General features: G+C 40.8%; 55 protein-coding genes and 1 tRNA gene (2 of these 56 running past the window's edge). 23 read left to right on the plus strand and 33 right to left on the minus strand.

What is annotated here, in order from left to right:
* Positions 1 to 1,503: the 3' portion of a hypothetical protein gene (locus ACH30E_RS06135; RefSeq protein WP_490824050.1), read on the plus strand. 996 nt of this gene lie to the left of the window's left edge; only the last 1,503 of its 2,499 coding nucleotides appear in the window; the start codon falls outside the window, past its left edge; its stop codon occupies positions 1,501 to 1,503.
* On the opposite strand, the gene ACH30E_RS06140 is transcribed toward ACH30E_RS06135, so the two are convergent.
* Both ACH30E_RS06140 and ACH30E_RS06145 read right to left on the minus strand, forming a co-directional pair.
* On the minus strand, positions 1,498 to 2,142 hold the full coding sequence (locus tag ACH30E_RS06140) for a J domain-containing protein (protein WP_490824051.1): 645 nt from the start codon (positions 2,140 to 2,142) through the stop codon (positions 1,498 to 1,500). The two genes, ACH30E_RS06135 and ACH30E_RS06140, sit on opposite strands and share 6 nt — an antisense overlap.
* 120 nt (positions 2,143 to 2,262) lie before the next feature.
* On the minus strand, positions 2,263 to 2,664 hold the full coding sequence (locus ACH30E_RS06145; protein ID WP_490824052.1) for an STAS domain-containing protein: 402 nt from the start codon (positions 2,662 to 2,664) through the stop codon (positions 2,263 to 2,265).
* 90 nt (positions 2,665 to 2,754) lie between these two features.
* On the opposite strand from ACH30E_RS06145, the gene ACH30E_RS06150 reads away from it, so the two are divergent.
* Positions 2,755 to 5,304 carry an ATP-dependent Clp protease ATP-binding subunit gene (locus ACH30E_RS06150; RefSeq protein ID WP_294996757.1) on the plus strand — a complete coding sequence of 850 codons (2,550 nt, stop codon included), beginning with the start codon at positions 2,755 to 2,757 and terminating at the stop codon, positions 5,302 to 5,304.
* Between the two features lie 227 nt (positions 5,305 to 5,531).
* Here ACH30E_RS06150 and ACH30E_RS06155 read toward each other — a convergent pair whose 3' ends face one another.
* From ACH30E_RS06155 to ACH30E_RS06165, 3 genes are all read right to left on the minus strand, one after another.
* Positions 5,532 to 6,101 (minus strand): UbiX family flavin prenyltransferase, encoded by a 570-nt coding sequence (locus tag ACH30E_RS06155; protein ID WP_490824053.1) that lies wholly within the window; start codon positions 6,099 to 6,101, stop codon positions 5,532 to 5,534.
* Between the two features lie 113 nt (positions 6,102 to 6,214).
* Positions 6,215 to 7,867, minus strand: coding sequence for an alpha-glucan family phosphorylase (gene glgP, locus ACH30E_RS06160; protein ID WP_490824054.1), 1,653 nt, complete (start codon positions 7,865 to 7,867; stop codon positions 6,215 to 6,217).
* A gap of 222 nt (positions 7,868 to 8,089) precedes the next feature.
* Complete coding sequence (locus ACH30E_RS06165; RefSeq protein WP_490824055.1) at positions 8,090 to 9,046, minus strand: hypothetical protein; 957 nt, start codon at positions 9,044 to 9,046, stop codon at positions 8,090 to 8,092.
* A 93-nt stretch (positions 9,047 to 9,139) separates the two neighbouring features.
* Between ACH30E_RS06165 and ACH30E_RS06170 the strand changes: the two genes are divergently transcribed.
* The 3 genes from ACH30E_RS06170 to ACH30E_RS06180 all read left to right on the plus strand — a co-directional run bounded on the left by ACH30E_RS06170 (position 9,140) and on the right by ACH30E_RS06180 (position 13,162).
* The gene (locus ACH30E_RS06170) at positions 9,140 to 9,799 is read left to right on the plus strand and encodes a metal-dependent transcriptional regulator (protein WP_294996764.1); all 660 of its coding nucleotides are present in this window, start codon (positions 9,140 to 9,142) and stop codon (positions 9,797 to 9,799) included.
* Position 9,800: 1 nt separating this feature from the next.
* Entirely contained in the window at positions 9,801 to 11,684 is a 1,884-nt protein-coding gene (locus tag ACH30E_RS06175; protein WP_490824056.1) for an Nramp family divalent metal transporter, read from the plus strand.
* Positions 11,685 to 11,929: 245 nt separating this feature from the next.
* Positions 11,930 to 13,162, plus strand: a complete 1,233-nt coding sequence (locus ACH30E_RS06180) for an NADP-dependent isocitrate dehydrogenase (protein ID WP_294995899.1) — start codon at positions 11,930 to 11,932, stop codon at positions 13,160 to 13,162.
* Positions 13,163 to 13,241: 79 nt separating this feature from the next.
* On the opposite strand, the gene smpB is transcribed toward ACH30E_RS06180, so the two are convergent.
* The 11 genes from smpB to ACH30E_RS06235 form a co-directional block, all read right to left on the minus strand.
* The gene (gene smpB / locus ACH30E_RS06185) at positions 13,242 to 13,682 is read right to left on the minus strand and encodes an SsrA-binding protein (RefSeq protein WP_294995903.1); all 441 of its coding nucleotides are present in this window, start codon (positions 13,680 to 13,682) and stop codon (positions 13,242 to 13,244) included.
* Between the two features lie 29 nt (positions 13,683 to 13,711).
* On the minus strand, positions 13,712 to 14,632 hold the full coding sequence (gene accD, locus ACH30E_RS06190; RefSeq protein WP_294995906.1) for an acetyl-CoA carboxylase, carboxyltransferase subunit beta: 921 nt from the start codon (positions 14,630 to 14,632) through the stop codon (positions 13,712 to 13,714).
* Positions 14,633 to 14,767: 135 nt separating this feature from the next.
* Complete coding sequence (fbaA, locus tag ACH30E_RS06195) at positions 14,768 to 15,835, minus strand: class II fructose-bisphosphate aldolase (RefSeq protein ID WP_294995909.1); 1,068 nt, start codon at positions 15,833 to 15,835, stop codon at positions 14,768 to 14,770.
* 232 nt (positions 15,836 to 16,067) lie between these two features.
* Positions 16,068 to 16,886: an ABC transporter substrate-binding protein gene (locus ACH30E_RS06200; protein WP_490824057.1), complete on the minus strand. Its 819-nt coding sequence runs from the start codon at positions 16,884 to 16,886 to the stop codon at positions 16,068 to 16,070.
* Between the two features lie 31 nt (positions 16,887 to 16,917).
* Positions 16,918 to 17,109: a hypothetical protein gene (locus ACH30E_RS06205; protein ID WP_294995915.1), complete on the minus strand. Its 192-nt coding sequence runs from the start codon at positions 17,107 to 17,109 to the stop codon at positions 16,918 to 16,920.
* 59 nt (positions 17,110 to 17,168) lie between these two features.
* Positions 17,169 to 18,068, minus strand: a complete 900-nt coding sequence (locus ACH30E_RS06210; RefSeq protein WP_294995918.1) for a LysR family transcriptional regulator — start codon at positions 18,066 to 18,068, stop codon at positions 17,169 to 17,171.
* 301 nt (positions 18,069 to 18,369) lie between these two features.
* Positions 18,370 to 19,752 (minus strand): pyridoxal-phosphate dependent enzyme, encoded by a 1,383-nt coding sequence (locus ACH30E_RS06215; RefSeq protein WP_490824058.1) that lies wholly within the window; start codon positions 19,750 to 19,752, stop codon positions 18,370 to 18,372.
* 147 nt (positions 19,753 to 19,899) lie between these two features.
* Positions 19,900 to 20,085, minus strand: coding sequence for a hypothetical protein (locus tag ACH30E_RS06220; protein ID WP_294995923.1), 186 nt, complete (start codon positions 20,083 to 20,085; stop codon positions 19,900 to 19,902).
* 300 nt (positions 20,086 to 20,385) lie between these two features.
* Positions 20,386 to 21,330, minus strand: a complete 945-nt coding sequence (gene plsX / locus ACH30E_RS06225) for a phosphate acyltransferase PlsX (RefSeq protein WP_294995926.1) — start codon at positions 21,328 to 21,330, stop codon at positions 20,386 to 20,388.
* A gap of 33 nt (positions 21,331 to 21,363) precedes the next feature.
* The gene (rpmF, locus tag ACH30E_RS06230) at positions 21,364 to 21,558 is read right to left on the minus strand and encodes a 50S ribosomal protein L32 (protein ID WP_078830450.1); all 195 of its coding nucleotides are present in this window, start codon (positions 21,556 to 21,558) and stop codon (positions 21,364 to 21,366) included.
* A 28-nt stretch (positions 21,559 to 21,586) separates the two neighbouring features.
* Positions 21,587 to 22,132: a YceD family protein gene (locus tag ACH30E_RS06235; protein WP_294995933.1), complete on the minus strand. Its 546-nt coding sequence runs from the start codon at positions 22,130 to 22,132 to the stop codon at positions 21,587 to 21,589.
* Positions 22,133 to 22,256: 124 nt separating this feature from the next.
* Between ACH30E_RS06235 and ACH30E_RS06240 the strand changes: the two genes are divergently transcribed.
* Both ACH30E_RS06240 and ACH30E_RS06245 read left to right on the plus strand, forming a co-directional pair.
* A complete protein-coding gene (locus ACH30E_RS06240) occupies positions 22,257 to 23,378 on the plus strand; it encodes a DUF3810 domain-containing protein (RefSeq protein ID WP_490824059.1) in 1,122 nt (373 codons plus the stop codon).
* Positions 23,365 to 23,841, plus strand: coding sequence for a TspO/MBR family protein (locus tag ACH30E_RS06245; RefSeq protein WP_490824060.1), 477 nt, complete (start codon positions 23,365 to 23,367; stop codon positions 23,839 to 23,841). Before ACH30E_RS06240 ends, ACH30E_RS06245 begins: the two co-directional genes overlap by 14 nt.
* Positions 23,842 to 23,956: 115 nt before the next feature.
* Here ACH30E_RS06245 and dcd read toward each other — a convergent pair whose 3' ends face one another.
* Positions 23,957 to 24,493 (minus strand): dCTP deaminase, encoded by a 537-nt coding sequence (gene dcd, locus ACH30E_RS06250; RefSeq protein ID WP_294995943.1) that lies wholly within the window; start codon positions 24,491 to 24,493, stop codon positions 23,957 to 23,959.
* 69 nt (positions 24,494 to 24,562) lie between these two features.
* Between dcd and ACH30E_RS06255 the strand changes: the two genes are divergently transcribed.
* The 3 genes from ACH30E_RS06255 to ACH30E_RS06265 all read left to right on the plus strand — a co-directional run bounded on the left by ACH30E_RS06255 (position 24,563) and on the right by ACH30E_RS06265 (position 25,907).
* A complete protein-coding gene (locus tag ACH30E_RS06255; RefSeq protein ID WP_490824062.1) occupies positions 24,563 to 25,207 on the plus strand; it encodes a 4'-phosphopantetheinyl transferase family protein in 645 nt (214 codons plus the stop codon).
* 116 nt (positions 25,208 to 25,323) lie between these two features.
* Entirely contained in the window at positions 25,324 to 25,557 is a 234-nt protein-coding gene (locus ACH30E_RS06260; RefSeq protein WP_490824518.1) for a 4'-phosphopantetheinyl transferase family protein, read from the plus strand.
* A gap of 116 nt (positions 25,558 to 25,673) precedes the next feature.
* The gene (locus ACH30E_RS06265) at positions 25,674 to 25,907 is read left to right on the plus strand and encodes a 4'-phosphopantetheinyl transferase family protein (protein ID WP_490824519.1); all 234 of its coding nucleotides are present in this window, start codon (positions 25,674 to 25,676) and stop codon (positions 25,905 to 25,907) included.
* Between the two features lie 74 nt (positions 25,908 to 25,981).
* Here the strand turns inward: ACH30E_RS06265 and ACH30E_RS06270 are convergent, their stop codons facing one another.
* Both ACH30E_RS06270 and ACH30E_RS06275 read right to left on the minus strand, forming a co-directional pair.
* Positions 25,982 to 27,088 carry a hypothetical protein gene (locus tag ACH30E_RS06270; protein ID WP_490824064.1) on the minus strand — a complete coding sequence of 369 codons (1,107 nt, stop codon included), beginning with the start codon at positions 27,086 to 27,088 and terminating at the stop codon, positions 25,982 to 25,984.
* Positions 27,081 to 28,334: a DUF2130 domain-containing protein gene (locus tag ACH30E_RS06275; RefSeq protein WP_294995952.1), complete on the minus strand. Its 1,254-nt coding sequence runs from the start codon at positions 28,332 to 28,334 to the stop codon at positions 27,081 to 27,083. Before ACH30E_RS06275 ends, ACH30E_RS06270 begins: the two co-directional genes overlap by 8 nt.
* A gap of 741 nt (positions 28,335 to 29,075) precedes the next feature.
* Here ACH30E_RS06275 and ACH30E_RS06280 point away from each other — a divergent pair.
* Positions 29,076 to 30,626 (plus strand): hypothetical protein, encoded by a 1,551-nt coding sequence (locus ACH30E_RS06280; protein ID WP_490824066.1) that lies wholly within the window; start codon positions 29,076 to 29,078, stop codon positions 30,624 to 30,626.
* An 89-nt stretch (positions 30,627 to 30,715) separates the two neighbouring features.
* On the opposite strand, the gene ACH30E_RS06285 is transcribed toward ACH30E_RS06280, so the two are convergent.
* Positions 30,716 to 31,024 (minus strand): hypothetical protein, encoded by a 309-nt coding sequence (locus ACH30E_RS06285; protein ID WP_490824068.1) that lies wholly within the window; start codon positions 31,022 to 31,024, stop codon positions 30,716 to 30,718.
* 70 nt (positions 31,025 to 31,094) lie between these two features.
* Here ACH30E_RS06285 and ACH30E_RS06290 point away from each other — a divergent pair, with 70 nt between their 5' ends.
* From ACH30E_RS06290 to ACH30E_RS06310, 5 genes are all read left to right on the plus strand, one after another.
* Positions 31,095 to 31,367 carry a hypothetical protein gene (locus ACH30E_RS06290; RefSeq protein WP_490824070.1) on the plus strand — a complete coding sequence of 91 codons (273 nt, stop codon included), beginning with the start codon at positions 31,095 to 31,097 and terminating at the stop codon, positions 31,365 to 31,367.
* Positions 31,368 to 31,412: 45 nt separating this feature from the next.
* Complete coding sequence (locus ACH30E_RS06295; RefSeq protein WP_490824071.1) at positions 31,413 to 32,117, plus strand: AbiV family abortive infection protein; 705 nt, start codon at positions 31,413 to 31,415, stop codon at positions 32,115 to 32,117.
* Positions 32,114 to 32,803, plus strand: a complete 690-nt coding sequence (locus ACH30E_RS06300; RefSeq protein ID WP_490824072.1) for a hypothetical protein — start codon at positions 32,114 to 32,116, stop codon at positions 32,801 to 32,803. The genes ACH30E_RS06295 and ACH30E_RS06300 overlap by 4 nt, the downstream gene beginning before the upstream one ends.
* Before the next feature lie 449 nt (positions 32,804 to 33,252).
* Entirely contained in the window at positions 33,253 to 33,561 is a 309-nt protein-coding gene (locus ACH30E_RS06305) for a hypothetical protein (protein ID WP_490824074.1), read from the plus strand.
* A gap of 408 nt (positions 33,562 to 33,969) precedes the next feature.
* On the plus strand, positions 33,970 to 34,575 hold the full coding sequence (locus tag ACH30E_RS06310; protein ID WP_490824076.1) for a hypothetical protein: 606 nt from the start codon (positions 33,970 to 33,972) through the stop codon (positions 34,573 to 34,575).
* 31 nt (positions 34,576 to 34,606) lie between these two features.
* Here ACH30E_RS06310 and ACH30E_RS06315 read toward each other — a convergent pair whose 3' ends face one another.
* Together ACH30E_RS06315 and ACH30E_RS06320 are read right to left on the minus strand one after the other, a co-directional pair.
* Positions 34,607 to 35,377, minus strand: coding sequence for a DUF2971 domain-containing protein (locus tag ACH30E_RS06315; protein WP_490824078.1), 771 nt, complete (start codon positions 35,375 to 35,377; stop codon positions 34,607 to 34,609).
* Between the two features lie 6 nt (positions 35,378 to 35,383).
* Positions 35,384 to 35,845, minus strand: coding sequence for a hypothetical protein (locus ACH30E_RS06320; RefSeq protein ID WP_490824079.1), 462 nt, complete (start codon positions 35,843 to 35,845; stop codon positions 35,384 to 35,386).
* Positions 35,846 to 36,103: 258 nt separating this feature from the next.
* Here ACH30E_RS06320 and ACH30E_RS06325 point away from each other — a divergent pair, with 258 nt between their 5' ends.
* Positions 36,104 to 36,988, plus strand: coding sequence for a caspase family protein (locus ACH30E_RS06325; RefSeq protein WP_490824081.1), 885 nt, complete (start codon positions 36,104 to 36,106; stop codon positions 36,986 to 36,988).
* 81 nt (positions 36,989 to 37,069) lie between these two features.
* Here ACH30E_RS06325 and ACH30E_RS06330 read toward each other — a convergent pair whose 3' ends face one another.
* The 5 genes from ACH30E_RS06330 to argS all read right to left on the minus strand — a co-directional run bounded on the left by ACH30E_RS06330 (position 37,070) and on the right by argS (position 40,438).
* Positions 37,070 to 37,246, minus strand: a complete 177-nt coding sequence (locus tag ACH30E_RS06330; RefSeq protein WP_490824083.1) for a hypothetical protein — start codon at positions 37,244 to 37,246, stop codon at positions 37,070 to 37,072.
* A gap of 12 nt (positions 37,247 to 37,258) precedes the next feature.
* On the minus strand, positions 37,259 to 37,522 hold the full coding sequence (locus ACH30E_RS06335) for a site-specific integrase (RefSeq protein ID WP_490824085.1): 264 nt from the start codon (positions 37,520 to 37,522) through the stop codon (positions 37,259 to 37,261).
* Positions 37,523 to 37,674: 152 nt separating this feature from the next.
* Positions 37,675 to 37,920: a phage integrase SAM-like domain-containing protein gene (locus tag ACH30E_RS06340; protein ID WP_490824520.1), complete on the minus strand. Its 246-nt coding sequence runs from the start codon at positions 37,918 to 37,920 to the stop codon at positions 37,675 to 37,677.
* A gap of 556 nt (positions 37,921 to 38,476) precedes the next feature.
* Positions 38,477 to 38,562 (minus strand) — tRNA-Leu (locus tag ACH30E_RS06345).
* Between the two features lie 64 nt (positions 38,563 to 38,626).
* The gene (gene argS, locus ACH30E_RS06350) at positions 38,627 to 40,438 is read right to left on the minus strand and encodes an arginine--tRNA ligase (protein WP_490824087.1); all 1,812 of its coding nucleotides are present in this window, start codon (positions 40,436 to 40,438) and stop codon (positions 38,627 to 38,629) included.
* A gap of 57 nt (positions 40,439 to 40,495) precedes the next feature.
* Here argS and ACH30E_RS06355 point away from each other — a divergent pair, with 57 nt between their 5' ends.
* Positions 40,496 to 40,993 carry a GtrA family protein gene (locus ACH30E_RS06355; RefSeq protein WP_490824089.1) on the plus strand — a complete coding sequence of 166 codons (498 nt, stop codon included), beginning with the start codon at positions 40,496 to 40,498 and terminating at the stop codon, positions 40,991 to 40,993.
* Positions 40,994 to 41,260: 267 nt separating this feature from the next.
* On the opposite strand, the gene ACH30E_RS06360 is transcribed toward ACH30E_RS06355, so the two are convergent.
* A complete protein-coding gene (locus tag ACH30E_RS06360; RefSeq protein WP_490847331.1) occupies positions 41,261 to 43,468 on the minus strand; it encodes a right-handed parallel beta-helix repeat-containing protein in 2,208 nt (735 codons plus the stop codon).
* 207 nt (positions 43,469 to 43,675) lie between these two features.
* Here ACH30E_RS06360 and dnaK point away from each other — a divergent pair, with 207 nt between their 5' ends.
* Positions 43,676 to 45,586, plus strand: coding sequence for a molecular chaperone DnaK (gene dnaK, locus ACH30E_RS06365; protein ID WP_294995964.1), 1,911 nt, complete (start codon positions 43,676 to 43,678; stop codon positions 45,584 to 45,586).
* Between the two features lie 78 nt (positions 45,587 to 45,664).
* Here dnaK and ACH30E_RS06370 read toward each other — a convergent pair whose 3' ends face one another.
* Together ACH30E_RS06370 and ACH30E_RS06375 are read right to left on the minus strand one after the other, a co-directional pair.
* Entirely contained in the window at positions 45,665 to 45,862 is a 198-nt protein-coding gene (locus ACH30E_RS06370; protein WP_490824093.1) for a hypothetical protein, read from the minus strand.
* Positions 45,863 to 46,067: 205 nt separating this feature from the next.
* Entirely contained in the window at positions 46,068 to 47,018 is a 951-nt protein-coding gene (locus ACH30E_RS06375; protein ID WP_294995970.1) for a class I SAM-dependent methyltransferase, read from the minus strand.
* A gap of 335 nt (positions 47,019 to 47,353) precedes the next feature.
* Here ACH30E_RS06375 and ACH30E_RS06380 point away from each other — a divergent pair, with 335 nt between their 5' ends.
* Positions 47,354 to 48,985 (plus strand): M14 family metallopeptidase, encoded by a 1,632-nt coding sequence (locus ACH30E_RS06380; protein WP_490824094.1) that lies wholly within the window; start codon positions 47,354 to 47,356, stop codon positions 48,983 to 48,985.
* A 20-nt stretch (positions 48,986 to 49,005) separates the two neighbouring features.
* Complete coding sequence (locus tag ACH30E_RS06385; protein WP_294995976.1) at positions 49,006 to 50,754, plus strand: M14 family metallopeptidase; 1,749 nt, start codon at positions 49,006 to 49,008, stop codon at positions 50,752 to 50,754.
* A gap of 56 nt (positions 50,755 to 50,810) precedes the next feature.
* On the opposite strand, the gene ACH30E_RS06390 is transcribed toward ACH30E_RS06385, so the two are convergent.
* Together ACH30E_RS06390 and ACH30E_RS06395 are read right to left on the minus strand one after the other, a co-directional pair.
* Positions 50,811 to 52,001, minus strand: a complete 1,191-nt coding sequence (locus tag ACH30E_RS06390) for a pyridoxal phosphate-dependent aminotransferase (protein WP_490824096.1) — start codon at positions 51,999 to 52,001, stop codon at positions 50,811 to 50,813.
* Positions 52,002 to 52,311: 310 nt separating this feature from the next.
* Complete coding sequence (locus ACH30E_RS06395; RefSeq protein ID WP_490824098.1) at positions 52,312 to 53,541, minus strand: serine hydrolase; 1,230 nt, start codon at positions 53,539 to 53,541, stop codon at positions 52,312 to 52,314.
* 119 nt (positions 53,542 to 53,660) lie between these two features.
* Here ACH30E_RS06395 and ACH30E_RS06400 point away from each other — a divergent pair, with 119 nt between their 5' ends.
* Together ACH30E_RS06400 and ACH30E_RS06405 are read left to right on the plus strand one after the other, a co-directional pair.
* Positions 53,661 to 55,088 (plus strand): L-serine ammonia-lyase, encoded by a 1,428-nt coding sequence (locus ACH30E_RS06400; protein ID WP_490824099.1) that lies wholly within the window; start codon positions 53,661 to 53,663, stop codon positions 55,086 to 55,088.
* Between the two features lie 236 nt (positions 55,089 to 55,324).
* On the plus strand, positions 55,325 to 56,629 hold the full coding sequence (locus ACH30E_RS06405; protein ID WP_490824101.1) for an NAD(P)/FAD-dependent oxidoreductase: 1,305 nt from the start codon (positions 55,325 to 55,327) through the stop codon (positions 56,627 to 56,629).
* Positions 56,630 to 57,121: 492 nt separating this feature from the next.
* Here ACH30E_RS06405 and mqnE read toward each other — a convergent pair whose 3' ends face one another.
* Positions 57,122 to 57,671: the final stretch of an aminofutalosine synthase MqnE gene (gene mqnE / locus ACH30E_RS06410; RefSeq protein ID WP_490824103.1), read on the minus strand. The gene runs 611 nt beyond the window's last position; the window shows 550 of its 1,161 coding nt (coding positions 612-1,161); its start codon lies off the right edge, out of view; it ends in the stop codon at positions 57,122 to 57,124.

The following is a 57,671-nucleotide window of genomic DNA, read 5'->3' on the forward strand; positions in this document are numbered from 1 at the left end:
AGAATTGCTTTTATCGCCAACCATTCTATTATTCAACCCACTGTAAAGGCAATTACTGGTTCTGCAAAACCCAGGAGTAAAAATGAATACCTGATAGACCTGAAAAACGTTAACATACCTAATGTTGCCATTGCAGTGACCGATGTAACCGCAGATACAAGCCTCAGAACACCAGATAATATTGTTTCATCCTCCTTATTAAGTACGGATATCAAAGGGTATATACATGAGCCGGCTTATTATTTTAAAGATAAATCAAAGGAAAGACTTGAACACCTTGATCTGCTGATGATGACACAGGGCTGGAGAAGATTTGAATGGAAACAATTAGTAGAGGATCAACCCATGGCTCTTAAATATCCGGTTGAATCATCTTTAACAATCGGAGGAGTAGTTAAAAAATCTGACCGGAATACGGTTGTTACAGAAGGACATGTTTCCTTTATCATCAAAACAGACGACTCCACCACCATCATGGCTTCAGCAATGTTGACGGATAAAGGGGAGTTTTTGCTTGATGGACTTTCCTTCCAGAAGAAAGCCACTTTTTACTACCAGGGTACCAATAAGAAAAAAGAAACTTTTATTGTTGATGTGGCCTTGAATCCTTCCTATATCGATTCCTTGAAACAGTCTGGCTACAAGCCATCCATGAATCTTGATACGATTGCCCTTAATGCAAATGCCAGTGGGTTGGCCGCATTTCTTTATGGGAAACTTAAGGGTATTGATACTACGGCAGGTGTCTACCTTGGCAACGTGACAGTTAAAGGAGTAAGAAGAAAAATTTCAAAAACCGATTCGCTTAACCTTGAATATGCTTCTGATATTTTTAAACTGGGAAGATCTATTGACCCGGGGGAAACATCCTTTGCAACTTCTATCTGGCAGATCATTCAACGCTCTGTACCCGGCATCAGTGTTACAGGAGATATGATAAATCCTGTCGTTCGCTTTAATCGCTTTCAGGGGCTGGACGCATTAAGTGAAAATAATAATACATCCTACCTCAATGCAACAGGTAGTGGAGAAGACGATTTCGGCACCATGATGATTGAAAGAAATGGCGTGACTTATTTCCTCAATGAAATGAATGTATCAATGGATGTGATATCAACCATCAATGTAAATGATGTTGCACTCATCAAAGTATATGCAGCGGAAGGAACTGCACTTGGAGCTTCTGGTCCGGCTATTGCTATTTACACAAAGAAGGGAGCGGTAAACGCAAAAAATATTTACGATAAAAGTTTTTCTTCTGTTCAAAGAACCGGCTATTCATTGGTAAGGTCCTTTTATTCACCCTTGTACACAAGAGAAAAACAGCCAGAAGATGCATTAGACTCGCGAGAGACTCTCTATTGGAACGGGTTTGTGAAGCCGGGCAAAGATGGACAGTATCGTCTTCAGTTCTATAACAACGATTTCGGGAAAAACAAAAAAGTAACCATTCAAGGAATTGGAGCAAAAGGTGAGTTGATTTTTACAGAAATTATTTTATAAGGAAGGCCCCTTGATATATAACAAAGCGCAAAATATTACAGCGATAAGCAGTGCCAGCCATATTTTGTAGCGATGCCAGTAATAATTTCGTAAATAATTTTTTCGGCCCGAAGCAATACTATCTATTATAGTTTGGGTAAGTCCTTTTATGCTACTTAGTCTTGCTACAAAAAGTAAATAATCCTCTTTTTCCAGATGAATAAAGCATTCAAGAAGTTTTGCTGTTATTAATGTATTGTATTGTTCATTCTGAAATCTTTCAAGAAGCTGAATATGGTACACGGATAAGATTGCATCAATATCGGCCGCAAGTTTATCACGATTTATTCTGTCAGGATTCAACGCCTGTAGTCTTGTACCAAGCGTTTGAATCATGCTATAAATATCTTCAGGTGTTTTAGCTATAGGAGTATGCTGATTCGTCGGTATATTTCTTGAGCGGTCGTATTTTTTTCTTGAAGCAGGATTTCCCAATATTTCATACGCTTCTATAATGTCTATAAAAGCCTCTGACGCCCCCGGCGATGAATTTTTATCCGGGTGCAACAAAAGAGCAAGATGCCGATATGCCTTTCTGATTTCATCCGCCGAAGCAGAGGAAGGAATTTTAAGGATATGGTAGTAGTCTTTGGAAAACACAAGTAAGAGATTTATGGATGTCAGATGGCAGATGTCAGATATAAAATATCAAATCAGACATAACCCATTTATATCTGCCATCTGACATCTGATATCTGACATCTGATATCTGACATTCTATTATTGATTAACATCACTAAACTCCATCTCATCTCCATCCAATAGTTCTCTTTCAATTTCTTCCATCTGCACTATATCCCAGGCTTCACTTTCGGTGGGGGTGAAGTTTAGGAAATCGAGTAGTTCTTCTTTTTCAAAAACGGCTTCAAGGGGTTCTTTGAGGTTGCAGATGACAAAAGATGCGTTTTGTTCATAAAAACGCTGCTGTAATGCTGCAATGCTATTGGCGGCTTCCGGATCTATCTCCGTTACCGGCTCGAGGTTGAGGATGATGTTTTTTACCGGCTGATCGAGATAGCTTGTACAGGTTTCGGCCAAATTTGCTGCTATATTGGCAGAAATATGGGGTACAACTGGTGTTACAACGGTGAATTTCTCTTTGGTATCAATTTTGACTTCCATTTCCGTGAGGTTAGGTTAACAACTGTGCATAACTGATGCACAACTTCGCTCAAAAATATTCGTTATAATTGTATAAATCCAATTTAGGTTATGGATAATAATTTTTCAGCACAGGTTAAAGAGATCATCTCTTTCAGCAGGGAAGAGGCTTTGCGGCTCGGAAACGACTTCATAGGCACAGAACACCTGTTATTGGGTTTGATCAGGGATGGCGAGAATACCGCTATCAAAGTGTTAAAACAGCTTAATGTAGACCTTTACGAATTACGGAAAGAGGTAGAACTTGCAGTAAAAGACAAGACGGGGAAAAATATTGCCAATATCAATAGCTTACCCCTTACCAAACAGGCCGAAAAAGTAATAAGGGTTACCGTATTGGAAGCAAAGGCTCTGAAAAGCCCATTGGTAGAAACAGAGCACCTGATGCTCAGCATACTTAAGAACAAAGAGAATATTGCCACACAGATATTGAACCAGTTCGATATTGATTACGACATGTTCCGCAATGAATTAGGTATGGTAGAATCAACCAATCCGAGTCCAAAAGCAGAGTTCGATGAAGGTGATGATGAGTATGATGAAGAAAAAAGATCTTCTGGTTATCAGCAACCAAAAGCCGGGGGTAAAGCTGGTGCAAATGCAAAAAGCAAAACACCTGTCCTCGACAATTTTGGCAGAGATATTACCAAATTGGCAGAATCTGGTTCACTTGACCCAATTGTTGGTCGTGAAGAAGAAATTGAAAGAGTAAGTCAGATTTTAAGTCGCCGTAAAAAGAACAACCCGATTTTAATTGGAGAACCTGGTGTTGGTAAAACGGCCATCGTTGAAGGTTTGGCCCTTCGCATTGTTCAACGCAAAGTGAGCAGGGTATTGTTTGATAAAAGAGTTATCTCACTCGATCTCGCCGCATTGGTTGCCGGTACAAAATACCGCGGTCAGTTTGAAGAAAGAATGAAAGCCATTATGAATGAACTGGAGAAAAACAGAGATGTTATCCTGTTCATTGATGAGATACATACTATTGTGGGAGCAGGTGGAGCCAGTGGCTCTTTAGATGCTTCCAATATATTTAAACCTGCTTTGGCCAGGGGAGAATTGCAATGTATCGGAGCTTCAACGCTTGATGAATACCGCATGTACATTGAGAAAGATGGCGCACTCGACAGACGTTTCCAGAAAGTAATTGTTGAGCCACCAAGTGTGGAAGATACCATTACCATCCTTAATAATATCAAATCGAAATACGAAGACTTCCATAACGTAAGTTATGGTGATGATGCAATTGATGCATGCGTAAAACTGAGTGATCGTTATATGACCGATCGTCTTTTACCTGATAAAGCTATTGATGTATTGGATGAAGTAGGTGCAAGGGTACACTTGAAAAACATCAATGTGCCAGAAGAAATCGTTGAGCTTGAGAAAAAAATAGAGGATATTAAAAACGAAAAGAATAAAGTAGTTAAGAGCCAGCGTTTCGAAGAAGCAGCAGCATTGCGCGATACAGAAAAGAGATTAGGAGAAGAGCTGGAAAAAGCTAAAAACCAATGGGAAGAAGAAAGCAAACACAAGCGTTACCCAATTACTGAAGAACATATAGCTGAAGTTGTGAGTATGATGACAGGTATTCCTGTTAAGCGTATGGTACAAGCTGAAACCGAAAAACTTCGCAGGATGAGCGAAGACATGAAAGGCATGGTGATCGGACAAGACGAAGCTATTCAGAAAGTGGTGAAAGCTATTCAGCGTAACCGCGTAGGGTTGAAAGATCCTAAAAAACCAATCGGTACATTCATTTTCCTTGGTCCAACAGGCGTTGGTAAAACAGAACTTGCGCGCTCACTCGCCCGTTATATGTTCGATTCAGAAGATTCACTTATTCGTATTGACATGAGTGAATACATGGAGAAATTTACGGTAAGCCGTTTAATTGGTGCACCTCCGGGCTATGTTGGTTATGAAGAAGGTGGTCAGCTTACAGAAAAAGTAAGACGTAAGCCTTATTGCGTGATCCTGCTGGATGAAATTGAAAAAGCACACCCGGATATTTATAATATTTTATTGCAGGTATTAGATGATGGTCAGTTAACAGATGGACTTGGTAGAAAAGTGGATTTTAAAAATACCATGATCATTATGACCTCAAATATTGGCGTGCGTCAGTTGAAAGAATTCGGTGATGGTGTTGGCTTTGCTACCGCAACACGTATTCAGAATGCAGAAGAGAATAATAAGGCAGTAATTGAAAAAGCACTGAAGCGTACTTTCTCACCTGAATTCCTGAACCGTATTGATGATGTAGTAGTGTTTAATTCATTGAACCAGGAAAATATCTTCAATATCATTGATATCCTGATGAAAGGTGTATCAAAACGCCTTCAGAACCTTGGTTTCTCGCTCGAATTAACGGCCGCTGCCAAAGAATTCATTTCTGAAAAAGGATATGATTCTCAATTCGGTGCAAGACCATTGCACAGGGCCATTCAGAAATACCTGGAAGATCCTTTGGCTGAAGAAATCCTGAATATGAATATCAAACAAGGAGATGTATTAATTGCCGATCTGGATAAAGAATCCGGCAAGCTGAAATTCGATTTTCAGAAAAGGGTAGAAGAAGGCGAAAACGCCAATGTATAAAGAAGGGTAAGTACTCAATTATAGAGGCTCTGCTGGAAGGCAGGGCCTTTTTTTGGATGGTTGATGGCTGATGTCGGATTTCAGATTTCAGATGTCAGATGTCAGATGTTGGATGGCTGATGTCTGATGTCTGATGTCAGATGTTGGATGGCTGATGTCTAATGTCTGATTTTTTGGGGAAGTGCACAATATGGGAAACTGCAAAGTTGTTACTCACTGCTCACTGCTCACTGCTCACTATTCCCCCATCTGTAAGAATGTTGCTCGAGGCCTGCGATATCTAGTATTCTGTCGACTACCGTGGCGGCTGCTTCTTCGATGGTTTGGGGGCGACTGTAGAAGGAGGGTGTGGCGGGGCAAATAATACCGCCTGCCAGTGTTACGGTTTCCATATTCTTAATATGGATAAGGTTATAAGGTGTTTCGCGCACCATTAGAATCAGCTTTCTTCTTTCTTTCAGTATTACGTCTGCGGCACGGGTAACAAGATCGTCACTAACACCGGCAGCTATGCGGCCCAATGTGCCCATACTGCAGGGGGCTACAATCATCGTATTGTACTTGGCCGAACCTGAGGCAAAAGGTGCATTAAAATCGTATTTCTCGAAATATCGGAAAGGATAGTTGCTGTAATCTTCATTACCCAATTCTGTTCTCCATACCTCTTTGGCATTTTTACTCATTACAATGCCTACTTCCTCATACTGATCGCGGAGAGAAACAAGTTTATCGAGCAATAATTTTGCATATACAGAACCACTGGCTCCTGTAATGGCTACGGCTATTTTGTTACGCATGGTAACTTTTGGTTGAATAGCAAAGGTAAATCAAAATTCAAAAGTCAAAATTCAAAAGTCAAAAGCGGAATTACACACTTTTGACTTTTGAATTTTGACTTTTGACTTTTCAATCATTTATACATGATCTCATAATATTCATGCGCCATCCGGTTACTGTCGAACTGGAAGCGAACATCACGCATACCATTCTTGGTAATTTGTCTCCAGGTGTCAAAGTTGTCGTAGTACATCGGGATGATCTGCTGTTCTAAAATTTCATAGGCTTTATTCAGATCATATTCATCCTGGTCGTGAACAGTCATGTTAGCGTAATCTGCTTTAGGTACAACAAAGCCATTATTGCCATGGTTAATGAATTCAGGGATCCATCCATCATCGGTAGAGAAGTTAACAGCTCCGTTCATGGCGGCTGTCATACCACTGGTTCCAGATGCTTCGCGTGGAACACGTGGATTATTCAACCAAACATCTGCAGCTTGTTTAAGTCGCTTGCTGAGTCCTAATTCGTAACCAATCAATACCGCTACATTTTTATAGTTCTTGCTCAGGTGCACAAGATTGTTAAACTGAGAAATAGCCGGGTAGTCTACCGGATATGGTTTCCCTGCCCAAATAATCTGAACCGGACGTTTGGTGTCATTCAGCATTTTTTCGAAGCGCTCCATATCATAGGTAAGCATATCTGCTCTTTTATAGCCAGCAAACCTTCTTGCCCAAACAATGGTTAGTACATTCGGATCGAATACTTTACCTGTTTGATCGGCTACTATTTCAAAAGCTCTTTTCTTAAGGTATTTCTTGCGGTCATCGAAACTGTAATCGTTGCCTTCTTCCATTGCACGATACATTTGTTTATCGGCCCAATAACGCCAGTTCTGTGCGTTGGTGATGGAAGTGATGGGACAAATACCTTCCTGGTTCTTCCACATTTCGCGGCTTACATGGCCATGTAATGCAGAAACCCCGTTGGCTTTTCTGGCAAAACGTAATGCAGCCAGTGAATGGTTAAATTGATCGTCTTTGATACCTGTTATCTTACGCACTTCATCAATGGAAAGTCCGCAGAAATAGCTCATTTTATGACAGAGGTAAATATCGTGTTTTTCATTACCCGCTTCTTCTGGTGTGTGGGTAGTAAATACAAGGTGTTCTTTTACTTTTTCGACACTCTTGAATTTGTTCAGGAGATAGAATGCAGAGGAAATACCGTGTGCTTCATTCAAATGGTACACATCAGGATTAAAACCTAATTCATCAATCAGCTTAGCACCGCCAACACCGAGTAAGATGAACTGTGCAACCTTTGTGGCTACATTGGCATCGTATAAACGATGTGTGATGGTTTGTGATACATAATCGTTCTCAGGTAAATCAGTGCTCAAGAGAAATAAGGGAGCACTGTTGAAAGTTTCAGGGTTAAGGTAAAATGCTTTTACCCATACCGGATGATCATGTATCAATATCTGAAACTTAATACCGGTATCTTCCAGGAAGCTGTAAATCTTTTCCATAAAAGTTACCTGTAAGGTTTGGTCCTGGTTTCTCGCCTGGTCGTAATAACCATGCTTCCACAGGATACCAATACCGATCATATTCTGACGAAGTTCATAAGCACTGCGTAAGTGTGAACCAGCCAGAAATCCTAAGCCACCACTGTATATTTTTAAAGGTTGATGAATTGCAAATTCCATGGAAAAATAAGCCGCTTTCTTACTGTACTGCTCATTAATCTGATAGGGGACATGATAGTTTCTAAAATTCATAAATGCTCGTTTGGTGATCAAATAGCGCTTGCAATATAGGGGTATTTCAATAAAATGTATTTCTTACACATTGTTATGTGGGTAATCAGTTAGAAATTCCCCGCAACCGATTTAAATACGTTGCAAAGAAATCTTTTTTCAACAAACAATCGTTAGGATTCAATGCAGGAAAGCGTTTGCAAACGTTTTCGGAAAGCATTTTTTCTGTATGTGTCGCAATGTTTATTTGGCGCCCGACTTTTTCTTCTTCACTTTGGGCTCTCTTTTCTTGCGATAAGTATCATCAAAAAAACATTTGATACCGCGATGGTTTCCGCAGCTTCCTTGTTCTTTTACCGTTACATAATTTCCGGAAAACTTAAAATCAATAATACATGGATCCCCATTTTCTGTGAACTGGGCATTACCCGTATTATTTACTTTAAAGATCCCTTTTAATTCACCCACACAGCTTCCTCTGTCTTTTTCAAAATGGAGAAAGAAAAGATAGTGGTTCGCATCCTTACCATCTCTTACAGAAAGATAGTTTTTTTCATTCACCACATATTCCCCACTAAGTTTGTTCATTCTGGGTAACGTGTCTATCGGATTTATTACCGCCGTTTTTTCCGGATCTTCATTACTATCCGTAACTACCAGCATAAAGATACCTGCATCGTTATATACCCATCCTGATCTGGTAAATTTTAAAGTATTATCAGGAGAACTCTTCTCCCTGTTAATCATGAATGTAGGTTCTTTATTGATCGACACAAATCGATAATAACCGCCAGACTGCTGATTGGTCAGTAATTCTTTGGCTGCGAGGTATTTTAATTTTTTATCTGTTACCACAACCACACAGGTTGTTTTTTTCTGTCTGGTAAAGTTTAGCAAGAGATAATTTTCTTTCTCTTTTTCAATGATACCTACCGGTTTTATTATAGCTTTTTTGTCTTTGCCAATATAATCTGTAATAACACTATCCGGCACAAATTGACTTAATGCCTTGTAGCCAATACGGGTTGTGTCGGCTTTGCGGGTAATATTCGAATCAGCAATCAGGTAAGTGCCGGTTATTTTGGGAAAGGCAGTGAGAAAGTCTTCTGCTTTCAGGGGGACATCTCCTGAAAAATCAATTTTCTGTTCCTTACAGGCCAAAAGGAATAACAGAAGTAATGCAGAAAACCAGGGCTTCATGAGCAGAATTTGCAATAAAAATAGGGTTTTCGGACATTATCTTGGATATTATCTTTTTATTTTTTAGGTTTGTCTAAAAATAAATTTAGGTACATGACTTTTTCAATAGCAGAAGAAAATTATATCAAGGCGGTCTACCACCTGCAGCAAGACGAGGAGCTGGTATCTACCAATGCTTTATCTGCTGAGCTGCAGACAAGGCCGGCTTCTGTAACTGATATGTTGAAAAAATTAAAAACCAAACGAATCATCAGTTACGAACCATATCATGGTGTTAAGCTGAGTAGTGAAGGGAGAAAAGTGGCATTGGGTATTATTCGTAAGCATCGTTTGTGGGAATATTTTCTGGTAGATAAACTTCAGTTTGGTTGGGATGAAGTACATGAAGTAGCAGAGGAATTAGAACATATCACCAGCAGTAAACTGATTGATAAACTTGATGCTTTTCTTGGTTATCCAAAATTCGATCCGCATGGCGATCCGATACCGGATAGTCGTGGCCGTTTGGCTTTACAACAGCATGAGCCATTATCTGGTATTTGTGAACATAAGCTTGTAGAAATTACGGCTGTTGGAAGCCAGTCATCAGAATTACTCGAAGTGCTAAAACACAAAGGCCTGCAAATGGGTACCAGGCTCGAAGTAAAAAAAATATTTGAATTCGATGGTTCCATTGAACTGAAAATAAAGAATCAACCTATGGTAACCATTAGCCGCGATTTAGCAGCCGTATTATTTGTAAAAACTGTTTAAGATGAACCAGCATAAAGACGAACACCTTTCATTGAGTGAAGTACATGCTTCGGTTGATACCACTGTTCCCAGAAAAGGATGGCGGAGAATATTGGCCTACCTCGGACCAGCATACCTGGTTAGTGTTGGCTATATGGATCCGGGTAACTGGGCAACCGATTTGCAGGGAGGGGCCAAGTTTGGATATCAGCTTATCTGGGTATTGCTAATGAGTAACCTGATGGCATTATTGCTGCAAAGTCTGAGTGCCAGACTGGGCATAGTAAGGAGAAGAGATTTGGCACAGGCTAATCGCGAAACCTATCCTCCATTGGTTAATTTCTGTTTATATATACTGGCCGAATTAGCCATTGCAGCTACGGATCTTGCAGAAGTTGTAGGTATGGCAATCGGTATTCATTTGCTTACCGGACTTCCATTGATATGGGGAACGGCCATCACAGTGTTGGATACCTTTCTTTTCCTCTTATTACAACGTTATGGTATCAGAAAGATGGAGGCATTCATACTTGCACTGGTAGCAACCATCGGTTTTTCTTTCCTCATTGAAATACTTATTGCCAAGCCAGATTTAAAGGAAGTAGTTACTGGGTTTGTTCCATCAATGTTGGGTAACGAATCACTCTACATTGCGGTTGGAATTATTGGTGCAACCGTAATGCCCCATAATTTATACCTCCATTCTGCCTTGGTACAAACAAGGAAAATCGGGGCAGACCAACACAGTATTAAACGTGCATTGAAATATAATTTTATCGACAGCTTTGTTGCATTAAACGCAGCATTCTTTGTGAATGCAGCCATACTTGTGCTTGCAGCAACAGTATTTTTCAAAACAGGCAATACGGATGTAGCAAGAATAGAAGACGCGCATAAATTATTACAACCCCTATTAGGTACAGAACTGGCGCCTATATTATTTGCGGTGGCTTTGATTGCTGCCGGACAAAGTTCTACGATTACCGGTACGCTGGCCGGACAAATTGTAATGGAAGGTTACCTGCATTTACGTTTGAACCCATGGCTCAGACGTTTGCTTACCCGGGTTATTGCCATTGTACCAGCCGTGTTGGTAATAGGCATATATGGAGATGGAAAAGTTGATGATCTCCTTGTATTCAGCCAGGTAATTCTGAGTCTTCAATTGGGTTTTGCAGTTATACCCTTGATTCATTTTGTGAGCGACAAAGAAACCATGGGGAGTTTTGTTATTAAACCCTGGGTTAAAATAGCGGCATGGCTAGTAGCTGTAGTGTTGGTTTTTCTAAATGTAAAACTGGTTGCAGAAGAAGTAATGCAGGTTTATATTGCAGAAGGAGAGTGGGGGTTGAAAATATTGGTTTCAGTATTGATACTTGTTTTTTTATGGCTTTTCCTCGTCATGACTTTCCTGCCCTTTTTCAAAAAACGCAGACAGAAACAGCACGCAGCTATGCATGGTGAATGGGCCCAGTTAAAAAATCTTTCTGTAGGGCATATCCGCAAAATAGCCGTAGCGCTTGATTTTACCCTGGCAGATGAAAAATTAATAGCCCATGCGCTGGCTCAGGGTAATAAATCGGTTCAACTGATCTTGATACATGTGGTGGAAAGTGTATCTGCCAAATACCTGGGGGCGGCCAGTGACGACGAGGAGACCAGGATCGACCAGCAAAGACTGGATCATTATTGCCAGCAATTACAACAGCAGGGTTATCAGGTAACTGGTTTACTTGGCTATAAAAACAGGGTAAGGGAAATCATCAGAATGGTGAAAGAATCCGAGGCAGACCTGGTAGTAATGGGAGCCCACCGGCATAGCGGGTTGAAAGATTACCTGTTTGGAGAAACGATAGAAGACGTGCGCCATGCCCTGCAAGTACCCGTTCTTATTGTAAACGTTTAAGTGAAAATCAGTGAACTTGCTTTGTGCGTTTAATAGGATACTTACATATTTATTCTTCAGGCACTCTGCGAAACCTTCGTTACCTCCCGTTCTCCGCGGTGAAAAGACCCCATATCGGCTCAATGCAGTATGGAAGAACAGAGCGTTTTCGCAGTGAGGTATTTGTGAGAAATTGCTATTTTTTGCTCAAGGGCAATGCCATGAAATCGTTACTTTTGTCCCCGTTTATCATTTAAAACTAATATATGTCGCAAAAAATCAAAGTAGCAAATCCGGTGGTGGAACTGGATGGTGACGAGATGACAAGAATCATCTGGAAATTTATCAAAGAAAAATTGATCCTTCCTTATTTGGAAGTAGATATTAAATATTATGACCTTGGAATGGAATACCGCGACGAAACCAACGATCAGGTAACCATTGATGCGGCAAATGCGATTAAGCAATATGGTGTAGGTATTAAATGTGCCACAATTACACCCGATGAAGAGCGTGTGAAAGAATTCAGTCTGAAACAAATGTGGAAGAGCCCTAACGGAACCATCCGTAATATCTTAGATGGTACCGTATTCCGTGAGCCAATCGTTTGTAAAAATGTACCACGTCTGGTTCCCAACTGGACAGCACCCATCTGTATTGGTCGTCACGCTTTCGGTGATCAGTACCGTGCTACTGATTTTGTAACAAAAGGGAAAGGAAAACTAACCATCAAATTTGAAGGGGAAGATGGTACGGTTCAGGAATTTGAAGTGTTCAATTTTAAGGGAGATGGTGTTGCTTTGGCCATGTATAATACCGATGAAAGTATCAAAGGTTTTGCCCGTGCATGTTTCAACCAGGCCCTGAGCAAAAAATGGCCTTTATACCTTTCAACCAAAAACACCATCCTGAAAAAATACGATGGTCGTTTCAAAGATATTTTTGAAGAAATCTACCAGAATGAATTCAAAGCTGCGTTCACTGAAGCAGGTATTACCTATGAGCACCGCTTAATTGATGACATGGTTGCCAGCGCACTTAAATGGAATGGTAATTTTGTATGGGCATGTAAGAACTATGATGGTGACGTACAAAGTGATACTGTTGCTCAAGGCTTTGGATCATTAGGTCTTATGACTTCTACACTGGTTACACCGGATGGCAAAGTAATGGAAGCGGAAGCGGCACATGGTACTGTAACACGCCACTACCGTGAGCACCAAAAGGGTAAGCCAACATCAACAAACCCAATTGCCTCGATCTTCGCATGGACAAGAGGTCTGGAGTTCCGTGGTAAACTGGATGGTAACCAGGAACTGATTAATTTCTGTCAGGCACTGGAGCAGGTTTGTATTGAAACCGTTGAAAGCGGTAAAATGACCAAAGACCTTGCAGTATGTATCCATGGCAATAAAGTAAACCACGGGGAACACTATCTATATACTGAAGAGTTCCTTGAGGCACTGGATCAGAACCTGAAAGCGAAACTCGCGAAGTAATAAATCTTTGATTTTTTGATCTTTGATCTTTGATTTGGAATAATGCTAAATCAAAGATCAAAGATCAAAAATTCAAAAATCACTTAAGAAACCGCTTGATCTCTTTTTGGACGTCTCTGTCTTTGATGGTTTCGCGTTTATCGTGGAGTTTTTTACCTTTTCCTAAGCCTATTTCTACTTTCACCAGGTTTTTTTCATTCAGGAAAACACGCAGTGGAACAATGGTATATCCTTTCTCTTTTAGTTTGGCCTGAATTTTTTTGAGTTCTCTTTTTTGGAGTAAGAGTTTTCTGTCGTGAACAGCGATATGGTTATTGGCAGTGCCATGGGTGTATTCGGCAATGTATAAAGCACGTACCCATAATTCGCTGCCATCAAAAAAACAGAAGGAATCATTGAAACTTACTTTGCCATCGCGAATCGATTTCACTTCCGTTCCAAGCAATACAATACCAGCTACATATTTATCTTCTATGTAGTAATTGTAATAGGCCTGCCTGTTATTCATTTCCTTTGCCATGGCAGTGGGTTACAATAAGGTGGTAAAAGCTAGCTTCTGAAATGGATCGACAACTGGGCAAGTTTTTGCTTTAGTTGTTTCCTGTCAACAATAAAATCGAGGAATCCATGCTCCAGCAGAAATTCACTTCTCTGGAAGCCTTCAGGCAGATCTTTCTTAATGGTTTCTTTAATTACGCGTGGACCAGCAAATCCAATAAGGGCACCGGGTTCAGCGATGTTTAAATCGCCCAGCATTCCAAAGCTGGCAGATATGCCCCCAAATGTTGGGTCAGTGAGTAAGGAAATATAGGGTAAGCCTGCGTCGCTCAGTTGTGAGAGCTTGCCACTGGTTTTGGCCAATTGCATCAGACTGAATGCACTTTCCATCATACGGGCACCACCACTTTTACTGATAACGAGGTAGGGGAGTTTGTGTTCGATGCAATAGTCTACTGCACGACTGAATTTTTCACCCATTACACTACCCAGCGATCCTCCGATGAATTCAAAATCCATACAGGCAATCACAAATCCTTCACCATCAACTTTTCCGGTAGCAACACGCATAGAGTCTTTGAGGTCTGTCTTGGCGTGAATTTCATCTAATCTTTTCTGATAGGGCTTAAGATCGGTAAAGCCCAATGCATCTTTACTCCTGATCTGATCAAACAGTTCAGTATAGGCACCTTCATCGAAGAGAAAATCGTAGTAGTCCTGACTACCGATCCTATGATGGTGGTTACATTTTGGACATACATACAGATTTTCGCTGAGTTCCGTAGTGGTGCAGATATAATTACATTCCGGACATTTATTCCAGAGTCCTTCCGGTGTTTCTTTCTTATCGGCGGTTGAAGTGAGGATACCCTTACGGATACGTTTGAACCAACGGGGTTTACCTGCATCTTCACCTTGCATTCCTTCACCTGTCAGATTTGCTTCAAAATCTTCTTCACGTTCTTTTTTCATAACGGGCAATAATTGGGGGGCTAAGATAGGGATATAAGTCGGAAAGTCCGAAAGACCATGAGTCTGAAAGACCGAAAGATGACTGTTTTAAATAATCCATCTTCCGGTCTTCCGGACTTTCCGACTTTCGGTCTGCTATGCGTTCCTATTAATACAATTCAGGTCCTCAAAGGCAACTTCCAGGCGTTTAGCGAAGTTTTCCTCGCCTTTGCGGAGCCAAACACGGGGATCATAGAATTTTTTATTCGGTTTTTCGGCTCCTTCCGGATTGCCGAGCTGTCCTTGAAGGTATCCTTCATTCTTTTTGTAGAAGTCTTTGATACCCTCCCAGAATGCCCACTGGAGGTCGGTATCGATGTTCATTTTGATGGCACCGTAACCGATCGCTTCCCTGATCTGGTGCTGGGGTGAGCCACTACCACCGTGGAACACGAAATAAACCGGTTTTTTACCTGTTTTCAGTTCCTGCTCAATATAGAGCTGGCTATTATTCAGGATCTCAGGACGTAATTCTACGTTACCCGGACTATAAACACCGTGTACATTACCAAAAGCAGCGGCTACGGTGAACAGTTTGCCCACTTTACTTAATTCAGTATAAGCATAAGCTACGTGCTGGGGCTGAGTATAAAGTTTATCGTTTTCTATGCCACTGTTATCAACACCATCTTCTTCACCACCTGTAACACCCAGTTCAATTTCAATACTCATTCCCAATGGGGCCATTCGTTTGTAAAACTCTACTGATGTATGGATATTTTCTTCAATGGGCTCTTCAGAAAGATCGAGCATATGAGAACTAAAAAGTGGTTGTCCTTTTTCTTTATAAAACTGCTCTCCGGCATCGATTAATCCGCTTACCCATGGCAACCATTTTTTGGCGGCATGGTCGGTATGCAGTACAACCGGAACGCCATAATATTTGGCAACATTATGAATATGTAATGCTCCTGAAATACCACCAGCGATATTCCCCTGGAGGTTATCGTTAGGCATTCCTTTACCAGCAATAAATTGAGCTCCTCCATTGGAGAATTGTATGATCACAGGAGAATTTACCTTGGCTGCTGTTTCCAGTGTTGCGTTAATAGTGTTTGTTCCAATAGTGTTAACAGCAGGTAACGCAAATTGATTGTCTTTCGCATCATTATACAATGCTTCCAGTTCTTCACCGAATAAAACGCCGGCCCTGTACTTTTTCATAGTTGTGCTTGTTTTGTTGTGAATTGTCAATAGTGAATAGTCAATAATCAATTGTCAGTAGTGAGTAGTGAGTAAACAAACCCTACCATTCACCATCCAAATCCAAATCCGACATCCGACATCAGACATCAGACATCAGACATCAGACATCAGACATCTGCGATCTGCGATCTGCGATCTGCGATCTGCGATCCGACAGGCGGCAAGATACTTCACTTGCCGCAAACGTCCGTTAGCTTTTTGCTGCTGTGGATGAACTGTTGATTCTTTCTGATAAACCGCAGAAATAAGCAGGAGCCTGCATTAATCGGCTACCGTACCAGCTAAACATTTCCCCATCAACCAAAGTGATAAGTGTAGAGGGGAGAAGGTCCTGTAGAGCAGCAATATGTTTTTCTTTAAAAGGGTAGGGTTCGGAGGAAAGTAATATTATTTCCGGTGATAATGTTTTGATTTGTTCAGCAGTTATCGTCGGATACCTGTTTTGATTGGCCAGTAGATTGATGAAGCCACAGCGGGTTAACATGTCGTGAATAAAAGTATCTGAACCAACACTCATGTAGGGGTCTTTCCAAATCAGGTACAAACAGGTTTTGCCTTTATTATTTAATGGTTTTTTTTCCAGAGTTGCAAATGCTTCTTTTGTCTTTACTAAAATATCATTGGCAGCAGCAGTCCGGCCAGTAATATTTCCCAGGTGATCTATCATTTCAAAAGCATCTTCAAGGGTATTGATATCGCTGGTCCATACAGGAGCGATTGTTCTTAGTGCTTCCACCTGTTCTTTTACATTCTCTTCTTTATTCGCAATAATCAGATCAGGCTTTAAAGCGGCTACCCGTTCTGGTTTTACATCTTTGGTACCACCAATACGGTTCTTATTGCGAAACCATGTATTGGGGTGGATGCAAAATTTAGTGATACCAACTACTTCGGCTTCAAGTCCTAAGTCGGACAATAGCTCCGTTTGGGATGGCACCAGCGAAACAATTCTCTTTGGCTCTGCAGATAATTCAATAGTGTGACCTGTCTGATCGGTGTACAGAAACATATTGCAAAATACAGAAGATCAGTGCAACTTATCAGGAACTTTGGTTGCTGCTTATGATAATGGGTAGGCTACTATCAGTTGGCGCATAGGTTTTCTCAACCAGTTTTTTCAAACCCGAGTACATGGCATTAGCTTCAGGGGTGAGGTAGGCAGAGAAAAATGTAGTGAGTGTGACTAATACCTGTACCGATATGTTAACAGGTTTTTCCAGATTCGTTTTCATGCCACAAACTTACCTTAGTATTTATAACCTAATATATCAGATATGGTTATTGCTTATAACTAAAAGTTATAGATTTTTTCGGCAATTTTAATCAGGGTTCTGTTTAGTTCACTGTTTTCGCCTTTGCGTTCAATAAAATAGAAATTTCGTTCAATCTGTAATCCGTTAAAATGTATTTCCACTAATTCGCCTTGTTCCAATTCTTTTAATACGGAGCGTTGCGGCAGGAAACCCAGTAAGTCAGATTCAATCAGAAAATTTTTAAGCGCTTCTGTTCCGCCTAATCTGGCTTTTACCTGTAAGTTGTTCATCTTAATTTTTTTCTTCTCCAGCGATGCTCTCAAAGCGGAAAGTGTTCCGCTTCCAACTTCTCTAAGAGCAAGGGGCAGATTTTTTATTTCTTCAATCTCGTATTGTTTTCTTTTGGCGATCGCACTTTTTCTGCTGCATACTGCTACAACTTTATCGGTAATAAAAGGGCGGTGACTAACCTGCGTGCGTTTTGACCTTCCTTCTACTATGCCTAGGTTTATATCGCCGCTTAACAAAGCCTGTAATACAATTTCAGTATTTCTATTGAGTAGGTCAATGACAATATGTGGGTACCTGGATTGAAAAGCGGATAAAACTTTAGGTAGAATATAAAGTGCTACGGTTGTGCTGGCGCCTAACTTAAGTGTTCCTTTTACCTGGAGCAGGTCTTTGATAGCAGATAATTCGAATTCTGTCTGGTCCTGAATGGCTTTTACTTCAATAATTTTTTCAAATAACATCCGTCCAGCTTCTGTTAGTTCGATCGCAAGTCCTTTTCGCTCAAACAAACGGGTGGCATATTGTTCTTCCAGGTTGCGTATATGTTTGCTGATAGCTGGCTGCGAAATGAACAGTAGCTGACTAGCTTTTGAAAAACTTTTTTGTCTGGCTACTTCCAGAAATACTTCATGCCTTACAGAGAGCATATTACTATTGGTTCATGGTGATTAAATATTGTTCTCCGGTAGAAAAGCCACAAGCCTCAAGCTTCAAGCTGCAAGCTTTGATTGGTGCTTGTTTTAGGTTTTTTGCTAAATGACAGGGCCTGCGAATTTGTCTCGTAAAAATCCTGCTTAAAATAAAGATTTAATTACCGTATATACGCTTGTGGATGGTTAAATTAATAGCAAAAAAAAAGCTAGTAGCTAGCAGCTAGTGGCTAGAAGCTGTTTCTTCCCGGACAGTATAATTAAAAAAGCCCCATGTAAGTTACACAGGGCTTTTAATTTACTTGGTCAGGCTTTGAATTACATCGTATTTTGTGATGATGTGGTAGTCGCCTTTTTCATCTTTAGCGAGTACTGCACCGTTTTCTTTGTTTATTAGTGTGCCTATTTTTTCAACTGGGGTAAGAAAATCTACAACCGGATAAGCGTGTTCCATTACACTTGCTACAGTTGCATCTTTCAGTTCAGGGTTGCTGAATATTTTCTGGAACAAACCACCTTCACTTAATGAGCCCACCAGTTCTCCCTCTTTCAGCACAGGTATTTGTTCAATATCATATTTCTTCATTAATTCAACTGCCGCAGCAACCGTATGGTCTGTAGCAACTGTTATGAGTTTTTGTCCACCTCGGCCATTCACAATATCCTTAAAGGTTTTTACGTCCAGGAATCCGCGTTCCATCATCCATTGGTCATTATACACTTTACCAACATAACGGCTACCGTGGTCGTGAAATACACATACTACAACATCGTCTTTGGTTAAAGATGCTTTGAGTTGCATCAATCCCTGTAAACAACTTCCAGCACTATATCCGCAGAACAAACCTTCTTCTTTTGCAATACGGCGGGCCATTACGGCACCATCTTTATCGGTTACCTGAACAAATTCGTCGATCACACTCATATCATAATTCTGCGGAACAAAATCTTCTCCGAAACCTTCCGAGATATATGGATGAACTTCATTCATATCAATCTCTCCAGTCTTGAAATATTTCGTGAGCAATGAACCGTAAACGTCTACGGCCCATACTTTAATGTTTGGATTTTTTTCTTTCAGGTACATGGCTGTTCCTGTAATGGTGCCACCGGTTCCTGCGGTACAAACAAAATGGGTAATTTTTCCTTCAGTCTGTTCCCAAATTTCAGGACCGGTAGTTTCATAATGAGCCTGTCTGTTAGCCAGGTTATCATACTGGTTCATGTACATAGAATTAGGAATTTCCTGTCCTAATCTTTTGGCTACACTATAATAACTGCGGGGATCTTCGGGCATTACGTTTGTGGGACAAACAATTACTTCCGCACCAACTGCTTTGAGGATATCTACTTTTTCTTTCGACTGCTTATCGGTTGTTACAAAAATGCATTTGTAGCCTTTTACACAGGCTGCGAGGGCGAGTCCCATTCCGGTATTACCGCTGGTGCCTTCAATGATGGTACCTCCAGGTTTAAGTTTGCCTTCTTTTTCTGCAACTTCTACCATTTTCAAAGCCATGCGGTCTTTGATGGAATTGCCGGGGTTAAAATAGTCTACCTTGGCCAGTACAGTGGCTGGGATGTCTTTAGCTACTTTGTTGAGCTTGATCAGGGGGGTATTTCCAATCGTTTCGAGTATATTATTCAACCACATGCGAAAACTAACATTTGTTTGTGGCAAAGGTAAAGTTTTGTGGCTGCCGTAGAACAGCGAATTGCTAAATCAATCTGCTTCGTTGAAACGATGGGGAAAAGGGGAGGGTGTTCTTTTGATCACCACTGCCCCTTGTATTTGCAGCGATGAATCGTAAATGGTCATAATGGCTAATTAGAAACTCTTCACTAAGTGAATAATATTACCAGTTTCTGTAAGGTTAAAACCTTTGGTATTTACGATCGATGTTTTCTCTGTTTCTTCTTCAGTAGATTTTTGTGTACCTAGGTAGGCAATTACCATAGCAGGAATAAGGGCTAACATAGCTACGATCTGGAGGTTGTTGATGAACTTTTTCATACAAGTATTTTTTTGTTGTTTTTTAATTTGATAAATCAAAGATAAGTCAACTTTTGGTACTATGCAACACATAGTACCATCTTTAAGACAGTAATATTTCTGGCAAAATAGCTTAGTTAGCTTATTAGCTGTTGATAATCAATGATTTGAGCTAAGTTTAGCCAATTTGGGTGATTTTCTGTTTTGTGATGAATGGTTGTAGGGGATGATGAAAATAGAATCGCCACTGAGGACACAGAGGGGCACAGAAGTACTTTCTGTGTATCTCAGTGTCTTCAGTGGCAATAAATAAATCAGGAATTAAGCCCCGAAACTAGCCACCATCTTACCACAAAGATCGCTTTCGATCATTTTTGCAGCGAGGCCGATCATGTTCATGAAAGCTTTGTCGTTGCTGATGCCATGGCCTATGATAACAGGCTTGGCCACACCCAGAACAGGTGTACCTCCATAGTTTTCGTAATGGAAGCGACTGAAATAGCTATCAGATGCCAGGTTACGCTGGCGGGCGATATCGTAGATTGATTCCGCCATTTTGAGGATGATATTACCGGTAAAGCCATCACATACCATTACATCGGCTTTGTCGCCAAAGATGTCGCGGCCTTCGATGTTTCCGGTAAAATTGATTTGGGTATTTTCTTTGAGGAGGGGGTAGGTCGACTGTGCCAGGATATTTCCTTTGCCTTCTTCTTCACCCACATTCATTAATCCAACCGTTGGGTTGTCAATATTGAGGATATGCTGGGCATATAAGCTACCCAGTATAGCAAACTGGTTCAGGTTTTCTGGTTTGCAGTCTGCATTTAATCCAACATCCGCCAATAAACCAGTGGTTCCATTAAGTTTAGGGATGATGGTGGCAATAGTTGGTCGGCTTACACCAGCAATAGGCTTTATACTATACATGGCACCAACCAGCATGGCTCCGGTATTTCCGGCACTAATAAATGCATCTATTTTTCCGGTTGCCAGAAGATGGAAACCGATTGCTATAGAAGATTGTTGTTTTTCCTTTAATGCTTTGGTGGGATGCTCATTATACCCGATTACTTCGGGGGCATGTATCAAATGCAAATTAGGTGATGTAACCTGGTGTTCCTCCAATAGAGGTTTTATCAGTGTTTCATCACCTATTAAATATAGTGAGGCAGCAGGTGTACCGGAAGACAGATAAAGTTTCAGCCCTTTCACCGCTTCTAACGGTGCAAAATCTCCACCCATCATGTCTATGCCAATATTCATTCGTCGTCAGCTTGGTTAATTGATCTTAAAGGATTAAGCTTTCAATGGAGCTTTTTCAGCTACCAGTTTCCCTTTATAGAACAATTTACCTTCGCTCACGTGTGCACGATGGCGTACGTGTGTTTCACCTGTAGTGCTGTCTTTGCTCAATGTAACTTCCTGTGCCACATAGTGCGTTCTTCTTTTTGCACTGCGCTGCTGTGAATGTCTGCGTTTAGGATTCGGCATATCTCGAATTTTAAAGTATCAATAATGTTTATTCCAGGTCCTTAAATTTTTCCAGCCCCTTCCACACCGTATTATGGTTGTCTTTCTGGGCATCTTCTTCCATTTTTTTCAATTTCTCCAGTACTTCTTTATTGCACCGGGGGCCACCCATCTCACTTTCACTACACATTTTTTGTAATGGAATGGTCAGGTTGATGAATTCATAGATCCAATCGCTCAGATAGAGGTGACTTTCACCCCGGCTTATATAATAAACATCGGGGTCTTCTTCCTGCTCATTCATCAGTGCTGGTTCATCCACCATTTTTACAATGATGTTGAATTCGTCCCAGAGCTGTAAAGGCAGTTGATTGCCACATCTGTCGCAGTTACTCTCCACTGTTCCGTCAATATCAAAACGAAGCTGCATGAAGTTGTTATTCTTCTCTAAACTCAGTTTAATATTGGCAACACAGTTTTTGAAATCCTGCTCTCCATATTGTGTAAAGAACTTGTCCTCAATCCGGTATTCATATACATGAGTGCCCGGCTTCAAACCCACAAAAGCTATCTCATATTCCCGCCTATGACTCATAACCGTTTTTTAAGGGCTTGCAAAGGTAGTCTAAAATGGCGTAAATGCCAAGAGAAAGTTAGGTTTTAGCCACATATTACTTATCAACAAACCTTAATCAGCAGGATTCCGCATATTTGTAACTATGAAAACCGAGGCAAAAATATCCCCAGTTTTATTTATCAGGCCCGCTTTTTTGCTTTTTCTGGCATTATTGGTCCATTTCCTGGGCTATTTCCCCAAAGCAGTCGAGAATTGGTACAGCACCGGCATCTATAAAGGAATCTCCTCCACCTTAAGGGTGCTTACGAAATGGGCTCCTTTTAGTATTGGAGATTGTTTATATGTACTATTTATAATAAGTGTAGTTGTAGGACTAATTAAATCAATCATTCTTTTGCGGAAGGGGAGCTGGGCAATTGGTTTATGGGGTTTATTGGCCCTTAGGCTATTTAATAAATTGGCAGGTATCTATATTGTTTTCAGGTTATTGTGGGGATTGAATTACGACAGACTTGGCATAGCCTACCAACTAAAGCTATCTAAAAAAGGGTACCAAACGGAGGAAGTGATTCAACTTACCAACCGATTGATCGATAGTTTAAATGCCTGTCGCAAACTTATGCCGGATACGGTTTTACCGTCGCAACCGGTTGATAGCATTTTCAGGATGGCCAGTATTGGCTATGCCCGGGCATGGGATCGTTTTACTTTTTTAAATTATAACCACCGATCTATAAAACCCAGTTTATTTAATGGTTTGGCAGATTGGGTTGGTTTTACCGGCTATTATAATCCATTTACAGGAGAGGCTCAGGTAAGAACCGATGTTCCAGAACTGGTACTTCCTTTTGTAGCATGCCACGAAATAGCCCATCAATTAGGATATGCCAGCGAAAGTGAAGCAAATATGGTTGGACTAATAGCAGCCATGTCAACAAAAGATGTTTTTTTCCGTTATTCAGCTTACAACGATTTGTTTACGTATGCGCAAAGAGAAGAATTGTATATGCTTGCGATGGACAAAGATTCAATACGCTTTCAGCAAGTAGTTCATTCAAATCGTGAAAGGCTCGATTCGCTGGTAAGAAAAGACCGCAAAGAAGTCCGGGAATTCTTTCAGCAAAGACAATATAAAACTTCGGCTACTTTAAATAATCTCTACGACCAATACCTCCGGTTCAATAACCAGGAGGCAGGCGTTAAAAGTTATGATGAAGTAATCGGATGGCTGATTGCCTACAATAAAAAGTATGAAAAGAAATGAACTGATAAAGTTGATAACTGCTGTCGGTTTAACAGTAGTTTTAGGTGCAGTGGGCGGACTGGTAACTTCTGCTGAAATACCCACCTGGTATGCCGGTTTAACCAAGCCTTCCTTTAATCCACCCAATTGGTTGTTTGGTCCTGTCTGGACAACCCTCTACATCTTAATGGGTATTAGTTGTTTTCTTATCTGGAAACAACCTGCATCATCAGGTCGAAACAGGGCACTCGTACTATTTATCATTCAGTTTGCACTGAATTTCTGCTGGTCATTTATATTCTTCGGAATGCATGAAACCGTTTGGGCACTTGCGGAAATGATAGTGCTTTGGGTGATGATTCTATTAACCATTTTCTCCTTCGCCCAATATTCCAAAATAGCTGCCTGGCTCTTAGTACCCTACATATCCTGGGTAAGCTTCGCCATGCTACTGAATGGGGCGATATGGAGATTGAATGGGTAGATGTGAATTGTGAATGGTGAATTGTCAATAGAACATGTGAAGAATGGGAATCAAAAGATTTCCAGTACACTTCATTCACAATTCACCATTGACCATTCACCCTTGACCATTCACATCAAAACTTATTCTTCCACATCATACTCTCCACCGGCTTATTGGGTTGGCCGCTGTATTTGGCATTGGATTTCTGGTTGTATTTTACTTCAATTTCCCCTTCTACCGGGAAATAGATGAGTTGACCAATTGGCATGCCATGGTAAACACGGACTGGTTGCTTGCAGGAAATTTCAAGGGTCCAGTTGCCGCAGAAACCAACATCGCCTTTACCAGCCGTGGCATGGATGTCGATGCCAAGTCTTCCCGTAGATGATTTACCCTCCAGAAAAGGTACATGTGCATGGGTTTCGGTGTATTCCAGTGTTACCCCGAGGTAAAATTTATCTGGCTCAAGTACAAAGCCCTCATCAGGAATATCGAAATACTCAATGGTATTGTGTTTTTTGGCATCCAGCACTTTGTCTACATAAACTGCCAGTGTTTTACCAAGGTGTACATCGTAACTGTTGCTGCCCAGATCGCCACGATTATAGGGCTCAATTTTGATGGTGCCCTTGTCCATTTCTTCTAAAATACGCTTGTCAGTTAGAATCATTCCTCAATAGTTTTGGGTTGGGATGCAAATAAATCTTAAATCTGCAATCTAAAACGACCTAAGTTCAGCGTGCCCCTGTTTTATCAACAAGATATCAACGAACAAACCCGTTTGGCCATCTGGAAGATCGCTGAACCGGAGTCTTTTTTCCTGGAAACAGTAACCCTGACCAAGGAAATAACGCATCCACACAAGCGCTTACAACACCTTGCCGGACGTTACCTCCTTCGTTATCTCTTCCCAGATTTCCCAACGGCAACCATTGCTATCGCTGATACGCGAAAGCCTTTTTTGCCCGATGAAGCCTATCATTTTTCCATCTCCCATTGCGGTGATTATGCTGCAGCTATAGTAAGCAGCACCCAAAGAGTTGGCATAGATGTGGAATTACTTACACCGAGGGTAGAAAAGATAAAACACAAATTCCTCCACCCCGATGAATTAACAATGTTGCATTCATCAAAAGCTGATCCTATAACCATCCTTACCTTACTATGGAGTGCCAAAGAAGCCATGTTTAAATGGTGGGGTAATGGGGACGTAGATTTTAGTGAAGTATTACGCATACACGAACTACCAGTAAATGAAAAAGGTGTTATCGCCGCTTCCTTCATCAAACAAACAGTCCATCCGTTGCAACTACACTATTCCCTTTTTGGAAACCTGACACTTGTTTGGACGAAAGGAGACATGAAACAGAAAAATAAGGAATAAGAAATATGAAATAAGGAAGTAAGATACCCTCCACTTTCACATTTCTTATTTCTTATTCCTTATTTCTCTGTTTTTTAGTCATCAAACCTACTCTTGGATTTCGGTATCAGCTAACCATCCTTACCTTACTATGGAGTGCCAAAGAAGCCATGTTTAAATGGTGGGGTAATGGGGACGTAGATTTTAGTGAAGTATTACGCATACACGAACTACCAGCAAATGAAAAAGGTGTTGTCGCCGCTTCCTTCATCAAACAAACAGTCCATCCGTTGCAACTACACTATTCCCTTTTTGGAAACCTGACACTTGTTTGGACGAAAGGAGAGATGAAACAGAGAAATAAGGAATAAGAAATATGAAATAAGGAAGTAAAATACCCTCCACTTTCACATTTCTTATTTCTTATTCCTTATTTTTCTGTTTTTTAGTCATCAAACCTACTCTTGGATTTCGGTATCAGCTAACCATCCTTACCTTACTATGGAGTGCCAAAGAAGCCATGTTTAAATGGTGGGGTAATGGGGACGTAGATTTTAGTGAAGTATTACGCATACACGAACTACCAGCAAAGGAAAAAGGTGTTGTCGCCGCTTCCCTCATCAAACAAACAGTCCATCCGTTGCAACTACACTATTCCCTTTTTGGAAACCTGACACTTGTTTGGACGAAAGGAGAGATGAAACAGAGAAATAAGGAATAAGAAATATGAAATAAGGAAGTAAAATACCCTCCACTTTCACATTTCTTATTTCTTATTCCTTATTTCTCTGTTTTTCAGTCATCAAACCTGCTCTTGGATTTCGGTATCAGCAACAGGTTGTTTTGCAGGGTTTGTTTGAGTTGTCTCTTTACGAGTTGTCCCATAGTGCGGGCTTTGGCGAAAGAGGGGGTGGCATTAAAATGGGTCGCTAACTCTGCTTTTAACTGTTCCAGTTTTTCTTTTGTTGATATGGTATCCGTGCTCATGATGTCGAGCAGCTCTTTGATGCGATAACGGGATGACACTAAGCGATAAGTCATCATGGTTCTTTCTTCGGCCTGGTATTGTGCGATGGAAGATTTGTCGAGGTGTTGTAAAGCAATATCTACCAGGGTTTTGTTTTCCTTGAAGAACTGTGGCAGGTACAGGTTTTTTCTCCCTTCATAAGATTGCTGGTCGAAATCGATGGCCCTGATACGGTATTGAAAGTCTTCAATATCAGGTATAATGTTTACAACAAAATTATACGAGCGCATATCGCCAAGTAATTGTACAAAGCAACGTTCGTTGAATTTTACAAATTCTTTTGCGAGTCGTATAAGGTTGGTATTGGCACTGTTTAAGTGCTCGGCAATAAAGATATCACCTGGTATGCCTGGAATATGTTCCTCGATCAGGGTATTTCTGTCTGTAAAGTAGGTCATACGGTTAGGGGAGAGCAGGTGCTCCAGTTCTAATCCGTACACGCGACTTGCATCTGCCTGTTTTATATAGTAGTGGTCATAATTGTCGTTAAACTTATTTACGATTCGAATGCGGAAGGGTTGACTGTTTCCGAAATAGCAGAAATCAATTCGTGCCACATCAAGGTGTTTGATAAAGCTCATGTCGCCCTCTGTTTTCAGAATGGCGTAAATGCGCACAAGGTTTTCACGCAGGTATTCCCATTCGCGCATGTCATAAGATACTTTCTCCCATGAAGTATCTTTACCCTGTCGGTCTTTTAGCGGAACTGAGTATGTATAACGCTGCAAATCTTTGTAACTCACCGGCAATTTTACTTCACGACTATAATGTACCAGGTATTTGCGCAGTGCATCATTGATGGGGAAGATGGGTTTCTTCTTCGAAGGTTTTTCTGCTTCTCCTGTTGAGATAATATGTCCGAATACATTACTCAAGTTCTAATGGTGTATTGTCTTCTAAGAGATTAAGATTTACTGCATCTGCACCTGCAATACCTTCAATAGATCCTTTGATATGTGCAGCATTGAGTAAAACTTTTTCTAATTGTTTTTCACGGGCCTTCCATAGTTTTTCCATCGCATCGCGTTCTTTCTGGATGCTTAGTTTCATGCTCATAAAGCCTTCGCGTATAGCTTTCCATTGTTCACTGAATTCGGAGCCTATGAGGTAATCGTAGAGCATCACCATTTTGTCGCCTTTGTTTTCCTGGCTTTTTTTAGCGTCGGCGATTTTCAATAATGCATTGCGGAGGAGTAATGCCACACTTCTTACTTCAGTAAATGTGCAGATATAAACACCATCTTTCTCTCCAAAGCGATCCATGTCTTTGGGGAGTGCCTGTGTAACAATTACAGCTACATCGGCACCAAGGTTACGCATATCTGTTTTAAGTTTTTCGATCCAATCGTTGGCAAAATCTTTGGTGCGTTTGCTTTCATAAATAATCTTGCCCGATTCATTACCAAACTGGTTGCGAACTGTTTGTATGCAGTCTGCGCCACGTACGCCTTTACCAACTTCTTCGATTGTATCATAAGGGAAAGTGGCCTGTAATAATGATTCCAGCATCAGTTCCTGCACTTCGCCCTGCAATTGCATACTTCCCTGTTCAGATTTCCGACGCATTTCTTCCACCAGTTTTTTCTGGTCTTCAATTTGTTTTTCCATCTCCTTCATGCGGAGTTGGTATTCCTGTTCTTTGATGCTGAGTTTTTCAGCTTCTTCTTTGGAGAGTTGTTCTTTTATTTTTTCCCTTTCTTCCAGTAACTGTCGCTGTAAGGATAGTTCCAGTTCTTCCTCTTTAGTTTTAAGGGCTTGTTCTTTTTGAAGGAATTCGAGTTCTTTTTTACGTGCTTCTTTTAGTTTCTCTTCTTTTTCCTTATCGGCTTCCTGCAGCATTTTTAACTGGTTCTCAAAATCGGCAACGATATTTTTGCGAAGACTGTCTTTCAACTCTTCTTCCAGTTTCTTCTTTTCCGCTACCAGTTTTTTATTGGCTTCTTCTTCTTTCTGTGCTAATTGTTGCTGGAAAGCCAGTTCTTTTTGTTTGAACTCATCGTCTTTTTTCTTTTGCCAGTCAACCATTTGTCCACGAAGCTCTTTCTGCACTTCTTCGCGGATCGAATCTCCTGGTTCAAACTGGTGGTTACAATTGGGGCAATGTATGATGAAATCGGCCATGTGTATTTTTTTTACAAAGTAATGTGAAACTACAAAATAAAAGTCCAGCAGGACTGCTTCGAATTGTAAGAACTTAAAACTGCTGTATGCACTTACGCTTCAATCGCCATTGGCACCAATAGGTAAGGATTAGACGCTCAGCTTTGGATTTGTGAAGCGTTTACATAATACCAAAAAAAGTCGTGTGCATAAAAGCTCAGACACGTTTTAATAAATCCGGGTTAGTGCGGAAGAGGAGATTCGAACTCCCACGCTTCGGTACTGTGAATCGATTGATAAAGAAAAAAAGCTTGGTAATAATAACAAGGTGAGAATATTGGAAGATTATAAGTCCACACTAATAGTATTGGGAGCTAAGCCAAGCAAAAGCAAATAGAATATTTCCCTTTCGTCAGGTAAACAATCGTGTGATGTATCAGCCACAGCCTAAAGCAATTCCTGGTCTTATTTCACGGTTTTTGCACGGCCCTCCGGAGCCATTACTCAGCGATATTTCCGCTATTCGTCCGGTTCAAAAATGAAGGCGAAAATCAAGTTTATTGATAGTAGCTTATTAGTCATAGAAGGATTATTCGTTATCATGTAATCCTTTTCAAATCATCTTGCTACAGCCTCTAACAGACATGCCAACCCAACACCATCATAAAAAAATCATATTATTTTTTTTTAAATAAAGTTTTGAAATTTGGCTTTTTTTCCCATTCTTACATTTCGTATTTCAAAATTTCAAATCATTCAACTATGTCTTACGAAGAAGATGATATTGCTGAAACCGGAGATAAACATGAAATTGACGGAAGGGAGTATTCAGTGGTGGGAAATACGGTTTATGTAAAGAATTTTTGGGGAAATTGGAAACTTGTCGAAGAAGAAGATGAGGAAGCCGAAGCAGGGGATCATAAAGAAATTAATGGCCAGACATATTCCGTTGTCGGAGATACAGTTTATAGAAAAAATTGGTTGGGTGGCTGGGCAGAAGTCGAAGATGAAAATGAACGGGCCGAAGCTGGAGAAATTGAAGAAGTTGATGGGGCCACTTTTTCCAGATTAGGTGATAATGTTTACAGAAAGACTTTTTGGGGAAACTGGAAGCTGACAGATGATGATGATGAAATTGCTGAAGCAGGCGATACCAGAGAAGTCAATGGAATTGAATATTCAGTGGTTGGTAATACAGTATATAAAAAGAATTGGATTGGCAGATGGGTGGAGGTTGAAGACGAAAACGAATGTGGGGAAGCTGGAGATCATTATGAAGTTGACAATAGAGATTATTCCAGAACCGGTGATACTATTTATAAAAAAAATTTCTGGGGGGAATGGGAGAAAATCAGTGGCCCTGAGGAGGAGGAGGACACAGAAGAAAGAGAAACAAGTTACAGAAGTTCAAACAATCGGTATGACTATAATGATGATGATAACAGTGATTATGACACATCTGACAGCACATCTTACACATCATCTTCCGAATCTGGTTCCGGTTCTCCAATAATCGGACTCATCGTTATTATTATTCTTGTTATTGCTGGCTACCAAATATTTAAGAAAAAAGATAATAGCCCATCAGTCGTATTTTCAAATTCAACCTTTCAGCCAGCAACTCAACCTGCAGTTGAAACGCCACCATCAAATCCCTATGGAGAAGGAAATGGAATGGTAACGTTCTATCATACTTGCGTTTATTGCCAAAATATTGAGGTAATATTTGAAGGAAACGTCATTGTAACCGTAAATAATGCGCCACTTCAGGAGGTACATTGTGGTGGTCAGGGCACTTTCCCCGTTTATGTGGAAGCTGGTACCCGCGTATTTGTTTTCCGTAATGAAAATGGGGAAACATGGGAAAAAACTGTAGAAGTTAAAGAGGGGGACTGTATTTTGGTAGAAGCTGAAAAACCTGATGAAACCGAACAACCTTCCGAAACTCCCACCATAACGACAGCCCCAGAAACAGCCAATGGAAACATTAATATTCCTTCTTCAATAAGTATTATCAGTCCAAAGGAGCGTGAGGAATTCGATTACCCAAGATACACAACTGTGGAATGGACGGAAGTTGAAGGTGCAGGATATTATGAAGTTGAAATGCAACTCGCAGATGCGCCATATGATTATTCTGCAACCAGTTTTTCTGAAATGCCTTACAGCAACAGGGGTTTTTACCTTACAAATTCAAACAGGGTGACAGTTCAGGGAATGGGAAAACAAGTGCATAGACTTCGGGTAAAGGCTATTGGTCATGGTAAGGTTATTCTGGTTTCGGATTGGAGGTATTTCAACTATATCCAGTAGAGAAGCAGCAGATTTATTTACTATTAAGATCAGACCTGTTTAAACTTGACAAATAGAAAAGAGAGCTAAATACCTAGCATAAAAGTTTGTTATTCGGGTTTGTTATTTTTTTTCGCGTTATACTGGATTATATGATAATCCAGTGAATTTGCCACGAGCTCTGACCAAACGGTTGCTTCACCAGCATGCAGATCCACCCAACCTTCTTCCCATCGGTCAACATCAATGACACGCTCATTATCAATTACTCCAGGATTCATTATCACCCTTGTAAAAGTGCTTCCATCTGGCAATCGGGCAAAATAGACCTCACAGGGATTCAGTGTAGCTTTCACAACGACTATCATTTCAAATACAAGGTTCAATTCAACGGGTTCAAGTGGCGTAATCCTATCCATAGATACTATTTTTTATAGCACTAAAATACTAATATTTTTAGTTTTTCAATATTTATACTACTTTTAGATTATGAATATGCTAACGCCGTTTGAGTTTGAGTATAAAGGGGAAAACCTGCAGATTATACCTCGCAAGGTTGGGATGGATTATGTTTATATCATCGATTTTCCTACCAGGAGGCCACCTCTTATGCTAACCAAAGCGCATAAAGAGGGCGGAAAAGCATTTTGGACAACTGTGCCGGAGGAAAGAGACAAAATGAAACAAGAAGCTGTTTTGGCTGAGGCGGCTGTATTGGGTGAATTAATCTCCAAACAATATCAAGAGGCAATTACAAGCTAATCATTGTTATCGATTATCAATACCTTTCTGTTTCAATTTTAAATGATGAAGCAAACATTCATGGAAATCTCGGCGCAGGCCTGCGGCCAGGTATATAAGGCTATTTTAGACAATTCAGCCAGTCACCGAAAATGTGCAGCTGTACTTGAAAAGGAAAATGAATTCCCAAACGCCGCGGCTCACCTGATACTTGCAACAGAAGAATTGCTCAAAGGATTGGTGGTTCTACTGGAAAGCAAAGGAATGCAACTTCGCAAGATCAAGGGTTTTAAGAAAATATTTACTGACCATAAAACCAGGCATTACCTGCTGAGAGACCTGATACCTGTGTGGATTGTCATTAAGAAAATTATCGATGAAATTGAGCACCCTACCTCGAAAAAGATTTTAAAACCTTCAGCACCAAAATTTTTAAGCTTTATTGTAGGTGCATTAAATATGGTGGAAGAAGGAATAAGCGGATATATGCAATACGAGTTCTGGAAAGGTGCAGATCAGCTTAAAAAATTGGCCTTCTATGTGGATTATGAAGACGAACTGCTTCAGCCAAAAGAAATTACCAAAGCAATTTACGATACCGTCAAACAAAATGTGGAAAGGGTGACCAAAGAGGTATTAGCATTTGTCCAGGTAATTGAAAACAGTACACCAGAAGAAACGGAGGCTTTTATCATGCGCACTATGGATGAAGATTTTCGGGATCAGCTTGAAAAAATAATCAGCGGTAAACATTCCATATTCGATGCATGATGAAAAAACTCAAAGAATGTTACTTCAACATGATCATGATTGCTTCAGCGATCAGGTATAGCTGGATCTCAAATGGTGCGATTCGGAACTTTATCCATTTGTCAGGAAACCAAGTACTTGACAGTTCTGTATTTCCAGAAAAAGACATCCAAAAAACCTATAAAGCACAGAACCTTAATATAAAAGCATACCTTATTATACAGACTTGTGCATTTTTAGAAGAGTATAAGCTATTCCATAAAATCAAGCCAGAAGATCCCACACAACTGGAAGCCAGCACCAGGTTTAAAAAAGATATCAAAGCCATACTAAAACCTGGTATCAGCTATATTAATGAATGCTGGTCTGAGCTTTCCAAGGCACGAAATGAAATGCTTGCACATGGCTGGCGGATTAATGGAGGTGATGCTATTTTTTTTACAGATGCAATTAACCATCCTGTAAATGCACCATTGGTTGATGAAGAATTTACTTTACTGATCGGTATTCTGGGAAGCATAATCGATGTATTACAAGAATACAATCCTCTCTATTTTGAAGAATTGGATGTTCTGATGCATGAAAGGATGAGCAAAAAACCGCACCACTTTGCCCCGACTTCTTCACATGCTTTCAGCATGTATGAATTTAAGAGGATCAAAGCATTGATGCAACAAGAACTTCGAGCCATTCAAGAACAAAGATAACCATATTGGCAATTAACTTTAAGAATCACCTGAGCGGATTTGGCTATATGAAATCTGAAGATTATATTATTATTGAAGGGCACCTGAACTAATACGTCCCTCGGATTTTATCATGAACAATTCAAAAAATTATGTAAAACTTGTTTTTTAAGGGGCCTCATCAGCATTGAATCCTCCACTTCTACCCCACCCAGTCCAGAACAACTATTCAGGTTGTATAAAAACTTGGTAACCGGCCTTTGCGTTCTGTCGGGTATTATCGTATTGGGGTTCATCATCCTTAAATTTTCCCTCTGGAACCTGACGTGACTGTTACCGACCTTTCTGAAAAGTGGATCATGGTTTTCAGCTTTCAGAAGACTGTTTAGAAAATAAGCAATCATCCTTTTTCGATTCAATTCATCCAAAGGGTGCGCCTTTTGATGACCGGATTTGTTACCTTCATATCCATGGATTTAAAAGTATTAGGTAAGGAAAGAATTTATTTTCTATTTAAGGGAGAGCGTTGCAGTTTTCAGGTCAATGAACTGGAGGACGGGTTCTGGGGTATCGAGTGCGGTCATGGGCTGTTTCAAATACTGAATACTGGCAGCATTCGCCTTGCGACATTGGTCTATGATGCGCTAGAAGAAATACGGAAACTTCACCCAGATCTGGCGCTATCCATGCAGGACGCCTATTTTGCAATCTGTAAGCAAAATATTGTTGCCTTTCGTAAATATCCCGGGGATCAGAGAAGATTATTTCAACTGAATTAATCATCGGTATGGTCTTGAATGCCTGGTAAATTATATTTTCATAAATCCATTTATTATAAGGAATAAGGCATCCTACCATATTACCAAGTTGCAAAGAGTTTTGTTCAATTAATCACTAACAGCAGCATCCTTTTTTTTTCTGTATTTCTATAATAGTTGTCGGATTCCCAATTGAAAATATTTTTAGTTCAATAACAGATTATTATTTTTAATAAAGCAATAATTATTTAAACGCTGAGGTATGCTCAAACTTTTATCCTGTCAGGTTATTATAAATTATTCTCCAGTCAACCTAGTCAACAATCCTTTGAACTTCCAAGTGAAATCAAAAATGGTGTTTTTACCCATTTTCTACTCGAAGGACTTTATGGAGGAGCTGACAGTATCAATCAAGGTAATAAGCATTTTTTGGATGGTGTGGTTACCGGAGAAGAACTATATCACTTTGTAAATATCAAGGTCAGAGAAAAAACAGTTAATGTACAAATGCCCGGTTTTGAACAATCCTCAAAATCACAATTCCCTCTTAGTGTCATTCGACCAATTAACCAGTCAGATCTTGCAAAGCTGTTTATGAATTATGATGAAAATCTTGTTGAGAATGATTTTTATTCGTTGCCAACAAATAAGACTGCAGTATCAGTTGCGGACGTAAGGATATCCGACAATATCTGCAGAGAGAATCATATACAATTTGGGTCATGTTATGGCAGATATGCATTTGTAAATATGACCGATGAACCGATTTTATTTTATGCCATTAATGGGAACGGCTTAATAAGACCAAACTTATTGCTGGCTCTTGGTGAAAAAATAGAAACACCTAATATCTATGCGTGTGGGAATAAGCCTGGAGAGTATCCTTCATTTCCTGCTTCGTTTTACTTTAAAACGCTGGATACTTACAATACAAAATATGCAAAGATGGTTTACCAGGTAGTAGGTTGTACTCTAAAGACAGTAACATTCACAAAACGAAATCTATATATGTCAAAGGATGGAGAGAAATACTAATAGAATTTGGAAAATTCATTCTTTATTTCCACTACCAGAACGATCTGGTAAAGAAAGTCCCTTCTTTGTGTTTCTTGAATTGAACTTCATAAGTATTGCCCAAGGCAATTGCTGAGTAACATTCCATTGATAAGTCATTACAAAGTTCAATTACCTTTTTTTCGATTTTTCCCATAGCTTTCGATCCGATGTATACTGCCTTTATTTGGGAAGTAGCAATCGGAACAAAGTCTGTATCCTTTTTGCTCATTAAAACTACCCTATGCTCACGTTCATACTGCCATTCCTTTTGTTTATTAAAAATCATTTTCATTATCCGTGAGTCCATTGGTTCAACTATATCAACCAAAGGCGGTGTTGCAGAATAAATGACAGGTGCATGTGCAAAAAAATCATCCGTATTTTCCAATTGATTGCAGATATCACTAACATACTCGACACAAATTCCTTTATAGTTATCGGTATAATGCGACCACATCAGGTTGTTGGTGTTTGTCTCGGTAAATGAGCTCATCGTTACCATCTGGGAAATGATTGCGCGCTGCGTTTGCTCGGTATACCAGACATAACCCCTATTTCCCCTTACACTGTCCTGCCATTCTTTAAAATCTTTTTCTGTTTTACCTGCATGAACCTGGAGAAATGCTTCCATCTGCCCCTTTGCATCCGGATCGATGTGTAAATTGAATTTCAATTCAAATGGATCATTTAAATTGAAAGCAGATGTAAATTTTATGGTTGGTTTTTCTCCAATAATATTTACAAGTGTCTTCTCATCCGGTATACTGTAGTACTTAAACATCCTGAATTATTTTATACGGTCGATACAATCTTTATCAAAATCTGTGAACTGTTGCCAATCCTTTATATTATTGTTCCAAGAAAAATCCTGGGCTTTAATCCTTGCCAGGTACAAGCCACTTAATGCAATGGCCACCTGTTTTACAGAAGTACCTAAATTTGTATTATAACTGATCACCAGGGTATTTCCTTGATCCGAATAAACCATTGACCTGTCCTTTCCTTTCTTTTTTACTTCTTTTCCCGTTTCCAATTGAAGAACATCATGTTTAATAATATCACATTTTTCTATAACCGGGAGGAAAGGAGCCGGTGTTTTGAGTATTTCATTTAACAGGTCTTCGATTGTATTTAGACTATAGCCAAGTCTACTATAGGCCCCATATAAGTAAGGAATGGTCAGTCCGTTATTAATATATCCGATCTTTTTTAAATAGCGAGTCAATAGGTACCAGTGTGGTTGCTGCATAAAAAGTAAATTAAGTAGCTATTATTAGAAATCCAGCATAGCTCAAAGATACAATTTGCTGAATTTTTAAGTATTTTGGTAAAAATCAGTATCATTAAATGGCCTGGATTGGAAAAGATGTGGCGCGCTTAATGGAGGATAAGGCAAGGCGAGAAGCTGCAAATTCAGGTCATGAGTAATCAATTTTATATCAGCTGCAGTTTTCCCATGCAAAGAACCTTTGTTTTTGGTTCATGGATATTTTCGTAAATTGCTAGCATGTTTCATCCCCAGCGTCCCGAACCCAAACGCCTCGCGATTCTGATCGGATCTCCCGGTCCGGAGAATAATCGTTTGCCTGGTGTTCCCACTGATCTGGAGAACTGGAGACAATATTTGTTATCGCCCCGTGGAGGTGCATTTTATCCTGAGGAAATTCTACCCTTGACTGATCCAACAGCGGATGAAGTGTTAAGACTGATTAGTGAGGTACAGGTAGACTACCTTTTCGTGTATTATTCAGGGCATGGGTATATGGATAATTTCAAAAGAAATATTCTGTCTATTCGCGGGCAGGGTGCTCAGGATTTATGCTTATTCAGTAATTCAAGTGAACGGCAGCTAATCATAGTTGATGCATGTAGAAAATTTCTGCCAACGATTAGCGGGTTTCCTGACGAAATGGAAGAGTGGCAGTATGCAACAGGTTATTCAGAGACCCGTGAGCATTTCAATCGTTATATTTCAAATTCACCTGCTGGCAGGATGATAATTCATTCCACTTCATATGATACATACGCATATGATAATCAGTTTGGACATGGTGGAGAATTCACACTCGCGATGTTGGAAGCATTGTACACAAGCAAAACATTACATGGTTATCAGCCCATCTGGGCAGAAGATGCCTTTGCAGGCGCCTGCAAAATAATAAAAGCAGCAGGGGGAAAACAGGTTCCGCAAATTACCTGGGAGGATGGGAATCTTCAAATCCCTCTTGGTATCGCTTCTCCGCATTTTATTCGAAAAGCTAAAGCGCAATACAATCAGAGACAAATTCCTGAGCAATTCATACCCAATAAAGCTCATCTCTCAGAAAGTGAAGGACTGATACTTGGCTTGGCTGCTCTCTTTATTGGAGGCGCTTTATTAAGTGGCAAATAACAATTGATGCAAATTGATTTCACGATCTCTTTTCTTATGTCCTCCAATAAGTTTATTAGTTATTTCAAAGGTTATCCGATATTAATTAGCAGAGGTTTGCCATTCTACCTTCGGTAGTTTTGCCAGGTGTTTCATGCTGTTTTTTGGCCTGTCTCTTTTATATACTTCATTTACATAACGTGTGGTAGTATGTCCTAATAATAGCGCTACAGTTGCGGTGTCAACTTTTTCGTCCTGTAATAAAATCGAAAAACTCAAACGAGCACAATACTAGGTAATGTATTTGTCGATTTTCGCCCGTTTCACCCATTTAGCTAATGATTTGTTTGCTCCGTCATGGGTTGGAAGAGAAAACACAGGCCCTGTAAGTGGCTTGTTTTTTTCGCTGGCAGGTAAATAGGCCCTGCGCATTTCAGCTTTGTGCTCCAGAATTTGTTTGACAATAGGGTGCAGGGTTAATTCTAAAGGCTTGCCAGTTTTGCGTTGGATAACTCGAGTCATTAATTTTCCATCCTTGATATCATCCCACCGCATCCAGTTTACATCACACCATCTCAGCCCGGAATAGCAGGATACAACGAATGCATCGCGGAGTTCTTTGTTGATGATTGGAGTTTTGAGTAACTGAATGTATTCATCAGCTTCAAGGAACTCTTTTAGCGCTTTACTTGGGTTTGTTTTGCTCCTTATATCTTCGGTTGGATTATACCGGAAGTAACCTTGTTTGGTAGCACTTTAACCACTCGTTTGAATGCATGGAAATAATCAGACGGAGTCTTACCTGTCAGCTTGTCTAGTAAAAAAGTTCTAAATCGTTCACATAGGTTTTCTGTCAGGTCATGTGGTGAAAGGAATTCCTTTTTTACAAACTTCCTAAATTGGTTCAGGCTTCCTTCAAGGTGTTGGTTTCCTTCCCGCTTATTGTTTGTTATGACTCAACATAGAAGTCAAAAAAATTGTCTTTGAAACGGTGAGCAAGAATATAGGTCGAGCCCATACTCTGGCTGTCAAGGATGAGTTGCGACCTCCTGTTTTCAAGAAGGAACAAGGCTTCTTTGTTGTGAATTTTCTGGATAGCGTCCTTGGGTTTCGCCCAGGTAAAAATGCCTGCCGCTTTGCGCTGGCCTGCCTCTTTGCCCCATTCAAAAGTCCACTAGATTTTGCTGCCGTTGTGAGATTTTTCTCCGCTTAATTGAATACTCATTTTATTCAGGTTTTGCTCAGAAATCTGTCCGCCATTTGTCCGCCAAAAACAGCGGAAACAAGCGGCAAAAACTGGCGGACAAACAGCGGATAGGCACAAAAAAATCCCGTAAGTGATTGACTTACAGGACTTTTTGTAGTTGATTTGTGTGCGTAAGAGGAGATTCGAAATCCCTTACTTCGGTACCGTGGGCGCAAGCACCTTAAACTAGTATTATGAAGGCGGATACTGTAAGAATTAAATCCTATAAAAAACCCAGACATATTTAAATATATCTGGGTTAGTGCGGAAGAGGAGATTCGAACTCCCACGCCCGGTAAAAGGCGCTACCACCTCAAAGTAGTGCGTCTACCAATTTCGCCACCTCCGCATTCTTTGGGACGGCAAATGTACAGCATTCAATAAATCTATACAAAGCCTTCCTAAGATTTTATTTACATCCTTTCAGGAACTTTAATTCCCAAAACAGACATCCCATTCCTCAAAGCCTGTGCTGTTAACTGCGACAATTGCAGGCGGCGCTGTTTTTTCTCTGCTGTCTCTGCATTGGCAATAGAATGTTCGGTATAAAAGGAATTGAAAGTCTTCGCCAGGTTAAACACAAAAATGGCCACTTTGGAAGGGTCGTGCTCGGCAGCAGCTTCCTGAAGCACAACAGGGAACTGTTCCAGTGTGAGCAGCAATGCTTTTTCCAGGGGGAGGAGGGGTGAATGGTGAATAGTGGATGGTGAATTTTCTTTGTCATTGACCATTGACCATTCACCATTCACACCCGCTTTCCGCAGGATGCTCTTGATCCTTGCATGGGTGTACTGTATAAAAGGACCTGTAAACCCGTGAAAGTCGATGCTTTCCTCAGGATTAAAGATCATCTTCTTCTTAGGATCTACCCTTAACAAAAAGAATTTTAATGCACCCAGACCAATCGTGTCATACAATTCCGTCAATTCCTCGGCAGTAAAATCTTTCACCTTGCCCAGTTCTTCCGTTTTCTGGCGTGCAATATTTACCATTTCTTCCACCAGATCATCGGCATCTACTACTGTTCCTTCTCTGCTCTTCATTTTACCGGATGGTAATTCAACCATGCCATAACTCAGGTGATAAATACCATCAGCAGAAGGTAATTGTAATTTCTGACAGATTAGTTTCAATACCTTGAAATGATAATTCTGTTCATCACCTACTACATAAATACTCTGACTGGCATTAAATTCTTTCTGCTTTTGTTCCGCCAAACCAATATCCTGGGTAATATAAACCGAAGTGCCATCTTTTCTTCGAACCAGTTTCTCATCCAGTCCATCAGAAGTAAGGTCAATCCAAACACTGCCATCTTCTTTCTGGTAAAATACCCCTTTTGCTAACCCGGTTTCCACCAGGTCCTTACCTAATAAATAGGTATTGCTTTCATAATAAGTTTTATCGAAATCGCTGCCAATGCGCTGGTAAGTGGCATTGAAGCCTTCGTAAACCCAGCCGTTCATAGTGCGCCATAAATCCATTACTTCGGATTTGCCTGCTTCCCAGTCTATCAGCATTTGCTGGGTAGCTTTCATAATAGGGGCTTCTTTTTCAGCTTCTGCTTCTGTCATACCTCCCGCTACCAGTTCTTTAATTTCTGCTTTGTAGGCATCGTTGAATTTCACATAATAATCGCCCACAAAATGATCGCCCTTGGTGCCTGTGCTTGCAGGAGTTGCTCCATTCGAAAAGCGTTGCCAGGCAATCATACTTTTGCAGATATGCACCCCTCTGTCATTTACAATACAGGTCTTCACCACTTCATTACCCGTGGCTTTAAGTATTTCAGCAATACTCCATCCCAAAAAATTATTTCTCAAATGACCAAGGTGAAGGGGCTTATTGGTATTGGGGGAGGAATATTCAACCATTACTTTTTCACCGGTAGCGGCTGCATACCCATAACTTTCCTTCGAATAAGATTGTTCAAGAAATGAATACCAATAATTATCAGTAACAGAAAGATTCAAAAAACCTTTAATGATATTGTAACCACTGAATAAATGCGGGTTAGCTGTTGTTAATGCTTTACCCATTTCTTCGCCCAGGGCATCGGGTGATTTCTTTAACTGTTTTACCAGCGCAAAAAGCACAACGGTATAGTCGCCTTCAAATTCGGGTTTGGTAGCATTTACCAACACTTCATTGGGTTGCATATCAACCTCATACAATGCTTTAATCGTTGCCGATGCCGCCAGCTTAATCTGTTCTACAACACTCATATTCAAAATAGTTACGGCCGCAAAAGTAACTAATTAAGCCCTACCTTCGCCGCATTGATGCGAAACTTGCATGAACATATCCGGGCTTTCTTGTTACGGGTTGTAGATTTTTTTTACCCGCTGTTCAGGAAATTAATGCCCCTTCAAACCTATCGCTATGCAGCCTGTGGTGGATTTAACACCAGTCTGGATATATTCCTGTTTTTTATTTCCTACAATTATATTTTTCATAAAGAAACACTTCACTTGCCATTTATGGCCATCAGTGCCCATATAGCCGCATTCCTGGCTGCATTTGTGGTTACTTTTCCAACAGGGTTTTACCTGAGCAGGTATGTGGTATTTCAGGAAACATCGGTAGCCAAACGGAAACAGCTTAGCCGCTATTTTGTGGTGGTACTTGGCTGTTTTTTATTGAATTATGCCTTTCTGAAATTGTTTGTGGAAGTATTTGGATGGTATCCAACAATTTCCAAAATAATCACAACTTTCTTTGTGGTTGCATTCAGTTATTTTTCTCAGAAGAATTTTACATTTAAAGGAGAAGGGAGGTGAGCTTCAAGCTACAAGCTTCAAGCGGCAAGCCTTGATTGGTGCTCGCTTTTTACTATCTGCTATTAATAGCAGATAGGGTATTTACGGTAACCAAATATTTCTTTAAGCAACTGACTTTAAATTATCTAATTCACAAGCCCCCCCCTTTAATTCCATTAAAAGCAGAAAGCCTATAATAAGCACCCATCAAGGCTTGTAGCTTGCGGCTTGAAGCTTGAAGCCAATTTTCCCCGGCCAGCAATGGCTTGCAGCTTTTTTTAGCAATGATTAATTGGCAATAATCCGCTGCTGATACAAGGGTTGTTGCACCATATCTTTTACAGGTGTTATATAAAACATGAGGGTGGCAATGCCTGTTTTTTCTGCATGGATTACCCGAACTGTATGCGTTCCCTTACTTAGTTCCAAACGGGCCCTGTGGTGGGTATATTCATCATATTCCGTGAATTTTGGATCCCATCCATCAATTGCCAGTTTCCCGTCTACAAATACCTGTACAAAATCATCGGCCGTTACAGCGATATCATACATCCCTTTTTCTGTCTCAATAGTAGTAACGGCATCAGTCGCAAATGAATCTGCCGGTAAATTTTTACCGATTGCGCCCCACCAGGTAAAGTCTAGCTGTGGGAGTGTGTCTGATAGAGTAGGGGTTGATTGCAGCAGCTGCTGAAAATTTTCTTTGGAAAGAATAGGATCCGAATCCTGACCCCATTTAAACCAGTTTATGATCCATTGCTGTTTTGTATCGTACTCATCATAGCCAAACAAAGTACCACTGCTGCCTGATTTTCCAAATGCATCGGTGAAATCCGGACCTTCATATTGTAAGCTGATTTTTTTTGAAGGACTGTTTATTATTGGCCGGGCTGTTAATGATGAGGGAAAGCTATCTGTTCCTTTCTCAATTATTTCAAAGCCATTCAGGCTTTCTATTTTCCAGGAACCTGTTTTACCCAATACTTCGAAATGGTACTGCCCCAGGCTATCCACTTTTTTAAGCCAGAGTAATGGATACTGAAAATTATATGGCCCCCATGGTGTGATGCGGATATTGTCTTTCCCTTTTGGAAAAAGGGGGTCTGGTCTTTTTTGAACAGGTACCTGTTTTAATCGTTCATCCGGAACATAATCCATATCAAGCGGATCATCTTCACGGGATGTGTCGATATCACTGGTTCTTTCACCTAATTTCAGGTTGGTAGTATAGGCCATTTTCTGGTTGCCACTGAATGCTACCGTATCTGTACCCATGATATCATAAATGGTTTCATTGGCAGTGAACTGGTTAGCAGCAATCCAGTAGTTCATACTCCTGGTATCTTTTACCTGTGCATATTTCCAGTCCGCGGGTTGGGTGGCTCGTGACCAGAGTTTGATGGCGGTTTTGTCGTACAAAAATCGGTTGATGGCTATATTGATATTTTGTCCGTGCTCAATAGCTATACCAATTCTATTAAAGGCAAAATCGTTGTCGGTAAAATCACAATCGTAGCTATAACCGCCCCAGATTCCATGGTCGCAATCCCGAATCACATTTTTCATTACCAGGTTTCTGCTGAAAGTAACTTCAACTCCGTTGGTAGGGGCGTAGGAGAAATCATTACCATAGATAAAATTATCGTTACAACCGCCCTCACCCGTATCCATTGTATGCTGACCGGCCCAAAGGAAAAACCCATCACCGCTATGTGTGGCACTGTTATAGGCGAAAATGTTGTCGTTACATTGTTCAAATACCAGGAACCCGGCACTGTCTTGCCCACGCTTGTATTTCCCGTGGCTATAACCCCTCACGTTCCAATCCAGCCGGTTATGATAGAAATTATTCTGACTGCTTCTGTATAAACCGATGCCGATGCCTGAGTTAAAGGAGAAGTTATTATCGAAAACCACTGCTTTTTCGCAGCGTGTCATCATAAGTCCGCATTGCCCGCTGGTAACGGTATTATTTGAAATACGGGCATTTTTACATTGGTCGAGGTAAATACCTGCCCCATATCTTTTCCATTCTCCATGATCGTTTTTATGGTAACTCATCCAGTCGCTGATATCTTCCCTGTTCAGGTTACTTTTCAGTTCCTGGCGGTAATTATAACTCAGGTTACAGTTTTCAATGGTCAGACCATCTACACTATCTGCCAGGATGGCGATTTTAAAGCCATGGATATTGCCATTACGGATGATAATATTTTTTGAGCCCGGTTTGATATGAAGGGCCACACCATAAAACTCGTCTGGACGGGTCATGTCATTTGAGCCTTGCAGAATGGCTTGATTTAGGTCTACCGTTATATTTTCTCCCGCAATTTCTATAAGGGCGTTACTTGCCGGACTATTCAGGTTATAGACGCCCGATTGAAAACGCGTGGAGGAAATGATCTTCATATTCCGGTAGGGGGTGGAAACCGGCAAATCCTGGGCAGTAGCTGCCAGTAATAAAATGGACCATAAACCTGTAAACAGCGTTTTCAAAAACATGCTTAAAACTAAGGTTTTCTGAAATATAGGATGCCAAATGGCAGATTTTACACAAGCTAACTGCCAGAAACGCATTGATATCGAGTCTATTCGGCAAGCTTTACAGTGGTAAAGGGTGAGGTATGACAATTTTTCATTTAAAAGGGGGATGGCATAATGATTGACAGTTATATCCCGATTATTAACCTGAAATCAATAGTTATGGGCAAAATAATAGGCATTGACCTTGGAACAACGAATAGCTGTGTGGCCGTTATGGAAGGTAACGAGCCGGTAGTGATAGCAAATGATGAAGGACGCAGAACGACCCCTTCCGTAGTGGCATTCCTGAAAAACGGGGAGCGTAAAGTGGGAGATCCCGCCAAGCGTCAGGCCATAACCAATCCGCAAAACACCATTACGAGTGTAAAGCGTTTTATGGGCCGCCGTCATGATGAAGTAACAGAAGAAATCAGCCACTGGAGCTATAAAGTAGCCAAAGGCGATAACAATACCGTACGTGTTGCGATCGATGATCGTTTATACACTCCGCAGGAAATCTCAGCAATGATTCTTCAGAAAATGAAGAAAACCGCTGAAGACTACCTTGGCCAGGAAGTAACAGAAGCGGTTATTACCGTTCCTGCTTATTTCAATGATGCACAGCGTCAGGCAACAAAAGAAGCCGGTGAAATTGCTGGTCTGAATGTTCGCCGTATTGTAAACGAACCAACCGCCGCGGCATTGGCTTATGGTCTGGATAAAAAACATGCTGATCAGAAGATCGCCGTGTTTGACCTTGGTGGTGGTACATTCGATATCTCCATCCTGGAATTGGGTGATGGCGTATTTGAAGTAAAATCAACCAATGGTGATACACATCTTGGTGGTGATGACTTCGATAAAGTGATCATGGACTGGTTAGCTGATGAGTTCAAGAGCCAGGAAGCAATTGACCTGCGCAAAGATCCAATGGCTTTACAGCGTTTGAAAGAAGCGTCTGAGAAAGCGAAGATCGAATTAAGTTCATCTGCAGAAACAGAAATTAACCTGCCATATATTACCGCAGTAGATGGTGTGCCTAAACACCTGGTATTAAAATTAACACGTGCAAAATTTGAAGCATTAGCAGATAATTTATTTGCCCGTTGTTTAAAACCTTGTGAAGCTGCATTGAAAGATGCAGGTTACAGTACTTCTCAAATTGATGAAGTGATCCTGGTAGGTGGTTCAACCCGTATCCCTAAAGTACAGGAGATCGTAGAGAAATTCTTTGGTAAAAAACCTAATCGTGGTGTTAACCCCGATGAAGTAGTAGCCGTTGGTGCCGCTATCCAGGGTGCAGTATTAACCGGAGAAGTGAAAGATGTATTGTTGCTTGATGTAACGCCACTAGGACTTGGTATCGAAACCATGGGTAGTGTTATGACGGTGATGATTCCTTCAAATACAACGATCCCAACCAAGAAGACAGAAGTATTTTCAACAGCCAGTGATAATCAGCCAGGCGTACAGATCCATGTACTACAGGGTGAGCGTCCGATGGCTAACCAGAATAAGAGCCTGGGTATCTTTAACCTGGATGGTATTCCACCGGCCCCAAGAGGTGTACCACAAATTGAAGTAACATTTGATATAGATGCTAATGGCATCCTGCATGTAAGTGCGAAAGATAAGGGTACAGGTAAAGAACAGAAGATTCGTATTGAAGCTGGTAGTGGTTTGAGTAAAGAAGAGATTGAAAAAATGAAAGCAGAAGCGAAAGCTAATGAAGCGAGCGATAAAGAAGCACGTGATAAGGTAGAAAAACTCAACCAGGCCGATAGCTTAATTTTCCAAACAGAGAAACAATTCAAAGAGTTTGGAGATAAGATTCCTGAAGATAAAAAAGCGCCAATCGAAGCGGCTCTTACTAAACTGAAAGAAGCGCATAAAAATCAGGATATTGCCGCTGTAGATGCTGCAATGACGGAGATGAATACCGCCTGGACTGCAGCTAGTGAAGAAATTTACAAAGCACAGCAGGCAGCAGGAGCACAACCGGGAGCCGAAGCTCAGCCTGGTGCTGGTGACGCAAGCGGTGCTGCAAAAAATGATACTGTTGAAGACGCGCAATTTGAAGAAGTGAAATAAGAGAATCTTAATTATTTTGTCAAGGCCCCGTTTAGAAAAACGGGGCCTTTTTTATGGTTCCTGTATATGAGAGAATTTTTACTGTTTCTTTTTTTTCGCTGGTTGCGGGTTATCGGTATTTAGTATTTGGTATTTCTCTGCCGGACTTAATCTGTCCCACCAACCGCGGGCGGTCTCACCAAAAAGTAGTCTGGCTTTTAGTTCCATGAACAATAATTCACTTTCAGTGAAAACCTTTTTTTTGATCTGAGGCGTAAGGATGGGAGATTGATACATGTTTGTTTATTTCCCCAAAACTATTTGCAAATAGGGAGAGATGGAACAAGGGGGGATGAATTGCGTAGAAATACAGGGTGGATTTACGTTTATATTTATTGCCACTGAGAGCACAGAAATACACAGAAGTATTCAGTGCTTCTCTGTGCTCTCAGTGGCAATAAACATTCAACTAATAAAACAAGCTTAATCTTTCAAGAAAACATCACTTCGTAATTCTATAACACCATCTTTTTAATTTTCCCTCAAAATCGAAGGGAGTAGTGGCTTTGGTAATATCTTTTATATCAGCAGCTTTAATCGCAGCCTCATCTAATATAAATTTTGTGAAGTTAGTGCTGAAAAAGAGGATGCCTCCAGTTGTCATGGCAGCCAAAACATCATTGATGAGCTCAACATGATCGCGTTGGATGTCTAAGAAGTCTTTCATGCGTTTACTATTGCTGAAAGTAGGAGGGTCCATGATTACCAAGTCGAAGCTATTGGGTTGTAAAGTTTTCAGGTATTGTTTTACATCAGCATGTACAAAAAAGTATTTGTCTTTATCCTTGAATCGGTTGATCACCATATGATCTTCTGCCCAATTGAGATAGGTTTTTGATAAGTCAACAGAAGTGACCGATGATGCACCACCCGAAGCTGTGTACACTGAAAAAGAACCGGTGTAACAGAATAAATTCAAAACCCTTTTATCGGCAGCTATTTCTTTCGCCATCTGCCTGGTAATCCGATGATCGAGAAATAAGCCGGTATCGAGATAATCAGCAAGGTTCACCAAAAACTTGAGCCCGTTTTCTTCAACGGTAAAGAATTCTTTTTTACTGTCTAATTTCTCATACTGCTCATCTTTATGCGACATTCTTTTGCGCTGTCGCACAAAAATGGAAGCGGGTTTAATAGCCGTAATTTCCGAAATGATACCAATACATTCATCCATCCATGCGTCATGCTCTTCGTCGGTCATGCCATGTCGGCGCAGGTATTCTGCCAGGTAAATTTTGTCTTCATAAAACTCGATCGCAAAAGGAAATTCAGGTAAATCGTGGTCGTATACACGATAACAGGTAATACCCATTCTCCTGGCTTGCTTATGACGGTGTTTGTACACTTTCGATAAGCGATTGCGAAACATCTCCAGTTTAGGGTTCTCAGACATGTGGCAAAGATAATGGGATTGGAGTCTGGTAAAAAAGCCTCTAGCCATTAGCTTCTAGCTTCTAGCTTTTTTGCTATGTGGGCCATCAACAAATATAATGGCGACAATTAAAAATTTCTTTAAAGTAGATTTTTTACAAAACAAATTCGCAGGACTTGTAATATATTCAAGTCAAAGCAGATGATCTAAAATGACCACTAATCAAGGCTAGCAGCTAGCGGCTAGAAGCTCGCAGCCCAATTCCCCACCAATACCATGGCTGTTCAGCCATTCAAGGAATTTACTGCCAAAAACAAGCCGATTGGTTTATATTTAAAACCCAAAAATCAAACTGCATGCGAAAACTTATGATCACAACACTGTTGTGTTGGGTGGCTGCCAGTATCAGTGCCCAGGACTACAGTAATGCGGCAGAACAGGCAAACCGGCTCAATGCATTGAGCAAAGCCTATCCGCAACTCACTTCACTTAAGTCGCTAACCAAAACAAATGGCGGTAAAGACATCTGGTTATTAACCATTGGTACGGGTAAAACCGAAACCAAGCCAGCTATTGCTGTCATTGGCGGCGTGGAAGGTAATCACCTGCTGGGCACAGAACTGGCAATCGGTTTTGCAGAACAGTTATTAAAAGGTTCAGGTAGCGATAGTATTAAAGCCCTTTTGAACCGTACTACCTACTATGTATTTCCAAATATGAGCCCCGACGCTATGGAGCAGTATTTCAGCAAACTGAAAGCAGACAGAACAGGTAATGCTACAGTTACTGATGACGACCGTGATGGCAAAACAAATGAAGACGGCTGGGACGATCTTGATGGAAATGGTAAAATAACTTTTCTCCGCGTAGAATCGGTTACAGGCGATTATAAACTTCATCCCGATGATGCCCGTGTACTGGTGAAAGCAGATATCAGCAAAGGAGAAAAAGGAAAGTATAAATTATTACCCGAAGGTGTTGATAACGATAAAGACGGCTTATTTAATGAAGATGGGGAAGGAGGTATTGCCTTCAATAAAAACCTCACCTATCAGCATAAAACTTTTGCAACAGGCGCAGGTGAGTTCCCTGCCAGCGAAAAAGAAACAAGGGCCATGCTCGATTTCCTTTACGATGCATTTAATGTTTATGCCGTTGTAAGTTTTGGATCAAATAATAACCTGTCAACACCGATTAACTATAATCCCGGTGCAGCTAACCAACGTATTGTTGCAGGTTTATTGGAACCAGATGCTAAAGTGAATGGTATGGTAAGCGAAATGTACAATAAAGTAACAGGTACAAAAGATGCCCCTAAGAATAATGTTACAGGTGGTGATGTACTATCATGGGGTTATTTTCATTTTGGTCGCTATAGCTTCAGTACACCAGGATGGTGGGTGCCCAAAACCAAACCTGATACGACTAAAAAAGAAAAAGCATTTACCATAGAAGATCCTACTGCAAATTATTTGCGCTGGGCATCGCAACAAGGTATCACCAATACATTTACAGAATGGAAAACAATTCAGCATCCTGATTATCCCGGACAAAAAGTGGAAGTAGGGGGAGTTGATCCTTATGTTCTGAATAATCCTCCTTATAAAATGGTAGATGCAGTGGTTAAAACTCATACAGCTTTTCTCGTTAAGCTCGCTGGCTATCAACCTGAGATTGATGTAATAAACCTGAAAACCGAAAAACTCGCAAATGGATTAACACGTATCAGTCTTGATGTAGTGAATAAAGGAAATTTGTCTACACATACCAAACTTGGTGAAAGAAACTATTTCCTCAAAAAAGTAAAAGTGGCGATACAAACAAATGATAAGCAGGAAATCATTGGTGGCAGAAAAATTCAACTACTCAGTAGCTTAGATCCTAATGAGTCTAACTCATTTAGCTGGGTGGTAAAAGGTACAGGTAAGATTACGGTAGAAGCTGGTTGTCCTACCGCAGGTACCAAAACCATTGAGATTAATCTTTGATCACCACAAATCATTTCAACATGAAAAAAATATTTCTGAAAATAATAGCATCAGTACTCGTACTAAGTTCGGGTCTGTTTGTACAGGCACAGTTGCCTGGCCAGGTGTTTAAGGCAGCAGGTTCTCCGGCTAATCCGAAAGTAACCGTAACCTGGAATCGTTATTATGACCATGCCGGCATAAGTGAAATTTGTAAGAAAATAGCAGCGGCATATCCAGACCTGGTAAAACTGCAATCGATCGGTAAATCGTATGAAGGACGTGATCTGTGGTGTTTAACCATTACCGATTTCAAAAAAGGGGGCAATGCCGACAAAAAGCCAGGCATGTATATCGATGGTAATATTCACTCCAATGAAATTCAAGGTGCAGAATTTGCACTTTATACAGCATGGTACCTTACGGAATCTTTTGGTGATACCAAATTCATACAGGAACTACTGGAAGATAAAGTGTTTTATATCGTTCCAACGATTAACCCGGATGCACGTGATAGCTATATGCACAAACCCAACACCGGCAGTTCTCCACGCTCAGGTGTAATACCGGTAGATAATGATGGCGATGGCTTGGTAAATGAAGATAGTTATGATGATATCAATAATGATGGGCATATAACGATGATGCGCAGAAAGAATCCGAATGGCCGTTGGAAAGTAGATCCTAAAGACCCGCGCAATATGATTCAGGTTGGGCCGGATGAAAAAGGCGATTATGAATTGTTGGGTATTGAAGGAATTGACAACGATGGCGACGGTCGTGTAAACGAAGATGGTTACACATTCGAGTACGATCCCAATCGCGACTGGGGTTGGGGATGGCAACCAAACTATATTCAGAACGGTGCCTATAAATATCCATTCTCACTTCCGGAGAACAGGGCAGTAATGGAGTTCGTAATGAAACACCCCAATATCGCTGCAGCACAGTCTTTTCATAATGCCGGTGGTATGATCTTACGCGGTCCAGGCGGACAGGAAGACGTTGGCACGTATAACCAGCAGGATATAGCTGTTTACGATGCTATTGCAAAAAAAGGAGAGGAACTGATACCCGGTTATAAATACCTGGTGGTATATAAAGATCTCTACTCAGCTTATGGTGGCGAATTAGACTGGTTCTATGCTGGCCGGGGTATCTATACCTATTCGAATGAACTTTGGACGCCATACCTCATGTATATGCGTGATGCTACACGCGATCCGTTCGACAATGCCAGCTACAGTTTCGATCGTTACCTGTTGTTCCAGGATGCATTTGTTCCCTGGACAGAATACGATCATCCTCAATACGGTAAAATAGAAGTAGGTGGGATGAAGAAAAACTTCGGTCGTGCACACCCCGGTTTTTTGTTGGAATCAGATGCACACCGCAATATGGCATTCAGTATCTACCATAGTTATCATACGCCAAAACTCAGCGTTTACGAAATCACTGAAAAAGACCTGGGTGATGGATTGAAAGAGGTAACTGCGGTTATTACCAATAGCAGGCTGATGCCAACACATAGCAGTCAGGATACCAAGAACAAAATCGAAAGACCTGATTATATTACCTTAACCACATCCGGTAAAATTGTTTCGGCCATGCAGGTAGAGAACCGCGATCTTAATCTCAGCAGGGAGCAGGAACAAAACCCTGCAACCATTGAAGTGGCCAATATACCCGGCCTCGGATCAGTTACCGTAAAATGGATTGTTCAGGGTGGTGGCAAATACACCGTAACCGTAGACAGTAAAAAAGGCGGAACTATATCCGCCTCTAAATAATCTTTATTAATCTGTGAATCTGTGGCTTATTTTTTCGCCACAGATTCACAGATTACTTATTTCAATTTCGCTAATGCTTCTTTAATTCTTCCCCATGCTTTTTCGATATTACCCATGCTGTTGGCAAACGAAAAACGCACGCAGTTAGGCTCTCCGAATGCATCACCCATTACAGAAGATACATGCGCCGTATTCAACAGGTACATGCTGAAGTCAGCTGCATTGGTGATGGTAGTAGTGCCATCTGATTTTCCATAATAAGCACTCACATCAGGAAACACATAGAATGCGCCTTCAGGAGCAAAACATTTGAAACCAGGTATTTCTTTTACCAGTTCCAAAGTACGCGTTCTTCTCCTGGTAAACTCAGCCGTCATTTCTTCTGATGGACGCAGGTCGCCGGTTAATGCAGCTACTGCCGCTTTTTGTGCAATAGAGCAGGTGCCGCTGGTAAACTGTCCCTGTAATTTTTCACAGGCTTTGGTAATAGTAGCATTGGCAGCGATATAACCAAGGCGCCAGCCGGTCATTGCGAAACCTTTACTCAAACCATTGATCAACACTACGCGGTCTTTCAGATCGGCAAACTGAGCAATGCTTTCATGTTTTCCTACGAAATTGATGTATTCATAAATCTCATCGGAAAGGATAATGATATCCGGATATTTTCTGAACACTGCAGCCAGTGCTTCTAATTCAGCTTTGCTGTACACCGCACCTGAAGGATTGCAGGGTGAGGAAAACATAAACACTTTTGTTTTAGGTGTTATGGCTGCTTCCAGCTCGGCTGGTGTCGTTTTGAAACTGTTTTCTACAGATGTTCTTATTTCTACTACTTTACCACGCGCAATTTTTACGAGTTCAGAGTAAGTTACCCAGTAGGGTGTTGGAATAACTACTTCATCACCTTCATCAACCAGTGCAAGAATGGCATTGGCCAGACTCTGTTTTGCACCTGTAGAAGTGATGATATTTTCCGGGGCATAATCGAGGTTATTGTCGCGCTTGAGTTTAGTGCATACTGCTTCTCTTAAGTCAAGAAAGCCGGGAACCGGTGTATAGTGGCTCCAGTTATCGTTGATGGCTTTAATGGCAGCGTCCTTAATATGCTGCGGGGTATCGAAATCGGGTTCACCTAAGCTAAGGTCGATAACATCGACACCTTTGGCTCTTAACTCACGGCCCAGTTTGGCCATTTTAAGGGTTTCCGGCTCATTAAACCGGTTGAGAAGCGAGGATAGTTGCATTGCTCTTACATTAAATAATTTGGTTACTTGAAATTTAGCGAGCGTGAAGTTCGTTAAAAACAAGCAAACGGATGTAAGTTTCCACGCAAAACACGGAAATGGATGGCTGATGTCGGATCGCTGATGTCGGATTTAATATTGTTGGATGGCAGATGTCAGATGTCAGATTTGGGTTAAGAATCTAATAGTTGTAAAATCTCCTTGTAACTCTTTGTCTTACTCTAAGGTTTAACAAAAGAGTTACACAACGGTTATAAAGCTGAACTACTCCATCAAATCCGACATCAGCGATCCGACATCAGCCATCAACTTAGTAGTGAATTTTATACTTGTAAAGGTTGGGCAAGCGGGTTTTCTTTCTTTGTAACTCGTATTCATACACTGTACGTCCGAGGTTTTTTAGAAAGGGGTAGCCAATTGTGGTATAATCGTATTTGTCGTCATTGAATATGCCATCACTGTTACATAGAATGGTTGCGCTGAGGAAGAATTCAATGTTCTTTTCAAAATCAACAAAATAACTTACGTCTGTAAGAAATCCATATGCCCCACCAATTTTATTGAAGATGCGGATATGTTTGGGAGCCCTTCCTTTTTCAGCACCATAGTAAAGAAACTTAACGGCTGCATCACCTACTTTGGCTGTATCGTAACTGGGAGAAGTGCTTTCAGAGGGGAAGGCACTCATCCAATGATAGATAAACTGTTCATCTTCTTTGGTAAAATCAAACCGTTGATGCTTTGGAAACATTTCGGGCATAATTACAGATTGTAAAATGCGGTGAAAATCTTTCAGGTAAACCCTATTCTTATCATCAAAAACAAAGGGGGTATTGATCAATTGACTACCAGCATAATAACCTTTACCCAAACTTGTTTTAAAAGCCGGAAACACCGCTTTGCTAAAGGCAGCAGGTTGTGATGATATGACCGCACCATTTTGATCCAGAAAACTTACTGCATTAGTTGTTCTGTTTTGTTCTTCGGTTCTGCTCACGCTCAAACGATGGCGGATAATGGCATCCGGATAACCTTTTTGGGTAAGCCTCTGCTGAATATATTCCTGTCCAAGGTATTCGTATAGTTTGTTGAAGGCGTCATTATCGCTTACCAGGAATATCTGTTTGATAAGCCGCTCAATAGTGGGTTTGTCCGGAAAGCTGTCCTGTATTTTGTTGCCATACTTAATCATATCCAGGCTGTCTGTAATCAGCGTGTTTTGTATGGAGACAGGTATGCCCGCTCTTTTAGCTTTACTTAGTTTTTCGAGTGCCAGCAATGCAACCGGCATTTTAACCATACTGGCCGGATAAAAATATTCAGTTGGATTCAGGTGAAAACCATAATCAGTAAAAACCGGTCTGTTCTTTTTGTCTCTGTCAATTTGCGTGTACATAATTTGTACCCTGAAACTATCCCTGTTTTGGAGAATTGTATTGAATAACGCTGGTTTTGATTGCAGGAGCTGCTTCAAAAAAACAGTATCCTGTGCCGAGGCTATCCCCGCAGTCAACAGGAGTAACAAAACAAATATGCGCATAAATAAAAATAGCGAAAAATGGCAGATGTCAGATCTCAGATAGCAGATATAAAAAATCTGACATCTGAGATCTGACATTCTTTCTTGTTCTGCGTACCTTTACATCCTAAACGACCACCATGCCACACGAAGCGATTTCGGTTTTTGATATGTTTAAAATAGGCGTTGGACCATCCAGCTCTCATACATTAGGTCCATGGCGTGCGGCATTGAAATGTCTGGAAACTATTCAAACTAAATACAGCCTGTCAGAAGTAGAATCTGTTACCGTTTTATTATATGGCTCCCTGGCTAAAACCGGGAAAGGACATGGAACAGATATCGCCGTTTTATTAGGCTTATGTGGTGAAGATCCTGTTACGATCGATGTAAACAGTATCACGCCCAAAATAAAAGAGATTGAAAGCAGTCAAACTTTAATGCTTGGAGGAGCAACCGCTATCCCTTTTCATTTCCCTGAAAACCTGCAGTTCCTTTTTAATGAAACACTGCCTTTTCATCCTAATGGTTTATCCTTTCTGGTGTCCTTGAAAAATGGCGAAAACTTCAGTGAAACATATTATTCAATTGGAGGTGGTTTTGTAGTGAAGGAAGGTGAAGATAAAACGCAGCAGCAATCGGTAGACCTGCCTTTCCCTGTTAATACAGCAGATGAATTGTTGCACTGGTGCATGAAAACAGGCATGAGTATACATGAAGTGGTGATGGAAAATGAACTGGCATGGCGTAGTGAAAATGAAACCCGACAAGGGGTAATGAATATCTGGCATACCATGCGGGACTGTACCTATCGTGGCTGTCATACCAAAGGAGAATTGCCTGGTGGCTTGCAGGTACGTCGTCGTGCATTCGACCTGAATAAAAAACTCATTGGCAACCAACCTTATGCTGATTATGCATCCTGGATCGATGCAATTAAGGCAGGAGGCAATGGTTTTAAATACACGCTAGATTGGGTAAGTTGTTTTGCATTGGCAGTGAATGAAGAGAATGCCTCATTCGGTCGGGTAGTAACCGCACCTACCAACGGAGCTGCAGGTGTAATACCGGCAGTGCTGCAATACTATATTGCATTCTGCGATGGTTTTGATGAAGAGAAGATTTTTCATTTCCTGCTGACTGCATCAGAAATAGGCAGCATCTTTAAAAAAGGAGCAACAATTTCCGCAGCAATGGGAGGTTGTCAGGCTGAGATAGGTGTATCATCAGCAATGGCAGCGGCCGCATTAACCGAGGCATTGGGGGGTACACAAAGACAAACACTGATGGCCGCAGAAATAGCCATGGAACACCATTTAGGACTTACCTGCGACCCCATCGGCGGGTTAGTACAAGTGCCCTGTATTGAAAGAAATACCATGGGTGCCATCAAAGCCATTACAGCATCGCAGTTGGCTTTACAAAGTTCACCCGACTATGCCAAAGTAAGCCTCGATAAAGTCATCAAAACCATGTGGGACACCGCGCTCGACATGAGCAGCAAATACAAAGAAACCGCAGATGGCGGGCTGGCTATTCATATTCCGATTAGTTTGCCGGAATGCTAGAAGAAATGGCGGATGTCTGATGGCTGATGTCGGATTTGGAGGTTATTGCCACTGAGGGCACTGAATACACTATAGAAATTTTCTGTGAAATTCTGTGCCCTCAGTGGCAACAAATCCCTCATGAATGCCTGAAAATACAATTTCGATTTGAGGAATATTTCCAACACAGAAATCATAAAACCAAAGATCAAAAATTCAAAGATCAACATAAGGTGTAACTTTGTAAGAAATGCACCATGTTACAACGTATTGTTATTCTGGGTGCGGGTTTTGCCGGGTTACAGCTGGCACGCAGATTAAAAGATTCCAATTTTGATATTACACTGATTGATCAGTACAATTTCCATCAGTTTCAGCCACTATTTTATCAGGTAGCTACTGCCCGATTAGAGCCCAGTTCAGTTTCATTTCCCCTCCGTAAAGTATTTCAGCATAAATCCAATGTGCATGTTCGATTAGCAACGATAGAAAGTATCGATCAATTGTCGAATACGGTATATACCGATGTGGGCAGTTTTGGTTACGATTACCTCGTTATTGCTACTGGCTGCACCACCAATTATTTTGGCAATAAAAATATTGAACGCTATGCTTTCCCGATGAAATCAACCACGGAAGCCATTGTATTACGCAACCGCATACTCCTCAATTTTGAAGAAGCATTACATGCTACACCTGAAGAGCTGGAAGGCATTATGAATATTGTGGTAGTTGGGGGTGGTCCAACAGGGGTTGAATTATCTGGCTCACTGGCAGAACTGAAAAAGAATATCCTGCCACGCGATTATCCCGATATGGATTTCTCCCGGCTCAATGTGTATTTGCTTGAGGCTGGTCCGGCAACACTGGGGCCTATGAGTAAAGTGTCGCAACAAAAGTCACAGGCATATCTTGAAGCGATGGGGGTGCAGGTAAAAGTAAATACGCAGGTAAAAGACTATGATGGAAAGAAAGTGCTACTTGCCGATGGCAGTACTATAGCTACCAATACACTTATCTGGGCCGCAGGTGTTACCGGAAATGTTCCCAATGGCATTGATGCCTCATTGCTGGTAAGGGGCAACAGAATTAAAACAGATGTCTTCAACCGCCTACCTGGCACAGACAATATTTTTGTACTTGGTGATATTGCCTATATGGAAACAGAACAGTTTCCCAAAGGGCATCCACAACTGGCCAATGTAGCCATTGCACAGGCAAAAAACCTGGTACAGAATTTTAAACGGATACAAAGTGGAAAAGCCTTGCTGCCATTTAGCTACAGGAGTCCCGGTACTATGGCAACGGTTGGCAAAAGAAAAGCAGTGGTTGATTTACCCTTCATGAGTTTCCAGGGACGTTTCGCATGGTTTATCTGGATGTTTCTACACCTGATGCTGATACTCAGCGTAAAAAACAAACTCATCATTTTCATCAACTGGGCCATCAGCTATTTCACCAACGATACAACGCTTCGATTGATCCTGCTACCGACAAAGCACCAGGTAGACTTATACAAAGAAGAACAAACGCCGATTGAGCAGAAAACGCACCAGCTTTAATGTTTGATTTTTTGATCATTGATTTTTCGATTTCAGATATAGAATCGGATAGAATAGAATATTTCAAATCCATTCCCAATAACTCCCTTTCTCCCTTTCTCTCTGCGAAAAAGCTTAGTAATTAGTAATGCTTAAATTACTTGATTTCTTTTGCAGGGAGAAGGGGAGAAAGGGAGTCTCGATTAATTCGAAAAATACTTTGCTATTGCTAAAATCAAGAAATCAAACATAAATCCGACATCAGACATCAGCGATTCCCCTGAGTAGTCTTTGCTTTTTCGATTTCAGATATAGAATCGGATAGAATAGAATATTTCAAATCCATTCCCAATAACTCCTTTTCTCCCTTTCTCTCTGCGAAAAAGCTTAGTAATTAGTAATGCTTAAATTACTTGATTTCTTTTGCAGGGAGAAAGGGAGAAAGGGAGTATCGAATAATTCGAAAAGTACTTAGCTATTGCTAAAATCAAGAAATCAAACATAAATCCGACATCAGACATCAGACATCAGCGATTCCCCCGAGTAGTCTTTGATTTCATTGTACAGCGTTCCTCTCTCCACCGGTTGTCTGTTAACCTGTTTAATCAGGCGTACCAGTTCTTCGGTGCTCATGGTAGGTGTTTGTTCTTCACTTCCGGCCATAGCGTAAATTTTGGTAGAGTCGTCGATGGTGCCATCGATATCGTTCACCCCGAAAGAAAGGGTTAGTTGTGCATTTTGTCTGCCCAGCATAGGCCAGTAGGCTTTCAGGTGCGGGAAGTTGTCCATGTACAAACGCGATACTGCATACATGCGCATGTCTTCAACTACAGATGACTCGGCAATATGACTCATATCATTATCCTTATTGCGGAATTTGAGGGGTATAAAAGTGTTGAAGCCGCCGGTTTTGTCTTGAAGCTGACGAAGTCTGTCCATGTGATCAATACGATGCCAGAATTCTTCTATATGTCCATACAATAAAGTGGCATTACTATGCATGCCAAGATTGTGAGCAATTTCATGGATATGTAACCAGCCATCAGCATCAACTTTATCTTCA

This window comes from Sediminibacterium sp. FW305-C-61 (genome assembly GCF_058231065.1).

Coding starts and splice junctions, on each gene's coding strand:
- ACH30E_RS06175 (WP_490824056.1), top strand. CDS start 9,801: ATGAACCAGCATAAAGACGAACACCTTTCATTGAGTGAAGTACATGCT.
- ACH30E_RS06335 (WP_490824085.1), bottom strand. CDS start 37,522: ATGCGGTGGGATGATATCAAGGATGGAAAATTAATGACTCGAGTTATC.
- ACH30E_RS06295 (WP_490824071.1), top strand. CDS start 31,413: ATGAAGCAAACATTCATGGAAATCTCGGCGCAGGCCTGCGGCCAGGTA.
- ACH30E_RS06200 (WP_490824057.1), bottom strand. CDS start 16,886: ATGTTTCTGTACACCGATCAGACAGGTCACACTATTGAATTATCTGCA.
- ACH30E_RS06205 (WP_294995915.1), bottom strand. CDS start 17,109: ATGAAAACGAATCTGGAAAAACCTGTTAACATATCGGTACAGGTATTA.
- ACH30E_RS06280 (WP_490824066.1), top strand. CDS start 29,076: ATGTCTTACGAAGAAGATGATATTGCTGAAACCGGAGATAAACATGAA.
- dnaK (WP_294995964.1), top strand. CDS start 43,676: ATGGGCAAAATAATAGGCATTGACCTTGGAACAACGAATAGCTGTGTG.
- ACH30E_RS06245 (WP_490824060.1), top strand. CDS start 23,365: ATGAAAAGAAATGAACTGATAAAGTTGATAACTGCTGTCGGTTTAACA.
- ACH30E_RS06400 (WP_490824099.1), top strand. CDS start 53,661: ATGCCACACGAAGCGATTTCGGTTTTTGATATGTTTAAAATAGGCGTT.
- ACH30E_RS06370 (WP_490824093.1), bottom strand. CDS start 45,862: ATGTATCAATCTCCCATCCTTACGCCTCAGATCAAAAAAAAGGTTTTC.
- accD (WP_294995906.1), bottom strand. CDS start 14,632: ATGAAAAAAGAACGTGAAGAAGATTTTGAAGCAAATCTGACAGGTGAA.
- ACH30E_RS06355 (WP_490824089.1), top strand. CDS start 40,496: ATGCGAAACTTGCATGAACATATCCGGGCTTTCTTGTTACGGGTTGTA.
- ACH30E_RS06235 (WP_294995933.1), bottom strand. CDS start 22,132: ATGAGTCATAGGCGGGAATATGAGATAGCTTTTGTGGGTTTGAAGCCG.
- glgP (WP_490824054.1), bottom strand. CDS start 7,867: ATGAATTTTAGAAACTATCATGTCCCCTATCAGATTAATGAGCAGTAC.
- ACH30E_RS06220 (WP_294995923.1), bottom strand. CDS start 20,085: ATGAAAAAGTTCATCAACAACCTCCAGATCGTAGCTATGTTAGCCCTT.
- ACH30E_RS06170 (WP_294996764.1), top strand. CDS start 9,140: ATGACTTTTTCAATAGCAGAAGAAAATTATATCAAGGCGGTCTACCAC.
- ACH30E_RS06385 (WP_294995976.1), top strand. CDS start 49,006: ATGAAAAAAATATTTCTGAAAATAATAGCATCAGTACTCGTACTAAGT.
- ACH30E_RS06320 (WP_490824079.1), bottom strand. CDS start 35,845: ATGCAGCAACCACACTGGTACCTATTGACTCGCTATTTAAAAAAGATC.
- rpmF (WP_078830450.1), bottom strand. CDS start 21,558: ATGCCGAATCCTAAACGCAGACATTCACAGCAGCGCAGTGCAAAAAGA.
- argS (WP_490824087.1), bottom strand. CDS start 40,438: ATGAGTGTTGTAGAACAGATTAAGCTGGCGGCATCGGCAACGATTAAA.
- dcd (WP_294995943.1), bottom strand. CDS start 24,493: ATGATTCTAACTGACAAGCGTATTTTAGAAGAAATGGACAAGGGCACC.
- plsX (WP_294995926.1), bottom strand. CDS start 21,330: ATGAATATTGGCATAGACATGATGGGTGGAGATTTTGCACCGTTAGAA.
- ACH30E_RS06155 (WP_490824053.1), bottom strand. CDS start 6,101: ATGCGTAACAAAATAGCCGTAGCCATTACAGGAGCCAGTGGTTCTGTA.
- ACH30E_RS06300 (WP_490824072.1), top strand. CDS start 32,114: ATGATGAAAAAACTCAAAGAATGTTACTTCAACATGATCATGATTGCT.
- ACH30E_RS06275 (WP_294995952.1), bottom strand. CDS start 28,334: ATGGCCGATTTCATCATACATTGCCCCAATTGTAACCACCAGTTTGAA.
- ACH30E_RS06165 (WP_490824055.1), bottom strand. CDS start 9,046: ATGAAGCCCTGGTTTTCTGCATTACTTCTGTTATTCCTTTTGGCCTGT.
- ACH30E_RS06305 (WP_490824074.1), top strand. CDS start 33,253: ATGGATTTAAAAGTATTAGGTAAGGAAAGAATTTATTTTCTATTTAAG.
- ACH30E_RS06390 (WP_490824096.1), bottom strand. CDS start 52,001: ATGCAACTATCCTCGCTTCTCAACCGGTTTAATGAGCCGGAAACCCTT.
- ACH30E_RS06375 (WP_294995970.1), bottom strand. CDS start 47,018: ATGTCTGAGAACCCTAAACTGGAGATGTTTCGCAATCGCTTATCGAAA.
- ACH30E_RS06210 (WP_294995918.1), bottom strand. CDS start 18,068: ATGCTCTCTGTAAGGCATGAAGTATTTCTGGAAGTAGCCAGACAAAAA.
- ACH30E_RS06325 (WP_490824081.1), top strand. CDS start 36,104: ATGTTTCATCCCCAGCGTCCCGAACCCAAACGCCTCGCGATTCTGATC.
- ACH30E_RS06150 (WP_294996757.1), top strand. CDS start 2,755: ATGGATAATAATTTTTCAGCACAGGTTAAAGAGATCATCTCTTTCAGC.
- ACH30E_RS06380 (WP_490824094.1), top strand. CDS start 47,354: ATGCGAAAACTTATGATCACAACACTGTTGTGTTGGGTGGCTGCCAGT.
- smpB (WP_294995903.1), bottom strand. CDS start 13,682: ATGGCAAAGGAAATGAATAACAGGCAGGCCTATTACAATTACTACATA.
- ACH30E_RS06180 (WP_294995899.1), top strand. CDS start 11,930: ATGTCGCAAAAAATCAAAGTAGCAAATCCGGTGGTGGAACTGGATGGT.
- ACH30E_RS06240 (WP_490824059.1), top strand. CDS start 22,257: ATGAAAACCGAGGCAAAAATATCCCCAGTTTTATTTATCAGGCCCGCT.
- ACH30E_RS06290 (WP_490824070.1), top strand. CDS start 31,095: ATGAATATGCTAACGCCGTTTGAGTTTGAGTATAAAGGGGAAAACCTG.
- ACH30E_RS06285 (WP_490824068.1), bottom strand. CDS start 31,024: ATGGATAGGATTACGCCACTTGAACCCGTTGAATTGAACCTTGTATTT.
- ACH30E_RS06395 (WP_490824098.1), bottom strand. CDS start 53,541: ATGCGCATATTTGTTTTGTTACTCCTGTTGACTGCGGGGATAGCCTCG.
- ACH30E_RS06145 (WP_490824052.1), bottom strand. CDS start 2,664: ATGGAAGTCAAAATTGATACCAAAGAGAAATTCACCGTTGTAACACCA.
- ACH30E_RS06405 (WP_490824101.1), top strand. CDS start 55,325: ATGTTACAACGTATTGTTATTCTGGGTGCGGGTTTTGCCGGGTTACAG.
- ACH30E_RS06315 (WP_490824078.1), bottom strand. CDS start 35,377: ATGTTTAAGTACTACAGTATACCGGATGAGAAGACACTTGTAAATATT.
- fbaA (WP_294995909.1), bottom strand. CDS start 15,835: ATGAAAAAGTACAGGGCCGGCGTTTTATTCGGTGAAGAACTGGAAGCA.